The sequence below is a fragment of the Campylobacter sp. JMF_15 NE4 genome, assembly GCF_027737645.1.
Taxonomy (GTDB): Bacteria; Campylobacterota; Campylobacteria; order Campylobacterales; family Campylobacteraceae; genus Campylobacter_B.
In genome coordinates this window covers 1-57671 of record NZ_JAOVTY010000001.1, presented here as the reverse complement: position 1 = coordinate 57671, position 57671 = coordinate 1, and the positions used below count along the sequence as shown (strand labels likewise).

General features: G+C 37.4%; 62 protein-coding genes. 37 read left to right on the top strand and 25 right to left on the bottom strand.

Annotated elements, in window-relative coordinates:
* Positions 1-66: 66 nt before the first annotated feature.
* The 13 genes from OFN98_RS00310 to thiC form a co-directional block, all read right to left on the bottom strand.
* Positions 67-345, bottom strand: a complete 279-nt coding sequence (locus OFN98_RS00310) for a hypothetical protein (RefSeq protein WP_270874141.1) — start codon at positions 343-345, stop codon at positions 67-69.
* Between the two features lie 132 nt (positions 346-477).
* Positions 478-1110, bottom strand: coding sequence for a sulfur carrier protein ThiS adenylyltransferase ThiF (thiF, locus tag OFN98_RS00305; protein WP_270874142.1), 633 nt, complete (start codon positions 1108-1110; stop codon positions 478-480).
* A gap of 1 nt (position 1111) precedes the next feature.
* On the bottom strand, positions 1112-1315 hold the full coding sequence (gene thiS / locus OFN98_RS00300; protein ID WP_270874143.1) for a sulfur carrier protein ThiS: 204 nt from the start codon (positions 1313-1315) through the stop codon (positions 1112-1114).
* Positions 1315-2907 (bottom strand): ABC-F family ATP-binding cassette domain-containing protein, encoded by a 1593-nt coding sequence (locus tag OFN98_RS00295; protein ID WP_270870950.1) that lies wholly within the window; start codon positions 2905-2907, stop codon positions 1315-1317. The genes thiS and OFN98_RS00295 overlap by 1 nt, the downstream gene beginning before the upstream one ends.
* Before the next feature lie 62 nt (positions 2908-2969).
* Positions 2970-4097, bottom strand: coding sequence for a cation diffusion facilitator family transporter (locus tag OFN98_RS00290; RefSeq protein ID WP_270874144.1), 1128 nt, complete (start codon positions 4095-4097; stop codon positions 2970-2972).
* 220 nt (positions 4098-4317) lie between these two features.
* The gene (locus OFN98_RS00285; protein ID WP_270874145.1) at positions 4318-4941 is read right to left on the bottom strand and encodes a hypothetical protein; all 624 of its coding nucleotides are present in this window, start codon (positions 4939-4941) and stop codon (positions 4318-4320) included.
* A gap of 128 nt (positions 4942-5069) precedes the next feature.
* The gene (locus OFN98_RS00280) at positions 5070-6041 is read right to left on the bottom strand and encodes a hypothetical protein (RefSeq protein ID WP_270874146.1); all 972 of its coding nucleotides are present in this window, start codon (positions 6039-6041) and stop codon (positions 5070-5072) included.
* 27 nt (positions 6042-6068) lie between these two features.
* Entirely contained in the window at positions 6069-6281 is a 213-nt protein-coding gene (locus OFN98_RS00275) for a tautomerase family protein (protein ID WP_270874147.1), read from the bottom strand.
* Positions 6257-6841 carry a YbfB/YjiJ family MFS transporter gene (locus OFN98_RS00270; RefSeq protein ID WP_270865208.1) on the bottom strand — a complete coding sequence of 195 codons (585 nt, stop codon included), beginning with the start codon at positions 6839-6841 and terminating at the stop codon, positions 6257-6259. Before OFN98_RS00270 ends, OFN98_RS00275 begins: the two co-directional genes overlap by 25 nt.
* The gene (locus tag OFN98_RS00265) at positions 6826-7431 is read right to left on the bottom strand and encodes a YbfB/YjiJ family MFS transporter (protein WP_270874148.1); all 606 of its coding nucleotides are present in this window, start codon (positions 7429-7431) and stop codon (positions 6826-6828) included. The genes OFN98_RS00270 and OFN98_RS00265 overlap by 16 nt, the downstream gene beginning before the upstream one ends.
* 140 nt (positions 7432-7571) lie before the next feature.
* Positions 7572-8639: an Mrp/NBP35 family ATP-binding protein gene (locus OFN98_RS00260; protein WP_270866730.1), complete on the bottom strand. Its 1068-nt coding sequence runs from the start codon at positions 8637-8639 to the stop codon at positions 7572-7574.
* Between the two features lie 68 nt (positions 8640-8707).
* Positions 8708-9475, bottom strand: a complete 768-nt coding sequence (locus tag OFN98_RS00255; RefSeq protein WP_270874149.1) for an SDR family NAD(P)-dependent oxidoreductase — start codon at positions 9473-9475, stop codon at positions 8708-8710.
* Positions 9472-10815, bottom strand: a complete 1344-nt coding sequence (gene thiC / locus OFN98_RS00250) for a phosphomethylpyrimidine synthase ThiC (protein ID WP_270874150.1) — start codon at positions 10813-10815, stop codon at positions 9472-9474. The genes OFN98_RS00255 and thiC overlap by 4 nt, the downstream gene beginning before the upstream one ends.
* Before the next feature lie 192 nt (positions 10816-11007).
* Between thiC and OFN98_RS00245 the strand changes: the two genes are divergently transcribed.
* Genes OFN98_RS00245 through OFN98_RS00225 form a run of 5 tightly spaced genes read left to right on the top strand, consistent with a single transcriptional unit; the run spans position 11008 to position 14618 of the window.
* Positions 11008-12135: a bifunctional 2-C-methyl-D-erythritol 4-phosphate cytidylyltransferase/2-C-methyl-D-erythritol 2,4-cyclodiphosphate synthase gene (locus tag OFN98_RS00245; protein WP_270874151.1), complete on the top strand. Its 1128-nt coding sequence runs from the start codon at positions 11008-11010 to the stop codon at positions 12133-12135.
* A 2-nt stretch (positions 12136-12137) separates the two neighbouring features.
* The gene (locus OFN98_RS00240) at positions 12138-13004 is read left to right on the top strand and encodes a hypothetical protein (protein WP_270874152.1); all 867 of its coding nucleotides are present in this window, start codon (positions 12138-12140) and stop codon (positions 13002-13004) included.
* Entirely contained in the window at positions 12982-13779 is a 798-nt protein-coding gene (locus OFN98_RS00235) for a hypothetical protein (protein ID WP_270876551.1), read from the top strand. The genes OFN98_RS00240 and OFN98_RS00235 overlap by 23 nt, the downstream gene beginning before the upstream one ends.
* A complete protein-coding gene (locus OFN98_RS00230) occupies positions 13736-14056 on the top strand; it encodes a hypothetical protein (RefSeq protein ID WP_442868103.1) in 321 nt (106 codons plus the stop codon). The genes OFN98_RS00235 and OFN98_RS00230 overlap by 44 nt, the downstream gene beginning before the upstream one ends.
* A gap of 25 nt (positions 14057-14081) precedes the next feature.
* Positions 14082-14618, top strand: coding sequence for a phosphatidylglycerophosphatase A family protein (locus tag OFN98_RS00225; protein WP_270874153.1), 537 nt, complete (start codon positions 14082-14084; stop codon positions 14616-14618).
* Positions 14619-14626: 8 nt separating this feature from the next.
* Here the strand turns inward: OFN98_RS00225 and OFN98_RS00220 are convergent, their stop codons facing one another.
* The 3 genes from OFN98_RS00220 to OFN98_RS00210 are packed head-to-tail and all read right to left on the bottom strand — an operon-like array spanning position 14627 to position 15590.
* On the bottom strand, positions 14627-15094 hold the full coding sequence (locus OFN98_RS00220) for a hypothetical protein (protein WP_270869143.1): 468 nt from the start codon (positions 15092-15094) through the stop codon (positions 14627-14629).
* A complete protein-coding gene (locus OFN98_RS00215) occupies positions 15091-15294 on the bottom strand; it encodes a hypothetical protein (RefSeq protein ID WP_270874154.1) in 204 nt (67 codons plus the stop codon). Before OFN98_RS00215 ends, OFN98_RS00220 begins: the two co-directional genes overlap by 4 nt.
* A 38-nt stretch (positions 15295-15332) precedes the next feature.
* The gene (locus tag OFN98_RS00210) at positions 15333-15590 is read right to left on the bottom strand and encodes a hypothetical protein (protein ID WP_270858296.1); all 258 of its coding nucleotides are present in this window, start codon (positions 15588-15590) and stop codon (positions 15333-15335) included.
* 71 nt (positions 15591-15661) lie between these two features.
* Between OFN98_RS00210 and uvrB the strand changes: the two genes are divergently transcribed.
* The 4 genes from uvrB (at position 15662) to OFN98_RS00190 (ending at position 18743) form a co-directional block, all read left to right on the top strand.
* Positions 15662-17638, top strand: coding sequence for an excinuclease ABC subunit UvrB (gene uvrB, locus OFN98_RS00205; RefSeq protein ID WP_270874155.1), 1977 nt, complete (start codon positions 15662-15664; stop codon positions 17636-17638).
* A 93-nt stretch (positions 17639-17731) separates the two neighbouring features.
* Complete coding sequence (locus OFN98_RS00200; RefSeq protein WP_270873464.1) at positions 17732-17887, top strand: hypothetical protein; 156 nt, start codon at positions 17732-17734, stop codon at positions 17885-17887.
* A 118-nt stretch (positions 17888-18005) separates the two neighbouring features.
* Positions 18006-18455, top strand: coding sequence for a hypothetical protein (locus OFN98_RS00195; protein WP_270874156.1), 450 nt, complete (start codon positions 18006-18008; stop codon positions 18453-18455).
* 9 nt (positions 18456-18464) lie between these two features.
* Positions 18465-18743 carry a hypothetical protein gene (locus OFN98_RS00190; RefSeq protein ID WP_270874157.1) on the top strand — a complete coding sequence of 93 codons (279 nt, stop codon included), beginning with the start codon at positions 18465-18467 and terminating at the stop codon, positions 18741-18743.
* A gap of 313 nt (positions 18744-19056) precedes the next feature.
* Here OFN98_RS00190 and OFN98_RS00185 read toward each other — a convergent pair whose 3' ends face one another.
* The 3 genes from OFN98_RS00185 to OFN98_RS00175 all read right to left on the bottom strand — a co-directional run bounded on the left by OFN98_RS00185 (position 19057) and on the right by OFN98_RS00175 (position 22078).
* Positions 19057-20394, bottom strand: a complete 1338-nt coding sequence (locus OFN98_RS00185; RefSeq protein WP_270874158.1) for a PFL family protein — start codon at positions 20392-20394, stop codon at positions 19057-19059.
* 9 nt (positions 20395-20403) lie between these two features.
* On the bottom strand, positions 20404-20670 hold the full coding sequence (locus OFN98_RS00180; RefSeq protein ID WP_270858301.1) for an ACT domain-containing protein: 267 nt from the start codon (positions 20668-20670) through the stop codon (positions 20404-20406).
* A gap of 79 nt (positions 20671-20749) precedes the next feature.
* Positions 20750-22078: a sugar transferase gene (locus OFN98_RS00175; protein ID WP_270874159.1), complete on the bottom strand. Its 1329-nt coding sequence runs from the start codon at positions 22076-22078 to the stop codon at positions 20750-20752.
* A 164-nt stretch (positions 22079-22242) separates the two neighbouring features.
* On the opposite strand from OFN98_RS00175, the gene tagD reads away from it, so the two are divergent.
* The 21 genes from tagD (at position 22243) to OFN98_RS00070 (ending at position 43207) form a co-directional block, all read left to right on the top strand.
* Positions 22243-22656: a glycerol-3-phosphate cytidylyltransferase gene (gene tagD / locus OFN98_RS00170; RefSeq protein WP_270869147.1), complete on the top strand. Its 414-nt coding sequence runs from the start codon at positions 22243-22245 to the stop codon at positions 22654-22656.
* Positions 22653-23570, top strand: a complete 918-nt coding sequence (locus OFN98_RS00165; protein ID WP_270874160.1) for a Wzz/FepE/Etk N-terminal domain-containing protein — start codon at positions 22653-22655, stop codon at positions 23568-23570. Before tagD ends, OFN98_RS00165 begins: the two co-directional genes overlap by 4 nt.
* A gap of 4 nt (positions 23571-23574) precedes the next feature.
* Positions 23575-24828: an O-antigen polymerase gene (locus tag OFN98_RS00160; RefSeq protein ID WP_270874161.1), complete on the top strand. Its 1254-nt coding sequence runs from the start codon at positions 23575-23577 to the stop codon at positions 24826-24828.
* Complete coding sequence (locus tag OFN98_RS00155; RefSeq protein ID WP_270874162.1) at positions 24825-25898, top strand: hypothetical protein; 1074 nt, start codon at positions 24825-24827, stop codon at positions 25896-25898. Before OFN98_RS00160 ends, OFN98_RS00155 begins: the two co-directional genes overlap by 4 nt.
* 5 nt (positions 25899-25903) lie before the next feature.
* Positions 25904-27343: a flippase gene (locus OFN98_RS00150; protein WP_270874163.1), complete on the top strand. Its 1440-nt coding sequence runs from the start codon at positions 25904-25906 to the stop codon at positions 27341-27343.
* Between the two features lie 4 nt (positions 27344-27347).
* Positions 27348-28427 carry a glycosyltransferase family 4 protein gene (locus tag OFN98_RS00145; RefSeq protein WP_270874164.1) on the top strand — a complete coding sequence of 360 codons (1080 nt, stop codon included), beginning with the start codon at positions 27348-27350 and terminating at the stop codon, positions 28425-28427.
* Positions 28417-29391: a glycosyltransferase family 2 protein gene (locus OFN98_RS00140; protein WP_270874165.1), complete on the top strand. Its 975-nt coding sequence runs from the start codon at positions 28417-28419 to the stop codon at positions 29389-29391. Before OFN98_RS00145 ends, OFN98_RS00140 begins: the two co-directional genes overlap by 11 nt.
* 2 nt (positions 29392-29393) lie before the next feature.
* Positions 29394-30509, top strand: coding sequence for a UDP-galactopyranose mutase (gene glf / locus OFN98_RS00135; RefSeq protein ID WP_270874166.1), 1116 nt, complete (start codon positions 29394-29396; stop codon positions 30507-30509).
* 9 nt (positions 30510-30518) lie between these two features.
* A complete protein-coding gene (locus OFN98_RS00130; RefSeq protein WP_270874167.1) occupies positions 30519-31298 on the top strand; it encodes a glycosyltransferase family 2 protein in 780 nt (259 codons plus the stop codon).
* Complete coding sequence (locus tag OFN98_RS00125; RefSeq protein ID WP_270874168.1) at positions 31295-32332, top strand: acyltransferase; 1038 nt, start codon at positions 31295-31297, stop codon at positions 32330-32332. The genes OFN98_RS00130 and OFN98_RS00125 overlap by 4 nt, the downstream gene beginning before the upstream one ends.
* Positions 32333-32566: 234 nt before the next feature.
* Complete coding sequence (gene rfbA, locus OFN98_RS00120; protein ID WP_270874169.1) at positions 32567-33433, top strand: glucose-1-phosphate thymidylyltransferase RfbA; 867 nt, start codon at positions 32567-32569, stop codon at positions 33431-33433.
* Positions 33430-34440, top strand: a complete 1011-nt coding sequence (gene rfbB / locus OFN98_RS00115) for a dTDP-glucose 4,6-dehydratase (protein ID WP_270874170.1) — start codon at positions 33430-33432, stop codon at positions 34438-34440. Before rfbA ends, rfbB begins: the two co-directional genes overlap by 4 nt.
* The gene (locus OFN98_RS00110; RefSeq protein WP_270874171.1) at positions 34430-34828 is read left to right on the top strand and encodes a sugar 3,4-ketoisomerase; all 399 of its coding nucleotides are present in this window, start codon (positions 34430-34432) and stop codon (positions 34826-34828) included. The genes rfbB and OFN98_RS00110 overlap by 11 nt, the downstream gene beginning before the upstream one ends.
* Positions 34828-35340 (top strand): acyltransferase, encoded by a 513-nt coding sequence (locus tag OFN98_RS00105; RefSeq protein ID WP_270872402.1) that lies wholly within the window; start codon positions 34828-34830, stop codon positions 35338-35340. Before OFN98_RS00110 ends, OFN98_RS00105 begins: the two co-directional genes overlap by 1 nt.
* Positions 35337-36455 carry a DegT/DnrJ/EryC1/StrS family aminotransferase gene (locus OFN98_RS00100; RefSeq protein ID WP_270874172.1) on the top strand — a complete coding sequence of 373 codons (1119 nt, stop codon included), beginning with the start codon at positions 35337-35339 and terminating at the stop codon, positions 36453-36455. The genes OFN98_RS00105 and OFN98_RS00100 overlap by 4 nt, the downstream gene beginning before the upstream one ends.
* Positions 36455-37705, top strand: coding sequence for a hypothetical protein (locus tag OFN98_RS00095; RefSeq protein WP_270874173.1), 1251 nt, complete (start codon positions 36455-36457; stop codon positions 37703-37705). The genes OFN98_RS00100 and OFN98_RS00095 overlap by 1 nt, the downstream gene beginning before the upstream one ends.
* Before the next feature lie 3 nt (positions 37706-37708).
* Positions 37709-39154: a lipopolysaccharide biosynthesis protein gene (locus OFN98_RS00090; protein ID WP_270862087.1), complete on the top strand. Its 1446-nt coding sequence runs from the start codon at positions 37709-37711 to the stop codon at positions 39152-39154.
* Positions 39155-40009: a glycosyltransferase family 2 protein gene (locus tag OFN98_RS00085; RefSeq protein WP_270869165.1), complete on the top strand. Its 855-nt coding sequence runs from the start codon at positions 39155-39157 to the stop codon at positions 40007-40009.
* Complete coding sequence (locus OFN98_RS00080; protein ID WP_270874174.1) at positions 40006-41070, top strand: glycosyltransferase; 1065 nt, start codon at positions 40006-40008, stop codon at positions 41068-41070. The genes OFN98_RS00085 and OFN98_RS00080 overlap by 4 nt, the downstream gene beginning before the upstream one ends.
* Positions 41058-42221 carry a CDP-glycerol glycerophosphotransferase family protein gene (locus OFN98_RS00075; protein WP_270874175.1) on the top strand — a complete coding sequence of 388 codons (1164 nt, stop codon included), beginning with the start codon at positions 41058-41060 and terminating at the stop codon, positions 42219-42221. The genes OFN98_RS00080 and OFN98_RS00075 overlap by 13 nt, the downstream gene beginning before the upstream one ends.
* On the top strand, positions 42209-43207 hold the full coding sequence (locus tag OFN98_RS00070; protein WP_270874176.1) for a glycosyltransferase family 2 protein: 999 nt from the start codon (positions 42209-42211) through the stop codon (positions 43205-43207). The genes OFN98_RS00075 and OFN98_RS00070 overlap by 13 nt, the downstream gene beginning before the upstream one ends.
* A 2-nt stretch (positions 43208-43209) precedes the next feature.
* Here OFN98_RS00070 and OFN98_RS00065 read toward each other — a convergent pair whose 3' ends face one another.
* Genes OFN98_RS00065 through OFN98_RS00040 form a run of 6 tightly spaced genes read right to left on the bottom strand, consistent with a single transcriptional unit; the run spans position 43210 to position 47947 of the window.
* Entirely contained in the window at positions 43210-44022 is an 813-nt protein-coding gene (locus OFN98_RS00065; RefSeq protein ID WP_270874177.1) for a TPM domain-containing protein, read from the bottom strand.
* The gene (locus OFN98_RS00060; RefSeq protein ID WP_270874178.1) at positions 44019-44627 is read right to left on the bottom strand and encodes a hypothetical protein; all 609 of its coding nucleotides are present in this window, start codon (positions 44625-44627) and stop codon (positions 44019-44021) included. Before OFN98_RS00060 ends, OFN98_RS00065 begins: the two co-directional genes overlap by 4 nt.
* On the bottom strand, positions 44628-45347 hold the full coding sequence (locus OFN98_RS00055) for a LemA family protein (protein WP_270865169.1): 720 nt from the start codon (positions 45345-45347) through the stop codon (positions 44628-44630).
* The gene (locus OFN98_RS00050; RefSeq protein ID WP_270874179.1) at positions 45344-46354 is read right to left on the bottom strand and encodes an alanine racemase; all 1011 of its coding nucleotides are present in this window, start codon (positions 46352-46354) and stop codon (positions 45344-45346) included. The genes OFN98_RS00055 and OFN98_RS00050 overlap by 4 nt, the downstream gene beginning before the upstream one ends.
* Positions 46347-46583, bottom strand: coding sequence for a CmeU family protein (gene cmeU, locus OFN98_RS00045; protein WP_270874180.1), 237 nt, complete (start codon positions 46581-46583; stop codon positions 46347-46349). The genes OFN98_RS00050 and cmeU overlap by 8 nt, the downstream gene beginning before the upstream one ends.
* A complete protein-coding gene (locus OFN98_RS00040) occupies positions 46583-47947 on the bottom strand; it encodes a phosphomannomutase/phosphoglucomutase (RefSeq protein WP_270874181.1) in 1365 nt (454 codons plus the stop codon). Before OFN98_RS00040 ends, cmeU begins: the two co-directional genes overlap by 1 nt.
* A gap of 74 nt (positions 47948-48021) precedes the next feature.
* Between OFN98_RS00040 and OFN98_RS00035 the strand changes: the two genes are divergently transcribed.
* From OFN98_RS00035 to OFN98_RS00005, 7 genes are all read left to right on the top strand, one after another.
* The gene (locus OFN98_RS00035) at positions 48022-48504 is read left to right on the top strand and encodes a CreA family protein (RefSeq protein ID WP_270869173.1); all 483 of its coding nucleotides are present in this window, start codon (positions 48022-48024) and stop codon (positions 48502-48504) included.
* Between the two features lie 67 nt (positions 48505-48571).
* On the top strand, positions 48572-51685 hold the full coding sequence (gene ccsA / locus OFN98_RS00030) for a cytochrome c biogenesis protein (protein ID WP_270874182.1): 3114 nt from the start codon (positions 48572-48574) through the stop codon (positions 51683-51685).
* Positions 51686-51865: 180 nt separating this feature from the next.
* Positions 51866-52381 (top strand): ubiquinol-cytochrome c reductase iron-sulfur subunit, encoded by a 516-nt coding sequence (gene petA, locus OFN98_RS00025; protein ID WP_270859958.1) that lies wholly within the window; start codon positions 51866-51868, stop codon positions 52379-52381.
* A gap of 10 nt (positions 52382-52391) precedes the next feature.
* Entirely contained in the window at positions 52392-53651 is a 1260-nt protein-coding gene (locus tag OFN98_RS00020; protein ID WP_270865175.1) for a cytochrome b, read from the top strand.
* Position 53652: 1 nt separating this feature from the next.
* Positions 53653-54678 carry a c-type cytochrome gene (locus OFN98_RS00015; protein ID WP_270865176.1) on the top strand — a complete coding sequence of 342 codons (1026 nt, stop codon included), beginning with the start codon at positions 53653-53655 and terminating at the stop codon, positions 54676-54678.
* A gap of 243 nt (positions 54679-54921) precedes the next feature.
* A complete protein-coding gene (locus OFN98_RS00010; RefSeq protein ID WP_270876549.1) occupies positions 54922-56928 on the top strand; it encodes an FTR1 family iron permease in 2007 nt (668 codons plus the stop codon).
* Positions 56925-57446, top strand: a complete 522-nt coding sequence (locus OFN98_RS00005; RefSeq protein ID WP_270876548.1) for an iron transporter — start codon at positions 56925-56927, stop codon at positions 57444-57446. Before OFN98_RS00010 ends, OFN98_RS00005 begins: the two co-directional genes overlap by 4 nt.
* The last annotated feature ends 225 nt before the right edge of the window (positions 57447-57671 follow it).

Sequence of the window (57671 nt, the reverse complement as noted above, 5' to 3'; positions counted from 1 at the left end):
GTGATTTGTGAGATTATACAAAGAAAATCTGAATTAATTTTAAGATTTTATGTGAAAAGAAAAAATTTATGATTTTTTAAAATCTTTTTTAATTTTTCTTAATCCCCATATTAAAAAAGCTACGACAAGTAAAGTCAAAACAACCATAATAGCGTTACTTATAACATCGTCCATTGTTTTATAATCACAAATACAAGCACGATATATCACATAAAGCGATGACGAAAAAAGCATAAATAAAAATAAAAAATAAGAAATTTTACAAATGACTTTTAATATTTTTCCTGTTTTGTCATTTGTAATAAAATTTACCAATTCCATTATGAAATATACAAAGTTTTCCATTTTTTATCTTTTTTAAATAATTTAACCAAATTTTAGTCATATTATGAATTCATACCAAACTCGCATAAGATAAAATTTATTCGCCTATAATTGCGAATTTGGCGTGAAAGCTAGGCTGAATTCAACTTAAATCTAAATTTTATTCAAAATCACCATTATTACGGCGTTTGCTTGATGAGCGGCGCATAGCATTACTCGTGCAGAAATTAGCCCATTTTCAAGCCCTGCACCGCTTGTGCTATCGCCACAGATATATAAATTTGCCCCAAATTTGCGAGTTTGGATAAAATTTGCCTCCCCAAGTCCCGCCATACCCGAAGCGCAAACGAAAATTTTATCCCTATACTCAGCCGACAAATTCGCTATCATCGCCTTATTTTCGGCTCCGTCGAAGCACTCACAAATGATTTTTTCGTCCCGTAAAATCTCACGCACATTTTCACTAGTGATTTTTTCGCCACAAGTTTGCACTTTCGCATAAGGGTTAATACCCAAAATTTGCTCTTTTAAAGCTTCTATTTTTGGGCTTCCTAAATGCTTTAAGGCGTAGTGTTGGCGGTTCAAATTCGAGGCTTCAACAATGTCAAAATCGATGATAAAAAACTCGCCCACACCGGCGCGAGTAAGCATTATAGCGACATTTGAGCCAAGCCCACCTACTCCTAGTATGCAAACTCTCGCGCATGATAAAATTTCGCTCACGCCACGCGGATTTCGCGTGAAAATTTCAGCCCTAAATTCGCTCTCGTTTTTTAAATTCAGCATTTCACCCACCACCGACAAATTCGACGATTTCATAAATTTTAAAATCTGAAATTTGCGAACTTTTCCAAAGCGTTTTTGATAAAATCTCTCCGTCAGCTTCCACGGCGATATAGCGCAAATCAAACCCTTGCGAGTGCAGAAATTCTTCCACGCTCATATCGGCATCAAACTCGCACTCACGCCCATTTACGCGCACTTTTATCATCACTCTTCCCCCAGGCTCGCTCTGTATTCTTCGTAAGTCCCGCGAAAATCCACAATCTCGCCGTTTCCTTTAAGGTGCAAAATACGGTTCGCAAAAGCGTCTATGAGTTCGCGGTCGTGGCTCACGCAAATCACGCACCCAGCGAAGTTATAAAGTGCTTCGCCAAGAGCGATAATCGCCTCCAAATCAAGGTGGTTATTTGGCTCATCAAGCACCAAAAAATTTGGCTTAGTTAGCATTAGTTTGCTTAGCATTACGCGGTGTTTTTCGCCGCCGCTTAACGCGCCCACGCTTTTTTCTTGCTCGGCTCCGCTAAAAAGCATTCGCCCAAGGCACTTGCGAATTTCGTCTAAATCCTTGTTTTTCTCATCTCGCAGATAATCATACAGCTTCGCTTCGCCACTCACCGCCGAGCTTGTATCCTGCGCGAAGTATCCTTGCTCGATAGTCGCGCCCACATGCACCTTGCCCTTATCTGGCGCCATTTCGCCCACGATGATCTTGCACAGCGTCGATTTCCCCACGCCGTTTCGCCCGATAACGGCGATTTTATCGCCCTTTAAAAGCTTTAAATTGAAATTTTGCAAAATTTTAACCTCGCCGAAACTCTTATCAATCTCGCTAAGTTCTAAAATCTCATTTCCAATCTCGCGCCCTAGTTTAAAAAGTATGCTTGGCTCCCTGCGAGAAGATGTCGCAATCTCGCTAATGTCGATTTTATCGAGCAGTTTTTGCCTTGAAGTGGCTTGTTTGGCCTTGCTAGCGTTTGCGCTAAAACGGGCGATAAATTTTTCAAGTTCTGCCTTTTCTTTGACCTTTTTATCACGCTCGAATTCAGCCTGTTTTTTTATCAAATTTGCCGCGATAAACCAATCATCGTAATTTCCGCTAAACTCGCGCACCTTTTTGAAATCCACATCCAAAATGTCCGTGCAGACGCGGTTTAGGAAGTGTCTATCGTGGCTGATGACGACCATAGTGCCTTCGTGGCGGTTTAGCTCGAACTCCAACCACGCAATCGCGTCGATGTCAAGGTTGTTTGTCGGCTCGTCTAAAAACAAAATATCAGGCTTAGGAAACAGCACCTGAGCTAGGAGGATTTTGACCTTGTCGCTAGCCTCGATTTCGCTCATTTTTTTGCCAAATTCATCTTCGCTAAATCCCAGCGAACTTAAAATTTTCTCGATTCTCGTCTCATACTCGTAGTTTGGGTCTTCTTCGGCGCAGATGATTTCAAGCTCAGCCAAGCGGTCGTTGATTTCATCGGTAAATTCGGGGCTTTCGTAGAGTTTTTCTTTTTCTTTGACGGCGTCGTAAAGGCGTTTGTTGCCATACAAAACAGCGTCTTTTACCAAAAATTCCTCAAACGCAAATTGATTTTGCCCCAAAACGCCAATTTTACGGCCGTTTTCGACGAGTATTTCGCCACTGCTATGCTCGACCTCGCCACTTAAAATTTTAAGTAGCGTCGATTTACCTGCGCCGTTTGCGCCGATTAGTCCGTATCTATGGCCCTTTAAAAGTGTCAAATTTACATTTTCAAACAGCAGCTGTTTGCCAAAACGCATTACTAAATCTTTGATTTCTATCATTTTTTATCCTTGGAATTTAAAATTTTGCGATTATACAAAAAAAGGCTAAATTTAGCCAAAATTTAGGCGCTATAATCGCTATCAAGGGCGATTAAAATTTCATAATCGCTAAATTTCGCGCTGACTTCTTTGATGATATTTTGGTGGATTTGCTCGCGGTTAATCGCGTCAAAATCAATAATCACATCAAAACTGATGATTTTTTCAATCAAATTTGCGTGAAATCCGTGCATTTGCAAAATTTTTTCATCGCTAAAAACTATTTTTTGAATTTCACTATAAATTTTAGCGGTTTGCTCATCTTTTAAATTTAGCGCATAAATACCCACGGTATCGATAACCACGCTAAATTTGGCAAAAATTTCACTCTGAATTTTTCGCGTGAGTGTATCTATGCTAGCCGCGCTCATATCCTCGCTAACTTCGATATGCACGCTTCCTAGCATTTTATCAGGGCCGTAGTCGTGAAACATCAAATCATACGCACCAAGCACGCCGTCGATTTTCTTGATTTCGGTATAAATTTGCTTTGCAATCTCGATATTTAGGGGACTTCCTAAAATTTTATTGATAGTGTCTTTTAAAATTTCGGCAGCTGTTTTGATAAGCAGTAGCGAAATAATCACACCCAAATACGCCTCCAAAGCCACGCCGAAAAATATAAAAATAAACGCCGCCACTAGCGTTGAAAACGACACTAATGCGTCAAATTTCGCGTCAATCCCACTTGCGATTAGCGAGTCAGAATTCGCCCTGACGCCCATTTTTTGGGTGTATGAGCCAAGCACGATTTTTACTACGACCGCAACTGCGATCAAAAATAGCGAAACGCCGTCGTAATCTGGCGTGAGTGGAGCAAAAATCTTGCGCACACAGCTAATAAGCGCCGCAAACCCCGCATATAGGATAATCACGCCGATACTTAGAGCCGTGAGATACTCGATCCTGCCATGCCCATAGGGGTGCTCTTTGTCTGGTTTTTTGCCAGCAAGTTTTAGCCCTACAATCGTAATGACCGAGCTTAACACATCGCTTAGATTGTTTATGGCGTCAATTACGATAGCTATGGAGTTTGTGAAAAACCCGATCGCCCCCTTAAACAGCGCCAAAATCACATTTGTAAGAATTCCAACTAGCCCTGTGCGAACGATAATTTTATCGCGCGGAACGACCTTTTCTGGGATTTGCATAGATTTCCTTTTTGTAATTTAAAAGGCGCGATTTTATCAAAATAAAGCTTAATTTGATAATAAAGGAGAGAATTTATCGCGCCAAATTTAAAGCAAAATTTAGCAAGGCAGTGTTTGAGGGAAATATTATTTCTGATACTCTTCTTCTGTTAGCCTATAAACTTCTTGCAGTTTTTTTATTTCTTCTTGTGATAATTTTTCTTGTGCCATTTAACAAACCTTATATTTTTATGCTATTTTTTGTTCCTAAAATTTCTGCGACTTTTTTATTGTTTTCAATCATTCTACTATTGCTTACATTAAACACCACGCCCCTTCTATTTAGTTCATCAATCGCTTCTTGCAATTTAGCATATAACGGGTGTTTGCTTGTATCTAATTTTGTGTTATTGTTTATTTCTATATAGTGTTCTTCTTTTGCTAAATAAAAACGAGCATCAAAAATCGTATCATAAGGGGAGCGAATTTCATTAATTAAATTTTCTGCAACTTTTTCATCTAACTCATCAAGTGGTGTATTCATAATTTTAATACCCAAAGCTTGTGATAAAGCTTGGTCGTGAGCTAATGCTGCTGATCTATTATCGTAATCTTTATTGCTCTCTGCGATACTATAATAAAGCCCAAAAACATCTTTTGCTCTTTCAGCAAGCCCTTCTCTTGCTCCAAAACTGCAAGGTTTGGCTACTTTTTCGCCAGTTCCAAGAAGGCTATTGCGGTCAGAAAAATCAATATCTTTCAATGTAATTTTTTTAGGTTTTTGTGGCAAATTAACGATTTCTTCGCTACCAACTTCTTCTTTTAAATCTTCTTGTGCGAAAGTTCCAAGTTTGATTTCTTCCATGTTTTATGCTCCTATTTTTGGGATAAATTTATAATTTCATATCGCGTAGATACTGCTCGATATTTGGGACATTATCCTTCCTGCAAATCATTGTAGTTGGGATATTTGCTTGTTTAAAATTTTCTAATTTATCTTTTTTCATCATCATCAAGATAATCTCTAAGGTCTGGTTTGCGCCATGGTTTTTCATATTTGTATCTAATAGCTTTTATTTTCTCAATAGTAGCGTCAAAGTCTATATTTTGTGGTTCGGTATCCATAATATCATTCCAAAGCCGACCCATAGCTTTGCTATCAGCTTTCATTTCATCTGTTTCGTCTTCTAATTTACATTTGAATAAATGACCAACACTTGCAAATTCAAGCAAAACATCTTTTCTGGCTACATAATCTATATCGACATAATTTGGGTCTGACATATTTTTTAAATCTTCTTCGAGTGCATTTGCTATTTTATTAGCATTTTCTGTTCCAAATGCTTTTAAATCTCTTATTTTTGCTTCTAGTTGATTTTTTTTATGTTCTTTTATAATATTTATCCAATCTTGATTATCTGTTTTTAAAGTTACACCCCTTTTATTCAGTTCATCAATAGCACTTTGCAATTTGACATATAATGGTCGTTTAAAGAGATTATCAATAGAGGTGTTTAATCTGGTTTTATTATCTATTTTGACAAAAAAATCATGTTCGGCTAGTGTATGAAAAATATCATTTATAGTCTCATACGGCCACCTAATCTCATCTATTAGCTCCCGTGCTACTTTTTCATCTAATTCATCTAATGGAGTATTTATGATTTTATAACTTAGAGCGTATAAAATGGACTGGTCGTTTTTTAATGCTTCGCTTTTTATATCGCCTACTGCGTGTAAAAGATAAAATCCATCATTTGCTATTTCGCTTAATCCTTCCCTTGCGGCAAAATGGCAAGGCTTGGCTACTTTTGTGCCGTCTGAAATGCCTGTAAAACGGTTAGTTAAATCAATATCTTTTAATGTGATTTTTTTAGATTTTTGTGGCAAATTAACGATTTCTTCGCTACCAACTTCTTCTTTTAAATCTTCTTGCGTGAAAGTTCCGAGTTTGATTTCTTCCATGTTTTATACTCCTATTTTGGGATAAATTTATGATTTTTGCTTTGCTCTAATAGCCGTTATCGTCTCGCCGCCGATTGCGTAGTTATCGGTGCTAAGCTCATCGATGATGACGACGCAGGTTTTCTCGCCACGCCCTACAACTCGCACAAAAGCATTCGTTAGCTCGCGGACTAAATCCCCCTTTTGCTCCACGCTCAAACCGCCGTCCTCGATAGTCATTTTGACATTGATAAGTGGCATTTTTGCTCCTTTTTTAAAAATTTTATCACCCCTAGACTAAGTGCGCTAAGTCCCACAAAAATCGCGGTTAAAACTAGCGCCCTATCGTAGCTTTGATAGATATTAAAGATTTTAGCACAATACAGCGGCGCGATTATCGTTCCTATGGCATACGCAGCCGTTAGCGCACTCATAATCGGTGCCGATGATTTGGGCGCTAGGCTCGCCCCATAGCTCATAAATAGCGCAGTTAGCCCCATCATCGTGTTTCCATATATAGCACCGCTTAATAAATTTAAGATTAAATTTTGGCTAAACACTGGGATTAAAATCCCTAAAATTTGTAGCACAAGCGAGGCTATCATCATCTCTACCCCACCAAATCTCCGCCCCAAATTCACCCAGACAAACGGCCCAAACATCGCGAAAACGCCCACCAAATACCACGCATAAGTGCCCATATTTTCTAGCCCTTTTACGCGGTTTATGATATCAGGCAAAAAGCTAGCCTGCACCACAAATCCCATGCCTTCCAAAAAATATGCGAAGATTAAAATTTTCAAAATTAGCAAATTTGGCAATTTTTCGCTTTTTGCGACCAAAAATTTGGCGTTTTTACCACGCCTTGGCGTGAGTGTATTTGCGCGAAAATGCTTAAAGGAAGCGAAAAAACTATCAAAAAAACCCACGCGATTTTCCAGCTAAAAAACACAAGAGCTAAATTTCCCACAAGCGAGGTTAGCACGATAGAAATACCAGCCGCACCAAAATAAAACGCCATGGCCTGTTTGTTGTGAGATAGCAGGTCAAAGACAAATGACGAACCCACGCCCATAACCAGCGCCGAACCCACTCCTGCGGCCACTCTCGCGCCAAACCAAAGGTAGTAATTTTCGCTAAATGCTAAAATAATTGTCGTAAAAATGCTTAGAAAAAGCGCTAGTTTAAAAAGCAAAATTTTAAACTCTCCCCCGCGCACAAAGACCGTGGCAAAGGAGCCAACGAAGTATCCAGTGTAGTTTGCAAAGGCTAGAATTCCAGCCCGTTCTACGCTTAAAAAATCATCAAGCATTGGTGGCAAAAGTGCCGTAAAAGCAAAGCGCGCCGTGCCGATAGCCACGATAAAAGCGCAAATTCCAGCTAGTAAAATTTTAATATCGTTAAATTTCATATATTTTCTTAAATTTGGATTTTTGCAAGATTGTATCAATAAAAACGATTTAAAGTCAAATATAAAATAACGATTTGTGATATATGAAATTTATATACCAAACGGCAAAAATTCGCCGTTTGGTAGGTGAAATTTGAAATTTAAGCCTGTGGTTGAATCGCTGAATTATCAGCTAAATTTTCCCTATCGACCTCTTCGATTTTTTCCCACAGCGCGCGCGCAGCTTGCTCGTAGCGTTTCGCGCTCACAGAATCTGGCGCATAAAAGCTAATTGGCTTGCCATTATCGCCGCCCTCGCGGATTGCGATTTCGATTGGAATTTCACCGATGACTTTGGTATTGTAAGCACTAGCTAGCTTTTGCGCACCGCCACGGCCGAAAATATCGTATTCTTTGCCGTTATCAGGGCAGATAAATCCGCTCATATTCTCAATGATTCCAGCCACTGGGATATGAAGCTTCTCAAACATATCAAGCCCCCTAGCGCCGTCATCTAAGGCTACGGTTTGAGGCGTGGTTACGCACACGCCGGCTGTTACTGGCACGCTTTGGGCAAGTGTGATTTGCGCATCGCCAGTTCCAGGTGGCATATCTATGAAAAGCACATCTAAATCACTCCACGCGACATCTTTTAGAAGCTGTTCGATCGCCTTCATTATCATTGCCCCACGCCACATTAGCCCCTGACCTGCCTCGATTAGCACGCCCATACTCATCATTTCAATTCCGTGGCTTTCAATCGGCTTTAATCTCTGTCCGATTACGCTAGCTTGGGTGTTTTCTTCGCCTAGCATGCGTGGCATGTTTGGACCATAAATATCAGCGTCTAGCACGCCTACTTTTTTGCCAAGTTTGGCTAGCGAAATCGCCAAATTTAGGGTTGTTGTGGATTTGCCAACGCCACCTTTACCTGAGCTAATCATCACAAAATGTTTGATTTGTGGGGCGATATTTTTACCAGAGCGCGAATTGCTCTGCTCGGGGGCTAGTTTTGGTGTTTTGATCGAAATTTGCGCAGTTGGGATTAAATTTAAAATTTCAGCCTTAATCTGCATTGAAATTTCGCTTTTTTGGCTTGGGATTTCGATATCTATCACAGGATTTTCGCCCTCACTCACGCTTTTTACAAAGCCAAAATCAACGATAGATTTCGAAAACCCCGGATAAATCACGCCTCGAAGCGCGTTTAAAATTTCGTCTTTACTCATTTTTCCTCTTTCTTTGAAATTTGATAAAAGGCGCATTATATTTAAAAAGTTTGAAATTTTTTTTAAATTTAGCCGTTTAAAAAGCCTGTAACTTTGGCGCAAAATTTAAGCGGGAAAATGCGGGTCAAAAGGTTCGCTAGAAGCATAAACCTGCCGTCATACACTAGCGTTTTGCCACTCATCATCGCCTCAAAGCCGCGCCTTGCTACGGCATTTGCATCATCTGAACGCGCGAAAATTTTAGCGTTTTTTACGCCGGCTCGCTCGCCAAAATTTGTAGCCACAGGTCCTGGGCAAAACGCCGTAACGCTGATATTTTGCGCGCGAAGCTCTTCGCCTAGGGCTACGCTGAAATTTCGCACAAATGCCTTGCTTGCGTAATACACGCTCATTTTTGGACCCGCTGTGAGCGAGGCAGCAGAGGCGATATTTAGGATTTTTCCGCCATTTTGCTCAATCATTAAATTTGCGAAATAGTGCGTTAAATTTAGCAAACTAGCGATATTTACTTGCACCATTTCAAGCTGTTTTTTCAGATCGCTTTTAGCAAATTCGCCGTGATCTCCAAAACCTGCGTTATTTATCAAAATGTCGATTTTCAGGGAATTTTCGCGGGCAAATTCGCAAATTTTATCCGCGCTAGTATTTTGCGATAAATCCGCCCCAAAAACAAAAACTCTCACGCCAAATTTAGCTTCAAGCTCGGTTTTTAGGGCGTTTAGCGCGTCAGTATTTCGCGCTGTGATAACCAAATCATATCCGTTTTCGGCACAAATCCACGCAAACTCGCGCCCCAAACCGCTACTAGCTCCCGTGATTAAGGCAGTTTTATTCATCGCTCATCTTTTGGGAAGTGTTCGCAATTTTGCTCTGCGATTTGGCGCGAAATTTTATACGCGCAAAATTTCGGCCCACACATCGAACAAAACTCCGCATTTTTAAAGCCCTCATCAGGCAAGCTCTCGTCGTGATATTCGCGCGCTCGCTCAGGATCAAGGGAGAGTTCAAACTGCTTGTTCCAGTCAAATTTATACCTAGCGTCGCTCATAGCGTGATCTCGCTCGATCGCCCCGGCTTTGCCAAGTGCGACATCTGCTGCATGAGCTGCGATTTTATGGGCGATTATGCCGTCTCTGACATCTTTTGCGTTTGGCAAACCCAAATGCTCTTTTGGCGTAACATAGCAAAGCATGCTAGCCCCGTGAAATGCTGCCATCGTCCCGCCAATCGCACTTGTGATATGATCGTACCCTGCGCCGATATCGGTCGGAAGAGGGCCTAGTATATAAAACGGAGCGTCGCCACACAGGCGCTGTTCTTCCTTCATGTTAAATTCAATCTGATTAAACGGCACATGACCAGGGCCTTCTATCATAACTTGAACATTTTTTGCATTTGCTCTAAGTGCTAGTTTGCCAAGCTCGGCAAGTTCGCTCATTTGGGCTTCATCTGTGGCATCATACAAGCAGCCTGGTCGCAAACTATCGCCAAGGGAGAGCGAAACATCATATTTGGCGCAAATGTCGCAAATAGCGTCAAAATTTTCGTAAAACGGATTTTCTTTGTGGTGTTTCATCATCCAACTAGCCATTAATGAACCGCCTCTACTTACTATTCCCATTTTGCGTTTAGCGACAAGTGGCATAAATTTGAGCAAAAATCCAGCGTGAATAGTGAAATAATCAACGCCTTGCTTGGCTTGTTTTTCGATACAATCAAGCATAATTTGTGGCGTTAGATTATCTAAATCCTTAATGTCGTGGATAATTTGATAAATCGGCACCGTGCCGATAGGAACGGTAGAATTTGCGATAATCGCCCTGCGAATTTCGTCCAAATCTCCGCCTGTGCTTAGATCCATAACGGTGTCAGCGCCGTATTTTATCGAAAGGCGCAATTTTTCGATCTCTTCATCTATGCCACTGCTGAGGCTAGAAGAGCCGATATTTGCGTTGATTTTGCATTTTAGCACCCTGCCAATGCCCATGGGAGCGAGATTTTTGTGATTTATATTTGCAGGGATTATGAGTTTTCCTTGTGCGATTTGCGCTCTGATAAATTCGGCTTCCAAACACTCTGTTTTTGCGACAGCCTCCATTTGTGGGGTGATAACGCCATTTTTAGCGTAAAAAAGTTGAGTTGGGGTTGCACAATCTTTTAAATTTGGGGTTTGCATTTTTGACCTTTCGTGCGAAAATTTGTGAAATTTGATAGAATTTTACTACAAAAAAGCAAAATTTAAATCTTTTTTGCGTGTTTAAATTCGTAACATTGCTTGGTAAAATTTGCAAAATTTAGCCAAAATTTCACTATTTTTTAAATTTAATATGTATAATTTCGTAACATTTTTAAAATTTTAGGAAATCAAATGTCTGAAATATCGCTCATTTTACTCGCCGCTGGGGATTCTACGCGCTTTGCTAGCCCCGTAAAAAAGCAGTGGCTTCGCATAGGTGATGATCCGCTGTGGCTACATGTCGCCAAAGATCTCGCAAAAAAGGCAAATTTCGCAAAAATCGTAATCGTAGCTAATCCGCAAGATTTAAAATACATGCGCTCATTTTGCGATGAATTCGAATTTGTCTCCGGTGGCGATATGCGCCAAAAATCGCTTAAAAATGCCCTTGAAATGGTGCAAAGCGAGTTTGTTTTAGTAAGCGATGTGGCGCGGGCTAGTATTTCGCAAAATCTCATAAACTCGCTACTTGAAAATTTAGGCAAATTTGACTGCGTAAGCCCATATTTAGGCGTAAATGACACGGCGTATTTGGGCGAGTGCGAGATAGCGCGCGACGAAATCAAACTAATCCAAACCCCACAACTCTCGCGCACAAATTTATTAAAAAAAGCCTTGCAAAGCGAGCAAATTTTCACAGACGATAGCTTAGCCATAAAGAGCGTGGGCGGGAGCCTTGGCTTTGTAAAGGGCGAAATTTCAGCTAGAAAAATCACACGAATTTGCGATTTAGAAAATTTTGATTTTCCTAGCGTTTGTTCGGAGATATTTTGCGGAAATGGCTTTGATGTGCATGCGCTAGAAGCTGGCTCGTTTATCACGCTTTGTGGCGTAAATATCCCGTGTGAGTATTCGCTCATCGCTCACAGCGACGGAGATGTGGCGATTCATGCGCTAATTGATGCTATGTGCGGGGCAGCTGGGATTGGCGATATTGGCGAGCTTTTCCCTGATACAGACGAGGCTTACAAAGGGATTGATTCGAAAATTTTGTTACGAAAAGTAACAGATAAAATTCACCGCTATGGCTTTGAAATCGTAAATGCAGACATTACCATAATGGCGCAAAAGCCCAAACTAAGCCCATACAAAGAGCAAATGCAAAAAGCTTTGTGCGAAATTTTAGCCACGCGCAAGGTAAATGTCAAAGCCACCACCACCGAAAAACTAGGCTTTGTGGGCCGAAGCGAGGGCGTTGCGGTGATTGCGAGTGTGAATTTAAAGTATTTTGACTGGAAAAAACTGCTTATCAAGGATTAGTTTTGAAAATCTTAATCGCCGAAAAGGAAAGCTACCTGGCAAACTCACTTAGCCTAAAACTAAGCGCGCTAAACCACCAATGCACCGTGGTTTCCACTCTGCCACTAGCCCTAAACGCCGGGGAGTTCGACGCTGTTTTGCTCTCATCATCGTGGGGGAGTGGCGATTTGCTAAGCGTGATTGCGCGCCACAAAAACGCAATCGTGATAATGCTAGTCTCATACATTAGCAACGACACGGTTACAGCTCCCATAAATGCGGGCGCGACGGATTATATTTTAAAGCCGTTTATGATAGAAGATCTCATCAAAAAGCTCGATCACTACGCGTATTTTAAGCAAATTTTGCGTGAAAAAGAGCGAAACGACGAACTCTTGCGCGCGCTAAAAGAAATTTACGACACACCAAAAATAAGCGCGCAAAAGCTCAAATTTCCGCTTTTTTTAAAGGGCTATGATGAAATTTCACGCCTTTTATGCGCTCATCAAATCGCCCAAAATTTTGGCGTAAAACTCATAATCGCTAATGGCGAGGATTGCGAAAACTTAAAAATAAAAAACGAAATTTTATTCGTGCAAAAATTTGATAAAACATCACCTGCCAAAAGAGCGCAAATTTTATCAAATTTCGCCGAAAAACGGCTAGTTTTGGAGGTTTGCTCTATGGAATTTAGCGAAAACTCAAATGAAATTTTACTCTCTCCATACTGCGCAAAAAACAAAATTTTAAGCCTGGAAGAGTATTTGAAATTTGCGATTTTAGCGCATCAGGGCGAGTATTTCGACTCTGAACTCGCCTCGATTTTGGGGATTTCACGAAAATCGCTTTGGGAAAAGAGAAAAAAATATGGTATCACGCGAAAAAAATAGCATTGAGATTTCAAAAAGCGAGCTTTGCGCCCTGCACCTTTTGAAATTTGGGGCTTTTGGAGGCGAAGAGAGGCTAAAAAACGGCAAAAATTTCGCCTTTGTAGCGGGGAAATTTAGACCTGGCGCAGAGGTAAATTTAATCTGCAATGGCGAAATTTGCGGAAAATTAAAAATTATTTCATCGCAAAAAATCACGGACGAAGAAAAACAAAACTCCGTTTTTGAAAACAAACGCCCAGGAAATGAGGCGATTAAGGGCGAGCTTAGCCTAAATTCGCGCATAATTGGTGATGAGTTTGCGGAATTTTTCGCGCGAAAATCAAGCTTCAAAAACCCCAGAATTTCAGCCTTTTTCACCATGGCAGATCCCTTGCACAGGGTGCATGAAAGGTTACTTCGCCTGATGATAGACAAGGCTGATTTTGTGGTGATTTTTTTGGTAGGTTCGAGCAGAAGCGACGCATTTAGCGCAAATTTGCGCAAAAAAACCTTGGAGTTTTTGTGCGAAAATTTCCTTGTAAAAGGGCGGGTTTTGCTCATAGATTTAAACGATTTTAGCGCGCTAAACAACCACTCTGACCCCACGCTTGAATGCGCCATAGCGCACAATCTAGGCATAAATAAGGTCGTCTTTGGGCAAAAACACAAGCATGTGGGCAGGCTACTTCGACCACGGCGATATGCACTCTGTGCTGGATTTTTGCGATTACGAAAATTTCGAAATTTGGCTCATGCCAGAGTATGTGTATTGCAACAAATGCAAGGTCCTTTCTAGCGTGAAAAACTGCCCGCACGGCTCGCACCACCATGTGCATTATCACACGCGCAATCTCAAAGCCATGCTCTATGCTGGGATTTTGCCGCCCGCGCTTTTCATGCGAAAGGAGATTTCGGCGATGATTTTGGCCGAGCTTTTTCCTAATCGCTTCGCCGATTTGCAAGCCCTTTACGATGATTTGTTCCCTAACGACGGGCTTATCGAGCCTAGAAGCGAGAGCGAATTTTACGAAGAGCTAATGAGGCTATATCAAACCAGCGCGCTAAAAACTTGAAATTTGAAATTTAAAAGGAGAAAATTTGAATAAGCTATTTGTTACATTTTTTGGAAGTGGGCTTTTGCGACCTGCGCCTGGGACTTGGGGAAGCGTGGCAGGCTGGATTGTGGGACTTGTGATTTTGGCACTTGCGGGAGGAACGACGCTGTTTTTGTGCGCTGCTCTGGTTTTTGTAATCTCGCTAAAAATAATTGACGAATACGAAAAACAGGTCGGCTCGCACGATAATAGCGAAATCGTAATCGACGAGGTCGTGGGCGTGTGGATCGCTATGAGCATCGGTGCTAGCGTAGGCGAGGTGTATGGGATAGATTTTGCGCAAATTATTTCTGGTTTTGAAGCTAGCGGGCTTTCGTGGCTTGCGATGATTTTATCCCTTGTGCTATTTAGGGTTTTTGATATATGGAAGCCATCTATCATAGGGCGCGCCGATCGCGATATCAAGGGCGGTCTGGGCGTGATGAGCGATGATATGCTAGCTGGATTTTTCGCTGGGCTTGGGGTTTTGATTATTTTTTCGTTGATGATTAAATTTGGACTTGGAGGGCTGATTTTTTAATCAGCCTCTTATTTTCCAATAGGATAGTTCATATTTTGTAATTTTTTAAATGTTTGCAATGCATGGAATTTTTTACAACGCTCATTTTTCCTATTTGTAGGAGTTAGGGTCAAATAATACCCTCTAACACCACCGTCATGAACCGTAATATCAGCGCAAAATACCATACTCTTTTTTGATTTTACACCAACTCCAAATGGTATTGGTTTGTTTAATTCAACTGTCGAATTCAACATATCGTCACTAAATTGACGCACGCTAGTCATATTGCTAAGCAATCTCAATCTACCTTGTGCTTGATAATCAGATCGCATATCCTTAAATGTGCGATCTAAATCACTAACCGCTGCCGCAGCTATCGGTCCATCTGTTAGTCCAGTGATTTTTGGCCACACAACCTTAACGCCGAAAAAAATCACAACTATGATTAAAATCAGACTACCTAGTCCGCTACCGCCTGCTCCGCCTTTGCTCATCTTTTCACTCCTTCATCGATGTTTTTTGAAATAGCCTCTATTTTGCTAGAAAACATATAATTTTCATAACTCTTTTGAATATATGCCTTCAAAAGCTCGCCCACATCTACATGCAAACCATCTTTTGCGATCTCGCGCCAGTCCCGCTCAAAGCTGAGCGCAAACTCATCTTCTAAGCTAATAGAATACTCTTTACTCAAAGATTTGCTTGTAAATTTAACTGAAATTTCTCTCATTTTTAGTTGTCAAATTCATCTTTTGCAAAAATTTCATCTAGTTTTTTGCTAAGCTCCTCGTCGCTTAGTTTGCGATACTCGGCGTCCTCTTCTAGCGTGCCAAGCTGCATACTAATCGCCTCATTTTGTGCCTTGATACTAACTAGCTCTGCGCGCAATCTCGCGTTTTCTTCCCTAGCCTCGCTGTATCTTCTGATAAGCTCCTCGACCTTTTGACCCAAACTCTCGACTTTTTTTTCTTCGTCAAAGATTGATTCCATATTTGTCCTTTTTTAGATATAATTTAAAGTTTTTATTCTAACCAAATTTAGCTTTAAAATAAAGGAAAAATTTGCAAAATTTTAAAATATCATCAAAATTTACCCCAAGCGACGATCAAAAAAACGCGATAGAAAAAATCGTGCAAGGCATTAAAAACGGCGAAAAATATCAAACACTGCTCGGTGTTACTGGAAGCGGAAAAACCTTTACTATGGCAAATATCATCGCAAATTTGCAAATTCCAACTCTCATAATGACACACAACAAATCCCTTGCAGCGCAACTTTATAGCGAATTTAAGGGCTTTTTCCCGCAAAATCATGTCGAGTATTTTATCAGCTATTATGATTATTATCAGCCAGAAGCCTACATTCCACGCCAAGACCTTTTTATCGAAAAAGATAGCTCCATAAATGACGAGTTAGAAAGGCTAAGGCTTTCAGCGACGGCCAGTTTGCTTAGTTTTGACGATGTCATTACGATAGCTTCGGTTTCGGCAAACTACGGCTTGGGCGACCCTGCCGAATACAAAGGCATGGTGCTTCATTTAGAACTAGGGCAAAGTTTTTCTAGCAAATTTTTACTTCGCAAACTCGTCGATATGGGTTACAAACGCAACGACAATTTTTTTGATCGTGGCGATTTCCGCGCTAACGGCGATACGATCGACATTTATCCTGCTTATTTTAACGACGAAGCCATAAGGCTAGAATTTTTTGGCGACGAACTTGAAGCGATGTATCATTTCGATGTTTTGGAAAATAAAAAAACAAAAAGTGTGGCTAAATTTATCCTTTATCCCACAAGTCAGTTTATCGTCGGCGAAAACCGCCTAAAAACGGCGATTAAAGGCATTGAAGAAGAGCTTGGTGAGAGATTAAAATTTTTTGAAAATGAAAATAAACTCGTCGAAGCCCAGCGCCTAAAACAGCGTGTCGAATTTGACCTTGAAATGATGAGTGCAACGGGCATTTGCAAAGGAATCGAAAATTATGCGAGATATTTAACCGGACAAAACGCCGGAGAGACGCCGTATTCGCTGTTTGATTACTACGAAAGCAAGGGGCAAGACTACCTAGTCATCGTCGATGAAAGCCATGTTTCTTTGCCGCAGTTTCGCGGTATGTTCGCAGGCGATCGAAGTCGCAAAGAAACGCTCGTAGAATACGGCTTTCGCTTGCCTAGTGCGCTTGATAACCGACCTTTGATGTTTGATGAATTTATCGCTAAAAAGGGCAAATTTTTATTTGTTTCAGCCACTCCAAACGAATATGAGATAAATTTAAGCGGCGGCAAGGTTGTGGAGCAAATTTTGCGTCCGACGGGGCTTTTAGACCCAGAAATTCTCATAAAAGATAGCGACAATCAAGTCGAAATCCTGCACGACATGGCAAAAAAGGTTATCGCTAGGAACGAGCGAATTTTGGTAACCGTGCTAACAAAAAAAATGGCAGAAGAGCTTAGTAAATACTACCTTGAACTCGGTATCAAGGTCAAATATATGCACTCAGACATCGACGCAATAGAGCGAAATGAGCTAATCAGGGGGCTCAGATCAGGCGAATTTGATATGCTAATCGGCATAAATTTGCTCCGTGAGGGGCTAGATTTGCCCGAAGTTAGTTTGATTGCGATTTTTGACGCCGACAAAGAGGGCTTTTTGCGCTCGGAAACTAGCCTTATTCAGACTATGGGACGAGCTGCTAGGAATATAAACGGGCAGGTTGTGATGTTTTGCAAAAAAATCACCCGCTCAATGCAAAGCGCTATCGATATAACCACAGCTAGACGCAAATTCCAAGATGAGTATAACAAAACTCACGGCATAACGCCACACTCGGCAACCAGAAACATAGAAGAAAGCCTAAAAATTGATGATGGGGCTGAAATTTTAACCAAAGCGAAAAAACTAGAAAAAATGCCGGCCGCTGAACGAGCCAAAATCATAAAAGAGCTAAGAAAGCAAATGCTAGAAGCCGCTGCTGCGCTGGAATTCGAAAAAGCCGCTGCGTTAAGAGATGAAATAGCAAAAATGAAAAAACTCTAAATTTGGATAAAATTTGAGACCATAAAATAAACTCTGACAAATCCAAATTTAAAGCCCATAATTCTCAAACAAAAGTGATTTGTCAGAGTTAGATTGATAGTCTCCATTTTTGGTGGGCAAGGATGCCCGCCCTACGATACTAGCGGTAAAAACGGCTTTGAAGCATTAAGTGAATTTGATACAAACAATGACGGAATAATAGATAGCAATGATGAAAAATTTGCAAATTTAAATTTACTAGTTGCTTGAATGTATAAATTTAAATTCAAATAATCAAATTTGAGTTTAAATTTGTGAATTCGAATAAATTCAGTATTTTTAAATACTGACCGAATTTGAATTTGCAAAAAAAACACAAAGGAATTATATGGATATTTTAATTGTTAATTTAATTGTGGCATTTGCTTGTGCGTTGTGTATAAAATACATCGCGAATTCACAGATAAACAAATTTGCGAAATTCTTTGCTTTGCTAATTTTCTTTGTTTTTGTTTTTTTTGGATTTTTTGTGTTTGTGTTTTTTCTGACTTTCTTATTTTTAGCATTAATCAAGAAAAAATACAGAGTTAAAATTCACAAAATAATAGACGAAAAAATAACTTATGAAAAAGTAGAAATTTCAAAAAATGATAAATTCTTATTTGCAAGTAAAGCCCGTTTTTTTGCTACTTTAATGGTTTTATTTTTCACTTGCGAATTTGTATTTGACGGGTTTAAGATACTTAAATTTGAATACGAGTGCAACATTAAAAAGGATTTTAAGATTGAAATCGTAAGTGATGATTATGAGATAAAAGAGAGTGATTATCATAGATGAGGAAACGCATTGCCTTTTAATTATGATAGCAATATAAGCATTGAAAGAATATATGGTAAATTAGATAGTTCAGGCGGATTATATCATAGACAAAATGTATTTTACAATAATAATTTAATTGCAAAAATATATGAATATTTTATGCCATATAATTATTTTATAGCAAAAATGTTATCTGTCGAGACAGAACAAACTGGCGAATTATGTGGTTATAGCAACGATGAAATTTTAAAAATTTTAGAAAAAAATTTAATAAACAAAAATTTTAATGAAAAAGACAAAAGATGAGTATTGTAGAGTGGGCATCATTGCTCACCAAAAAAACACTCAATTTAAATAAAACTTCTTTGCTTTGCAAAGCTTTACTCATAATGACACAAAACCAATCGTAAATTTAATCTCGTAAATCGCCACGACAGCATTGCTACCTCGCACTGACAATAGCAAGCATCGAGGCAGTGTTTTTAGCTTGCGAAATGCAATAATAAATACAAGAGTAAGGATTTTCCTTGAATTGCTTCGGCGTTGCACGCCTCGCAATGGCAAATTTTGCGCCACTGCGAGAATTTGCAAATTTAAACCAAAACTAAAATTTAAAATTTTAATTTCTAAAACTATGAATCGGCGCAGGTATTTGCCCACCTCTGGCGATAAATTCAGCCGACGAGGCCGAATTTACACTCATCACTGGCGCAGAGCCTAGCAATCCGCCAAACTCAATCATATCGCCCTTTTGGCCTAGCGGGATAATGCGCACGGCGGTCGTTTTTTGGTTTATCACGCCGATTGCGGCTTCATCGGCTATCATCGCTGAAATCGTAGCTGCGGGCGTGTCGGACGGAATCGCAATCATATCGAGCCCCACGGAGCAGATCGCAGTCATCGCCTCTAATTTTTCCAGATTTAGCGCGCCAGCCTTGACTGCCTCTATCATGCCCTCGTCCTCAGAAACCGGTATAAACGCCCCTGATAGGCCTCCGACTTGGTTGCACGCCATGACGCCACCTTTTTTGACCGCGTCGTTTAAAAGCGCAAGCGCAGCCGTCGTGCCGTGCGCACCCACACGCTCCAAGCCCATTTCTTCGAGCACTCTCGCCACAGAATCCCCCACAGCAGGCGTCGGCGCGAGCGATAAATCCACAATGCCAAATTTCACGCCCAGCCTCTCGCTAGCCATTGAGCCCACAAGCTGGCCTATGCGGGTGATTTTAAAGGCGGTTTTTTTGACGGTTTCAGCGAGTATATCAAAGCTCTGCCCGCGCACCTTTTCTAAGGCGCGTTTGACCACGCCGGGACCCGATACACCGACATTTATGACGACATCAGCCTCGCCTACTCCGTGAAATGCACCCGCCATAAAGGGATTGTCTTCGACGGCGTTTGCGAAAACCACGAGCTTAGCGCAGCCAAATTTGCTTAAATTTGCAGTTTGTTTGATGATTTCGCCCATATCGCGCACAGCAGACATGTTTATGCCGGTTTTGGTCGAGCCTACATTTACACTAGCGCAGACGCGCTCGCTCTCAGCTAGGGCGCGCGGGATTGAGCGGATTAGGATTTCATCGCCCTTTTGGTAGCCTTTTTGCACAAGAGCGCTAAATCCGCCGATGAAATTCACCCCCACAGCGTGCGCTGCCTCGTCTAGCGTGCGCGCAAAAATCGTGTAATCATCTAAATCCGTGGCCGCACCGATAAGCGAAATCGGCGTTACGCAGATGCGTTTATTGACGATTGGGATACCAAGTTCGGCTGAAATTTCATCGCCAACAGCGACTAAATTTTTGGCTTTTTTTGTGATTTTGGCGTAAATTTTCTCGCAGGCTTTTTCGGGGTTTGCGTCGATACAATCAAGAAGCGAAATACCCATTGTAATGGTGCGGATATCGAAATTTTGCTCCTCGATCATCGAGATTGTTTCGGTTACTTGCTTGATATTCATTTTCGCGCCTTAGATATTGTGCATGGCGTCAAAAATCGCCGAACTTTGGATATTGATTTTGACATTTAGGCTAGCTCCGAACTCTTCAAGCTCGCTGCGAAGGGCCGTGAAGTCCTTTTTATCATCGCTGCTGACCACAGCCATCATTGTGAAAAACTCGTCCAAAACGGTTTGCGTGATATCGTCGATATTAAGCCCAAGTGCGGCTAGCTTGGTGGCTACGCCAGCTACGATGCCGACCTTGTCCTTGCCGACTACTGTTACGATTGCTTTCATGTGCGTCCTTGTAAAATGTGAAATTTAAAGGGGATTATATCAAATTTGGGGGAAATTTGGAATTTTGAAATTCCAAATTTTAGCTTGCGCCCTCACGGAATAAAACTGCTTTTATAGTTTTTAAAATAATTACAAAATCGGTATAAAGTGTCCAGTTTTTAACATACCAAATGTCCATTTTTGCTCTAATTTTAAAATCAGTATCGCCTCTACCCATAACCTGTGCTAGTCCCGTAACACCAGGTTTTACATGGAGTAAAATTTTCATATCAGCTTGGCTTATTCCGCCGTTTTCTCGCTCTCCGACCACAAACGGGCGAGGACCTACGATACTCATATCGCCTTTTAGGACATTTATGAGTTGCGGAAGCTCATCAAGCGAAGTTTTACGCATAAAATTTCCGATTTTTGTAATGCGTGGATCGTTTTTGTATTTATGATATTTGTCGAAAAATTCGACTTCGTCTGGGTTTTTTTGCAAATAATCTCGCAAAATTTCATCGCCGTTTTCTCTCATAGAGCGAAATTTAAAGCAATTAAAAGGTCTGTTATTTCTGCCTGCTCGTGGTTGCGAAAATAAAATTTTTCCCTTTGGTTCTTCGATTTTCATTAAAACAAAAATCACAAAAAAAGCCACAACCAAAAATGGTAAAGCCAAAAGCACGACAATATAATCAACCAAACCCTTCATAAAATAATTTATCGGTTTTAAGAGCGAATTTTCTAGCAAAAATAAATTCGTGCGAGAGTTAAAAAGGCTGAAAATTTCCCCGCCAGCAAAATCATATCCTTGCAAAGCGGGAGTGAAAATCACCTCGCGATTTTTGATGACATTTTCTTCGACCAACCTGTTTAGCTCGTCAATACTCTTTAAATTTTTATTTGCAATAAAAACGGTCTCGTAGTCATCGCCACGGGTAAATTTATAGCCCAAATAGTGGTTTTTAAAGATTTCGCGGCGAAATTCTTTATCGCCGTTGATAACCCTAGCGTTTTTTTGCCAAATTCCAACGCGGTAAAGGTATTTTTTAAGAAAAAATTTGCACATCGGTATCAAAACCGCACACAAACCAAACGCCAAAAATATCACAAATCGCGAGTGCGAGACATTTTTGTTAATCGCAAGCAAGAAAAAAATCATCACCAGCGCAAACAGAGACGACGAAAAAATTATATAACTTTCATGCCAAAAATCATAGCGTTTGGTGTAAATTTTGCGATACGCTAATGTGCCGATAATCAAAACATATATAAAAAATGATCCAATATAGGTGCTGTAATGCTGCGGTGTATTGCCCGCAAAATCGAATTCTATGAGATTTCTCACGCTCACAGCGATGAAAAATGATATCAAAATGCACAAAACATCAGCCATTAAAAGTATAGCCATAGCATAAAATTTTTTCATAATTAAATTTTCCAAAAATAGATTTGCGACATTATAGCCAAATTTTAGTTTAATTTTGATAAAATCAAAATTTTTAAGATTTTGAAATGATTAAATTTTCGAAAAGAAAAAACGAAATTCAAAGCCCATTTTAGGGCAAAATTTTGAGTTTGAGGATAAAAATTTTGAAGACTGTAAAACGCGTTATAACTTATGGCACATTTGATATGCTTCATTACGGGCATATAAATTTGCTTCGTCGTGCAAAAGCACTTGGCGATTACCTTATCGTGGCACTTTCTACCGATGAGTTTAACTGGAATTCAAAGCAAAAAAAATGCTATTTTTCATACGAAAAACGCAAACATTTGCTTGAAGCGATTCGCTATGTGGATCTTGTGATCCCAGAAAATTCATGGGAGCAAAAAAAGGAAGATGTGCATTTATACCATGTCGATACTTTCGTCATCGGCGATGACTGGGAAGGCAAATTTGACTTTTTAAAAGACGAAGGCTGCGAAGTGGTCTATCTAAAACGAACGCCGGAGATTTCGACAACACAGATAAAAAAAGACTTAAAAGACAAGGAAACAAAATGAGCGAAAATTTAATGAATTCTGCGAATTCGCAAAACGATGAAATCGATATTTTCGAGTTACTAGGCAAAATTTGGAAAGGTAAATTTAGCATTGCTATGTTTGTATTAGCGTTTTTTGCTTTGGGCGTTTTATACACCATAATCGCCACGCCGTGGTATAGCGCAAAGGCTAGGATTTCGGTACCTTACTATAAAGATGCTTATGAAAAGGATGATCCAGAAATAAAATATTATTTAAATCATACAAATATTATTATGCAGGAATTTAAAGATAGTAGCACAGACGGTAATACTTATGTAAAAAATGTTTCGTATGCCAAAATTAATGGCAATATATTATGGGAATATTTTGATGTGGAAGTTTATGCTACAAGTGCCGAAGCTGCTACTGATTTTATAAAACAAGCAGTCGGCAAGATAGGTGAAAAATATAACAAACAAATGGATAAGATTATAAAAACAAAGAAAGATAGGTTAAATGATATAGATAATGCTATCGAAATGTTAAATAAAAATATACTTTTAATCGAAGATGATATTAAAAATATAGAAAATATTTCACTTGCTAAGATTAATGCTATGCTAGATGATAATAATACAAAGGCTGATTATGTGTCTTTGATGACCGCCAAAGATACAATTATAAATGTTACTTTACCAAATTTAAAAGACAAAGTTCAAAATATTGTTATTAATGAAATCCCAAATTTAAAAAACGATAAAGAGAGACTAAAATTAGAACTAGAACCTAGTAATTATAGTTATATCGAGATATCAAATTTGAGTATTTCAAAAAATCCAGTAAAGCCTAAAAAACTTTTAATCGTAGCAATCGCTACATTTTTAGGTGGTGTTTTGGGCGTGCTTTTAATTTTGCTAAAAATAACAATACAAAATATAAAGAATAGAATATAAAATAATGTTTGATTGGATTTATATTTTATTTTTTATTACCTTATCGCAATCTATATTATTTTTTATTTTATTTGGAAAAAATATACTTTCACCTAGTGTTATCGTAGCATTAATGTTTTCATTATCTGAGTTCATTGCTATACTTAACGACAACTGGGGACATCCAATAAGCGAACTAACTACATTTGTAATTATCAGCACGATTTTTACAATAGCTGTTGGCGAAGCCTTAGCATTAAGTTTAACGCCTAAGCGAAATATAAATGTTAATTACACACTATTATCCGATTTAAATATAAACAATAAGAAATTGTTTTTAGTAATATTACTTCAGTTTTTTATTTTAATCTATTATTACAATGCCCTAAAAGATATTGCTCCTTTTGGAGATAATATAATAGCCGAAGCGAGAAATGCGAGATTAAATGGGGAACTTCTTGATAAAAAGGCAACTTGGCTTAAAAATTTTAGTTATATTTTCGCATATATTTTTTCATTTGTATTTTTATATAAATATGTCTTTTTCAATAAAAAGCACCTATTGTTTATCATTCCTTCTATAATATATTTAGCAACTACGACACTTGAAGGCAACAGATTGGAATTAATTTTTATGATAACATTTTGGATAATTATAGGCAGTTGCTTTTATTTACAAAAAAACAATTGGAATTCGAAATGCAACATTAAGATTATTAAAAATGCTTTTTTTGTTTTTATAATATTTTTAGGTCTTTTTGTATTTTTAGGAAGTTTTAAATATGCCAACATTATGGATAATGCATTACATCATATTGGTTTTTATATAGGTATGTCAATACCATCGCTTGATGAGTATCTTATTGATGGTCGAATACCTAATGAATACTTTGGAGAGCACACTTTAATTAGCTTTTATATGTTTATTTCAAGGTTTTCTGGTGTTGTATACGATATGTCGCCACATTTGGATTTTGTATGTTTTAATGATACATGTGGCAATGTATATACTTTTATTGGGCGTTACCACCGAGATTTTGGCTATTTTGGAGTTTATTTTATAGTTTTTATAATTGGTTTCTTTTATAGAATATTTTTTGAATTTGTTAAAAATAAAAATGATTTTTCTATATTGTTATTTGCGCTGTTATATTCGCCTATGTTTAATGTTGCCATAGATGATGTATTCTTTTTTAAATTTGCTTCGATTGGATACTTAGTATTAATTTTTTTAATGTACATCTCATACAGAATTTTAATAACAAGGAAAACTCTATGAAATATATACTTATAGAAGGCGATGTCTCTGATAAATCAAAATATCACGCAGGAAGCAAAGCGCGAAATGATGCGTTCAAAATATTAAAAAATATAAATTTTGATAATTTGCCAGTAAATACCAAAATGCCAAAAATAAGAAAAAGCGTTTTTAAATCATTACAGTATTTTCAATATAAAAAAAATAGCCAGATTTTTGATAGCAAGCTAAAAGAAATAACTAATAATGATACTGTTTTTATACAATACCCATTAAATATCGCATGTATTGACTTGCATAAAATTTTTAAAAAATATAATCAAAAATTAAATATAGTTATTCTTGTTCATGATTTAGATTCGATAAGGTGTAGATTTGACAAGGATAGTAATTTTTTAAGAAAATTTAGGGTTTCTGTAACAGATAAAAATTTGTTACGATCAGCTACTTATATAATTTCGCATAATGCAAAAATGACAAAAGAGCTTATAAATTTAGGAGTAGATGAGAAGAAAATAATAAATTTGGAAATTTTTGACTATCTATACGATGGGGCGTTAGCAAAAGTAGGAAAAAATTCGGGTATTATCATAGCAGGAAATTTAGAGCCTAAAAAGGCAGGATATTTATCGGAGTTAAAAAATCTAAAAAATGTAAATTTTAATCTTTATGGTTCAAATTTTGATGATAAATGTTTGGGTGAAAATATATCATACAAGGGGAAATTCTTGCCTGATGAACTAATACCAAATTTAGAAGGATCTTTTGGTTTGGTTTGGGACGGAAATGCCCTTGATAAATGCAATGGTGCATGGGGCGAATATTTAAAATTTAACAATCCACACAAAACTTCACTTTATTTGGCGGCTGGTTTGCCAGTAATCATTTGGAAAGAAGCGGCACTTAGTGAATTTATAGTTCAAAATAATCTAGGTATAGCTGTTGATAGTCTGTATGAGTTAGAAGATAGACTTAAAAATATAAGCAATGAAGAATACGCTAAAATGCTAAATAGCGTAAAAGTTTTTTCACACAAGATAAGAAATGGCGAATTCTTAAAAAATGCATTAGCAAAGATAGTTAAGGACTAGAATTTATGCAAAAATCTTTGGTAAAAAATTATATTTATAATCTTTCTTATGAGATTTTAGTAATTTTATTACCGCTTATAACTATTCCGTATTTAGCTAGGGTTTTAGGAGCTGAGAATTTAGGAATTTATAGTTTTACACTATCGATTTCGACATATTTTATACTTTTTGGTTCGCTTGGTATCGCGCTATATGGCAAAAGAGAAATAGCCTTTGTTCAAAACGACAAGGAAGCATATACAAAACTTTTTTGGGAGCTTTTGATTTTAAGATTTTTATCTATGATTGTTTCCATTGTTATTTTTTACATTTTATTTGTATATAAAATCAACGAATATTCTATTTACTATAAAATATTGTTGTTGGAAATGTTTGCGGCGATTATCGATATTAGCTGGTTTTTTCAAGGCTTGGAAGAATTTAAAAAAGTTGTCATACGAAATACAATAGTAAAGCTAATAAGTGTTACGTGTATATTTATATTTGTAAAATCTAGCGATGATTTAAGTATTTATTTTTTTATATATGTTTTTGGCATAATTTTCGGAAATTTGACATTGTGGTTATATCTGCCTAAATTTTTAAACAAATGTAAATTTGTAAATTTGGATATAAAAAAACATATCAAACCAACCATAGCGCTATTTATACCACAGATCGCTATTCAGGTTTATACTGTGCTTGATAAAACTATGATTGGTGTCATTATAGACGATAAATCAGAAGTCGGTTTTTATGATCAGGCTCAAAGAATTGTAAAAATTTTACTCACTATTATCACGGCACTTGGAGCTGTTATGCTTCCAAGAATTGCTTCTTTTTTCGCAGGCGGCGAAACAGATAAGATAAAAGAATATTTAGAAAAATCTTTTTCCCTTGTATTTTTGTTATCTATTCCTATGATATTTGGTATTTTTATTATCGCTGATGATTTTGTGCCGATATTTTTCGGTAATGGTTTTGAGAGAGTAGCTATACTAATGTCTCTTATGTCTCCTATACTTTTGCTTATAGGTCTAAGTAATGTCATAGGTATGCAGTATCTTTTGCCGACAAAAAGACAAAAAGAATTTACTATTTCTATTTTAGTAGGTGCGACGATAAATTTTTTAATAAATTTACTTTTGATACCAACTTATGGCGCACTTGGTGCGGCTGTTGGAACGCTAGTAGCAGAATTTTGCGTAACTTTTACTCAATTTTATTTTGTTAGAAAAGATTTTGAAATTATGAAAATTTTTAAGAATACAAGAAATTATATTTTTGCGGGGTTAGTTATGTTTATTTTTTGTATTTTTATAGATTTCACAAACGATAAAATTATATCAATTCTTTTAAAAACATTTAGTGGCTGTATGATATATATTGCAATTTTACTAATTTTTAAAGATAAATTTTGCACAGCAATCATTAATAAATTTCATATAATATTTCGAGAGGTATAAAACAATGCAATATCAAATAGCAATAATAATAACCGACATTACTAAAACTGCAGGAACAGAGAGAGCTGTCGTAAATCTTTCCAATATTCTTTCGTTAAATTTAGAACACAAAGTCCTTATAATTAGTGTCGATACTAAACAAGGAGAAGTTGCATATACAATCAATAAAAATGTTGAAATATTACACTTGGGTCTAAATATATCTGGCTCAAAATATTTTAACAAAATTTGTCAATATACATTACTTCTAAAAGAACTAAAAAAAATAAAATATGAAAAAAAAATCGATATTTTTATAGGCACTTATTCATTATATAATGCTCTTATTTCTCTTATTCCAAATGTAAAAACAATTGGTTGCGAACATTTCAATTATGGAAGTGCTTCTATTTTCCATAAAATCATCCGACGATTATACTATCCTAAGCTAAGCGCAACAGTCGTTCTTACCAAACACGATAGCATTCATTATAAATTTTTAAAGCGTTGTTTTATAATACCAAATAGTCTTCCATTTTCACCTATTGTTAAAGAATCGTATAAAGAAAAAATAGTTCTTTCTGTAGGAAGATACACAAAACAAAAAGGATTTGATTTACTACTACAAGCTATTTCTCAAATTATAGACAAATTTCCTGATTGGCAATTCCAAATAGTAGGTGATGGAGAAGATAAACAAAAATTAGAAAGTATTATTTGTGAAAATAATTTACAAAACCATGTAAAACTTATTCCGCCACAAAAGGATATTATATCTTTTTATAAAAATGCAAGTATTTATTGTATGAGTTCTCGCTGGGAAGGAATACCTTTGGTTCTTATGGAATCACAGGCATGTTCATTACCTGCTGTTAGCTTTGATTGTCCCGAAGGACCGTCGGAAGTAATAACTAATGGTATAAATGGGTTTCTCTGTAAAGCAGAAAATCCATGTGACTTAGCACAAAAATTAGCATTACTAATGAACGATATTTCTCTTAGGGAAAAAATGGGGAAGAAAGCATATAATTTCTCGTTCAGATTTATGCAAAATAATATTTCAAAAAAGTGGAATGAAGTTATAAAGGAAATATATGCAAACTAATATTTTACTATCAATAATTATTCCAGCATATAATGTTGAGAAGTATATCTCGCTAACCTTAAAAATGTTGATTGAACAAGGTTTAGAAGATTGTGAGGTAATAGTTATTGATGATGGTTCGCAAGATAATACATTAGATATAGCAACAAAAATAGCCAACAAGAATACTTATATAAAAATAATTCACCAAAATAATATGGGAGTGTCTGTTGCTAGAAATATTGGCATACATAACTCAAAAGGTAGATATATATATTTTATGGATTCAGATGACACTTTAATGCTTGGAACGCTTTCTTTTTATAAGGAAATTTTAAAAAAGCAACCAGGTCATAATATGTATGGATTTGGCTACAAATGCATATATCCAAATAAAAAAGAAACCTATTATTTATATCCAGACTTTGACAACAAAACCATAACAAATATATTGTTAGCACAAAATTTTTTATCAAAGAAATTTTGTGCTAATATATGCAGTTGCATATATGAGCGTGATTTTTTAATAAATAATAAAATAGAATTTACAAAAGGACTCGCTATCGGCGAGGACATTGAATTTCTTCTTAAAACATTTGTCTCTGCAAAAGATATGGTTTATTATTCTAGAATAGGTTTTGTATATATGATAAGAGAGGATTCTGCAATGGAAGGCTATAAAGTATTCTCAGAAAAACACTGGCGCTCTTACCAAATAAGACGAGATTTATGCTTATCTGATAAATATCAAACAGCAGAACTTAAAAAATTTTCTAATTTTTTTATTAAAAATGAATATTTATCGCATTTAATTAGATATTTAAAATCATCTTGCCTTTCGAAAGATATATCACAAAAATTTATAGAAGATAAAAAATATTTGTATAAGTCATCAGCACAAGGTGCAAGCAAAAATTCAATAGCAATCTTAATTGCAAAATTATTACCAATAAAACTAATTTTAAAAATAAAAAAAGGAGTTTAACAATGCAATATTACGATATTTTATTTGTAGGTGCAGGGCTTTTTAACGCAACCATAGTTAGTAAAGCAGTTAAAAAAGGCAAAAAATGCCTTGTCATAGATAAGCGAAATCATATCGCAGGAAATATCTATACAGAGGAAACTCACGGCATAAATGTCCATAAATATGGAGCTCACATTTTTCACACGGACGAAAAAGAAATTTGGAATTTCGTGCAGGAATTTGCAGAATTTAACAACTACATAAATTCGCCGATTGCGAATTTTAACGGCAAACTTTATAACCTGCCATTTAATATGAATACTTTTCATCAAATTTGGAGCGATGTTATTACGCCAAGTGAAGCTAAAAATCGCATAGAAAGCCAAGCAAAAGCAATGAAGATGGCTTTAAATGAAAATGAGCCAAAAAATTTAGAAGAACAAGCCATTTCGCTCATCGGCAAGGACATTTACGAAATTTTGATAAAAGGCTACACACAAAAGCAATGGGGGCGAAAATGCACCGAGCTACCGGCTTCTATCATCAAACGCCTTCCTGTGCGATTTACTTTTGATAACAACTACTTTAATGACCGCTATCAGGGCATTCCGATAGGTGGTTATACGAAAATGGTCGAAAAAATGTTTGAAGGGGCTGAAATTAGATTAAATACCGACTTTTTTGACGAAAAAGATAGCCTATTAAATTTGGCTGATAAAGTTGTATTTACAGGCATGATAGACGAATTTTTTGATTATAAATTCGGTGAATTGGAGTATAGAAGCCTGAAATTTGAAAGCGAAGTTTTGGAGTGCGAAAACTATCAAGGCAATGCAGTTGTGAATTACACTGATGATAAAACGCCATTTACACGCATAATCGAGCATAAGCATTTTGAATTCGGCACTGGGCCAAAAACAATCATCACGCGCGAATATCCAAAAACATGGAGCAGGGGCGATGAGCCATATTATGCTGTAAATGACACTAAAAATAGCGCATTGTATCAAAAATACAAAGCCCTAGCCGATACTCAAAACAAAGTGATTTTCGGTGGCAGACTTGGTATGTATAGATACTTCGATATGGACGATACGATAATGGCTGCACTAAAAGTAGCTGATGAGATTTTGTAAAGGATAAAAATGCAAGAAAATTTAGTTTCTATAATTACCCCGTGCTATAACGGAAGCAAATATATAGGCGAAACGATAAAATCGGTCTTGGCTCAAACATACAAAGAGTGGGAGATGATAATAGTCGATGATGGTTCAAAGGATAATTCGGTCGAGATTATCGAAGAATTTGCACAAAAAGATAATAGGATTAAGCTAATCAAACAGCCAAATGGCGGTTCAGCAAACGCTAGAAATAATGGCATACGAAATGCCGAAGGTAGATATATAGCACTTTTGGATGCCGATGATTTATGGGATAATAATTTTTTAGAAGAACAACTTAAATTTATGAAGGAAAAAAATGTAGTTTTGGTCTATGGCTCATACAGACGCATAGATGAAAATTCAAATGAAATCCTAAGACCATTAATCGCAAGAGAAAAATCAACTCTAAAAGATATGCAAAGAATGTGCTATATAGGCTGTTTAACTGGGCTTTACGATAGTAAAAAATTCGGGAAAGTCTATCTAAAAGAAGAGCTAAAAAGCATAAGAGATGATTATGCGTATTGGCTCGATATTATGCAATTTGAAAAAGTTGCTTATGGAAATCAAAAAGTCTTGGCAAGTTATAGGGTTTTGGTAAATTCCGTAACTGGCAAAAAAGCAAAACTAATAAAAGCACAATATAATTTTTATCGCAATTATTTAAAATTAGGATTTTTTAGAAGTGTTTATAATACTATTTATTGGGGTTGTAGCGGAATTTTTAAATTTTTTGGTGTATTGGGTAAGGTTTTGAAATGAAAAAAAGAATTTTGTATCTTGATATTTTAAATATAATCGCTATTATAGCCGTAATAGCGCTTCATTGCAATGGAATTGTTCATATATATCACACGCAAAGTTCTTGGGCTCAAAGTTTAGTCGTCGAAACCGTATTTTATTTTGCAGTTCCACTATTTTTAATGATTAGCGGTGCGAATTTATTAGGTTATATACAAAAATATGACACAAAGACCTTTTTCAAAAAGCGTTTTACGAAAGTTCTATATCCTGCTATATTTTGGATATGTATAGCGTTTGTTTATAGAATTTTTATACTCAAAACGATATCATTAGAAAATGTTGGTATTGTCGAATTTATCAACATGATTTTTGTAAATAAAGAAATGCCGATATACTATTTCATTTGGTGGATACTAGGTGTTTATTTGACTATACCTGTTTTAACACACTTGACTACTGATACCAAATATCGATCTGTTTTATGGTATGCAGTTGGAATATTTTTTATTTTTAACGCTTTGATTCCAAATTTATTCCAATTAATTGGCATCAATTGGAATAATTTAATTCAATTTCAAATAGGAGGGATAGTTATATATCCGATACTCGGCTATCTTCTTGCTATATCAAATATAAGAAAAAAACTAAGATACATTATTTATGCTTTGGGTATATTTGCAATTATTTATAGATATTCTTTTACATATTTTCAATCAAAGGAAGCGGGAGAATTAATAAAAATAACTTGGGGATATTTTCAGTTTCATGTATTTTTCTTGACTTCTGCAATTTTTCTCTTTGTTAAAAATATAAATTTTGAAAAATTGCAAAATAATTCAAGAATAACTAAAATACTAGCAAATATTGCAAATTGCAGTTTTGGCGTATATTTATGCCACATGATAATCGTAGATTGTGAAGTATATATTTGTGACATTGATCAATATTCATTACAGTGGCGAACAATAGGGATAATAACAACTTATGTTATTTCATTAGCGATAGTGTATTTGCTAAAACAAATACCTTTCATAAGAAGAGTAGTGGCTTAAATTTTGGTATTTTAGGTAAAATGATTAAATAGATACTTAAACAAATTATCGAGTGTATTAATAAAATTTCTATAAATTTTAATGAAATCGAAAATGTTTATAAAAACTTTGCAAAATTTAGGGATTGGTTTGTGAATTTAAAATTTCAAATAACCAAAATCCAAACTATGCAGTATTAATATCTTACTTTTAACTGCTATAATAAACAGCTTGAATAAAAATTTTAGGAGCCACATGAAAGGTATAATTTTAGCCGGTGGGAGCGGGACAAGGCTATATCCGATAACTAGAAGCATTAGCAAACAGCTTTTACCGATTTATGATAAGCCGATGATTTATTATCCGCTTTCTGTTTTGATGCTTGCTCATATTCGCGATATTTTGGTGATTTCAACTCCGCAAGACATTGGCAAATTTAAAGAACTTTTAGGCGACGGAAGCGACTGGGGGCTAAATTTGAGCTACGCAGTCCAGCCAAGCCCAGACGGTCTTGCACAAGCTTTTATAATCGGCGAAGAATTTATCGGCAAAGATAGAGTTTGCTTGGTTTTGGGGGATAATATTTTTTACGGACAAGGTTTTAGTGATTTGCTAAAAAATGCCACAAATAGAGAAGGTGCTACGATTTTTGGTTATCATGTAAAAGATCCAGAGCGCTTTGGGGTAATTGAATTTGACGAAAACAAGCAAGTTTTAAGCGTAGAAGAAAAACCACAAAATCCAAAGTCAAATTTCGCTGCAACCGGGCTTTATTTTTATGATAATGATGTCGTAAAAATCGCTAAAAATGTCAAGCCTAGCGATCGTGGCGAGTTAGAAATCACTAGCATTAATCAAGAATATTTAAAACGCGGAAAACTCAGCGTCGAATTGCTTGGTCGTGGTTTTGCATGGCTAGATACAGGCACTCATGAGACACTTTTACAAGCAAGTGCGTTTGTGCAAACCATACAAAATAACCAAGCCACGCAAGTAGCTTGTCTCGAAGAAATCGCCTATGCAAACGGCTGGATAGATAAAGAAAAAATTTTAAATATCGCAAAATCGCTTTCTAAAAATGAGTATGGCAGATATTTAAAAAATTTGGTGGGCGAAAAATGAAAAATATCTTAGTAACGGGTTGTGCCGGATTTATCGGCTCAAATTTTGTGCCGTATTTTTTGGAAAAATATGATAATTATAAAATCGTAAATTTGGATTTGCTAACTTATGCCGGAAATTTAGAAAATCTGCGTGAATGCGAGAACAATCCAAGATATAAATTTATAAAAGGCGATATTTGCGATAGAAATCTTATTGATGAGCTTTTTAGCGAGTTTAAATTTAGTGGCGTTATCCATTTTGCCGCCGAAAGCCATGTGGATAATTCTATAAAAAATCCAAGCGTTTTTGTCAAAACAAATGTGCTTGGCACACATACGCTAATTGACGCGGCTAAAAAGTGTTGGCTAGACGAGCCGTTTAAATATAAAGACGAATTTAGGGGTGCTAGATTTCACCATATTTCAACCGATGAAGTTTATGGGAGTTTGGGCGAGAGCGGGTATTTTAGCGAGACTACGCCATACGCTCCAAATTCGCCGTATTCTGCTTCAAAAGCGGGTTCTGATATGATAGTTAGAAGTTATCATCACACTTTTGGGCTCGATACGATTATTACAAATTGTTCGAATAATTATGGTTTTAAGCAACACGACGAAAAGCTAATCCCGACTATAATCCGCAATGCTCTTAGCGGTAATAAAATTCCGATTTATGGCGATGGCAAAAATATAAGAGATTGGCTTTTTGTGCTTGATCACTGCAAAGGAATTGATTTAGCTTTTCATAAAGGCAAAGGCGGGGAAACTTATAATATCGGTGGCAGAAACGAGCGAACAAATTTGCAAATCGCACATAAAATTTGCGAAATTTTAGATGAAATTTGCCCAAAAAGCGTTAGCTACAAAGAGCAAATCGCTTTTGTAAAAGATAGAGCAGGGCACGATAGACGCTATGCGATTGACGCTAGTAAAATCGAAGGGGAGCTTGGCTGGAAGGCTGATGAAACCTTTGATAGCGGTATAATCAAAACCGCAGAATGGTATGTAAAAAAATATGCTAAGTAGTTGTAAAATTTTAGAATTTAAAGAATTTGGCGATGAGCGGGGCTTTTTGGTAGCACTTGAAGCAAATAAAAATGTGCCGTTTGATATAAAAAGAGTTTATTATATTTATGGTAATAAAAACGGCGTAGATCGCGGATTTCACGCTCATAAAAATTTAAAACAAATCGCCGTTTGTGTAAGTGGCGCTTGCACATTTATTTTAGATGACGGCAAAGAAAAAAAAAAATTTAGGCTAGATAAGCCAAATTTAGGACTTTTTATTGATAATTTTATTTGGAGAGAGATGAAAGATTTTAGCGAAAATTGCGTAATTATGGTGCTAGCGAGCGAACACTATGATGAGAGCGATTATATAAGAGATTATGATGAGTTTTTAAAGGTCGTGTGATGATACACCAAAGTAGTGAAGTCCAAAGCGAAAATATCGGCGAAAATACAAATATTTGGCAATTTTGCGTAGTTTTAAAAGGCGCAAAAATCGGCAAAAATTGCAACATAAATTTCAATGTCTTTGTGGAAAACGATGTGCAAATCGGCGATAATGTGACGATTAAAAGCGGTGTTCAAATTTGGGATGGCGTGAGAATTGAAAATGACGCTTTTATAGGTCCAAATGTTACTTTTACAAATGATTTTTTGCCACGAAGCAAACAATATAAAGAATTTGCAAAAACAACCATACAAAAAGGCGCAAGTATCGGTGCAAATTCGACTATAATTTGTGGTGTAAATATCGGAGAATACGCTATGGTAGGTGCCGGAAGCGTGGTAACTAAAAATATCGGCAAACAAGAGCTTTGGTATGGAAATCCGGCTTGTTTTAAAGGATATGTCTGCAAATGTGGGCAAAAATGCGATGAAAGTTTAGTTTGTAAAGATTGTAAAAAGGAAGAAAAATGATACCATTTTTGGATTTAAAGGCGATAAATTCGCAGTATAAAAATGAGCTTTTAAAGGCTTGCGAGCGAGTTATCGATAGTGGTTGGTATATTCACGGAAGTGAGTGCGAAGCGTTTGAAGATGAATTTGCCAAATTTTGCGGAAGCAAATTTTGCGTTGGCGTAGCAAACGGACTAGATGCGCTAAATTTGATTTTTAGAGCCTATAAAGAGCTGGGCGTGATGAGCGAAAATGATGAGGTCATAGTCCCTGCAAATACCTATATAGCGTCAATTTTAGCGATTTCTATGAATAATTTAAAGCCTGTTTTAGTCGAGCCAAATTTAAACTCATATTTGCTCGACGCAGATAAAATCGAAGAAAAAATCACGCCAAAAACAAAGGCGATTTTGCCTGTGCATTTATATGGACAAACTTGCGAAATGGATAAAATTTTAGGCATTGCAAAAAAATATAATCTAAAAGTCGTCGAAGACTCAGCTCAGTCGCACGGAGCATATTTTGGCGAGAAACGAAGCGGAAATTTAGGCGATGCAAGTGGTTTTAGCTTTTATCCGGGTAAAAATTTAGGCGCACTTGGAGATGGCGGAGCAGTTACGACAAGCGATGAAGAGTTGGCTTCGTGTATAAGAGCTCTTGCAAATTACGGAAGCCACAAAAAGTATGAGAATTTATACCAAGGCATAAATTCTCGCCTTGATGAAATCCAAGCTGCTATGCTTAGAGTGAAGCTTAGATATTTGGACGCTGAAATTTCGGCTCGTAGGGAAGTGGCGGATTTTTATTTAAACAATATAAAAAATGAAAATTTAATCTTGCCGTTTGAGTTTGGCACAAATGCAAAAGAGATAAAAAGCCATGTTTGGCATATTTTCGCCGTTCGCTCTAAAAATCGCGATGAGCTACAAAAATATTTGGCAAAACACGAAATTCAGACTTTGATTCATTATCCAATCCCGCCACATAAGCAAATGGCTTACAAAGAGTGGAATAAGCAAAGCTATCCGATAAGTGAGCAAATTCACGCTGAAATTTTAAGTTTGCCGATGAGCGGTGTGCTTGAAAAAGAGCAAATTCAAAAGGTCGTGGAAGTTTTGAATTCGGTGGATTTATAATGAAATTTAATAAAATCATAAAAAAAGTTTTATTAATTGATTTTTTTCGAAAACAAAAACAACTCAAAATTGCAAATAAAACACAAAAACACCATGAAAATATTATTTTAAAATTACAAAATTCGAAAAAAATCAGATTTGCTTCGTATGTCGTTTTTGACAGCACTTTTGGTGCAAAAAAACTTTATGAGCTGATGAAAAACGATGATAAATTTGACGCTAAAATTGTCATCGTGCCAGATACTGCAAGGGGCGAAGAAAATCTAAAAAAATGCTACAACGCCACAAAAGAGTTTTTTATAAAAAACTATGGCAAAGAAATGGTTTTAGATGGCTGGGACGAAAAAACGGGCAAATTTTTAGATCATAGCGATAAATTCGACATAATTTATTTTGCAAATCCTTATGACGCTATGGTACATGAATTTCATAAAATTCGCTACATCTGCACAAAAAATATTTTACCAATTTATATAAATTACGCATTTTCGCATTTTAAATATGGTGAGCAATATATTTTTTCTCTGCCAGAAATGAGCCTTTGTTGGCGCATATTTTTGGATAACGAATTTGAATTCAAAGATTTTAAAAAAGTTGCACTCTTAAAAGGCAAAAACGCGAAAGTGACAGGATATGCTAAAATGGATAGTTTTATCCCTAAAAAAATAGAAAATCATAAAAAAACTATTCTCATTGCGCCACACCACACGATTAAAAATAATGCTCTAAAACTTTCGAATTTTTTGGAATATTATGATTTTATTTTAACCTTGCCACAAAAATTTCCAAATGTTCGTTTTATCTTTCGTCCGCACCCGCTTTTATTTACAAATTTACTAAATCAAGGCTTTTGGAGCAAAAAACAAATTGATGAGTATTTAGAAAAAATAAAAAGCGTTATGGAATTTTCTAGTGGCGGAGATTATTTGGATATTTTTAACGAAGCTGATGGCATAATACACGATTGTGGTTCGTTTATTTCAGAGTGGCTTTATAGTGGCAAAAAAGGCTGCTTTGTCTCATTTGATAATCTCGTTTTTAACCAACTTAACGAATACGGTAAAATCGCACTTGATTATTATTTTATTGCTAAAAATACAAACGATATTATTTTGTATATAAATGATATTCTTAGCAACAATAATGAAATTTTAAATTTTCAAAATTTAAAAAGTGAAGTTATGATAAATTACCCATTTGCTTCGCAAAAGATTATTGATGAAATTAAAACAACTCTAAATTTGGAATAAAATTTGCAAGAAAACATAATTCAAAAAACAAAAATCGGATTTTTTTGGAACGCCTTAGAAAAATTTGGGGTTCAAATTGTAAATTTTGTTTTAACTATTATTTTAGTTAGGCTTTTAAGTCCAAGCGATTTTGGCACAATGGCCTTTTTGTCTGTTTTTATCAGTATTTCAAATATTTTTACAGAAGGTGGTTTTCTTAGAGCTCTAATCCAAAAAAAAGATTGCAACGAACATGATTTTTCAACAGTTTTTATATTTAACATTATTGTTGGAGCTGGATTTTATATAATTTTATTTTTTCTTGCTCCCTTTATTAGCCAATTTTATGAAATAGATAGTCTCACACAAATACAAAGAGTTATATTTTTAATCATTATTTTTCAAGCTCTTTGCGTCGTACAGATTGCGAAATTTCAGTTAAATATAAACTTCAAAACCCTAGCTTTTTTAAATTTAACCTCCATAATTTTTTCTGGTCTTTTAGGTGTTTTTTTAGCGTATAAAGGTTTTGGAATTTGGGCTTTGGTATGGCGAGAAATCATAAGAAGCATTTTAATGGTAGTTTTGTATTGGTATTTTAGCGGTTGGATTCCAAAAACCGGTTTTAGCAAAGCTAGTTTTAAACGCCTTTTTTCCTATGGTTCTAAACTAATTGGTGTTGGACTTATAGCGATTGTTGTAAATGGAATCTATAATATGTATATCGGCAAAATGTATAGCACAAAAGAGCTTGGATATTTTTCACAAGGTGAGCACTATCCAGGACTTGTATCTTTAATCTTTGTAAATATTCTAACAACCGTAACCTTTCCGTTGATGTCGTATTTACAAGACGATAAAAGCAAATTAATGGAAATTTTTAAGCGTTTAATTAAAATAAACGCCATTATAATATTGCCTGTTATGTTTTATTTCGCTTTTTTATCCGAAGAATTCGTGCTTACTTTTTTGGGTGAAAAGTGGATTATGGTAGCTGATCTACTTTTTTGGTTTGCTCTTTCGTATATTTTTACACCTTTTTCAGCACTAAATTTAAATATCTTAAATGCAATTGGCAGAAGCGATTTATTTTTAAAAATCGAATTTATTAAATTACCAATTATTTTTACAACAATGTTAATAACTTTTCCAATTAGTCTAAAAGCCATTGTGATAGGTAGGTTTATTTCGACATTTTTATCTTTTTTCATAAATACCTACATTTGCCATAAAAACTATGATTTTGGCGCATTAAGTCAAATTTGGCATATCAAAAATATTATTTTTGCAGTTTTGGTTATGGTTATATCGATAAGTATTTGCAAATTTTTCATAACAAATGCTATTTTATGCCTTATTTTATCAGCAATCATAGGCTCTATTACTTATTTTTTTATGTTAAAAATAGTAAAAGAAGAAGAGCTAGAATTTGTTATGATAAAACTCAAAAATAAATTTAAAAGGAAATAAATGCAAGATATGCCACTTGTCAGCGTTGTAATACCAAGCTATAATCACGAAAAATATATCAGCGAAACCATAACGGCGATACTTAATCAAACTTATAAAAATATAGAATTGATTATCATCGATGATGGTTCAAAAGATAATTCACCAAATATCATAGAAAATTTTAGAAAAAAACATAATTTCACATTTATACATCGCCAAAATCGAGGCCTTTGCGCTACTTTAAATCAAGCTATCGACTTAGCGCATGGAAAATATTTTGCAATTTGTGCAAGCGATGATGTTTTATTGCCAGACAGCATTGAAAAAAGAGTTAATTTTATGGAAAAAAACTCAGAATTTGGTATGTGTTATGGCAAAGTATGCGATTTTAGTGATGAAAAAAATATTATAAATGTAGGCGAACCAGCGAGTGGTTGGATTTTTGAGGAATTATTAAGCAGATATTTTATACCAGCAGCTAGTATTATGATAAAAAAAGATGTTTATAGTGAAGTTGGTAAATATGATGAGAATTTGATCATAGAAGACTATGATATGTCGTTAAGGATTGCCGAAAAATTCCAAATCGGCTTCATTGATGAGATTTTAGCCCGTTATAGACTCCATGGCGAAAATACAACCAAACAACTTTATCGTATGTATGAGGGACAAAAACAGATAATTTATAAATGGCAAAATAAAGAAAATTTTAAAATTTTAACAACAAATTGGCGTTTAAAATGGTTCGATATGTTCTCACGCAACAATAAAAAAGAAGCATTGAAATACCTTAATACCGCACTTTGCAATCCTTTTAATAAATACAGCTTAAAAGGCTTAATAAAATTTATATTTTTTTGGACAAAAAAATGAAAATTTTATTTGTAATCTCCACTTTGAGAAATGGCGGAGCCGAAAAGGTCATGGCGGTACTATCGTCGTATTTTGCGAATTTTCACGATGTAAGTTTAACTAAATTCGAAAGCTCGGAGCCATTTTACGAGATAAGCGAAAAGGTAAAAATCATAAATTTAGACTACGGCGTCGATAATAAAGGTTTTTTTGCAAATTTAAAAAAACGATTTGGCAAAATTTTTGCCCTACGAAATTTGATAAAAAATGGCAAATTTGACTGCGTGATTTCCTTTATGGATAGCACAAATTTGCTTAGTATCATCGCTAAATTCGGGCTTAAAACGCCATTAATAATTTCTGAGCACTCAAACCACACTCTGCTTAGTAAAAAATGGCAAATTTTAAAAAGGCTTTTTTATCCCTTTGCAGATGGCTTAACTGTGCTAACAAATGATGATTTAAAGCATTATTCGTATGTCAAAAATAGAACTAAAATTTATAATCCCGTGTTTGCAGATGCGCAAAATTTTAGCCAAACACAAAAGGAAAATTTAATTATTTTCGTTGGTAGACTTATCAAAATCAAAGGTTGTGATATATTTTTAAATGCTTTAAATTTGATTGATTTAAACGGCTGGAAAGCTGAAATTTTAGGCGACGGCGAAGAAATGCAAAATTTGCAAAATTTAGCCAAAAATTTAAATTTAAACGCCGAATTTAAAGGGAGCGTGAAAAATATCGACGAATATTATTCGCGTGCAAAAATCATCGTATCAAGCTCGCTAAATGAGTGTTTGCCAAATGTTTTGGTTGAAAGTATCAGATTCGACTGCGTTCGTGTCGCAACGCCTACGGTTGGGGCAAAAGAGCTTATAAAAGACGGCTTTGATGGATTTATTAGCGATGATTTTAGAGCCGAAAATTTAGCAAAAAAAATAAAATTCGCCATGCAAAGCAACAATGAAATTACGCAAAATGCAAATTTACGAAAAGATGAGTTTAAAATAGAAAAAATTTATGGAAAATGGCTAGAATTTATAAATTCAACTTTGGAGAAAAATAATATATGTTTTATGTAAAATTATTTATAAATTTGATTTTATATTTATTTGCAAAAATTACGCCAAAAAGTGAAAAAATTTGGCTTTACGGTGCTGTAAATGGGGCAAATTTTAGCGATAATAGTAGATATTTTTTTGAATACATACGCCAAAACCACCCACAAATCAGAAGCATTTGGATTACAAAAAACGACGCAGTATTGCAAAAACTACAAAATCTGGGCATTGAGTGCTACAAAGCATACTCACCAAAGGCGATATATTTTGGGCTAAGAGCTGGATTTTTTATTACTTCACATGTTGTAGATATGGCATTTATGGGAAATACAGCCACAAAAATCATAAATCTCTGCCACGGCGTTCCGCTTAAAAAAATAGGCGGCGATGATATCTACGATCCAAGCACACATAAAAGCATAAAAAACTGGCTAATTACAACTTTTTTCCCATTTACCGTAGTAAAAAACTCCCTAATTTGCGCCAGTGGCGAAGAGGATAAAAAACATTTTTTTTCGGCTTTTAATTTTAATTATTTTAATGTCAAACTAGATGATATTGCAATCACAGGATATGCTAGAAACGATATTTTGCAAAGCGTAAAACCTAAAAATTCGCAAATCAATGTTTTATATATGCCAACTTTCCGCAAAGCAGGAAGTGATGAAATAGATCTTTTTAGCGATTTTAAAGCAGTAGAATTTGATAAAATTTTTAAAGAAAAAAATATCAAATTTATCATAAAAATTCACCCTTTTAATCGTCCAAATAAACAAATTTTAAACACTCTTAAAAATTGCGAAAATATCGAATTTGCCCCCATGATCGATGCTGCCCAGCTTTTATGTAAAGCCGATATTTTAATCACTGATTATTCGAGTTGTTATATTGATTTTTTACTCACAAATAGAGCCTTAATTTTTGCTCCATTTGATTATGAGAAATACATAGCCACTTCCAGAGAGCTTCATTACGATTATGAGACTGTTACACCTGGGGCTAAATGCAAAAACTGGCAAGAAGTCGTTGCTGAGATACTAAATTTAGCTAGCGGAGTCGATAAATTTAAAAACGAGCGCGAAAAAGTGCGTGATTTTTTTCACAGATACAATGATACAAAGGCTTGTGAGCGTGTATATCAAACTATAAAGGATAAATTTTGCAACCATTAATCTCAGTAATTGTTCCTGTTTATAATGTAGAAAAATATCTTGAAGAGTGTATAAATTCTATCATAAACCAAACTTATAAAAATTTAGAAATTATCTTAATCAATGACGGAAGCACAGATAAAAGTGGCAAAATTTGCGATGAATTTGCTACACAAGATAATCGAATAGTAGTAATCCACAAAGAAAATGGTGGCCTAAGTAGCGCTAGAAATGCTGGACTTGATATTATGCAAGGAGAATATCTAAGCTTCATAGATAGCGATGATATGGTTGATGAAAATTTAATACAAACACTATTTTTATTAATTGAAAAATATAAGACAAAAATTGCAATTTGTGGATATGATAAATTTTCACAAAATAGCGATATTGACAAAATTAAAGAAAAAAATTTAACTATTAATGATGATTTTTCTTATACGCCAGAAGAAGTTTTCAACGAAAGTTTAAAAGTTAAAACTTTTTTTACTAAATGCGCTTGGAGAAATTTGATGCATAAAAGTATATATCAAAATTTGCGCTTCCCTGTGGGCGAAAATTACGAAGATGTAGCTGTTTTTTTTGATGTCTTTAATCAAAGCAACACGGCTTTTACATACAAAAATTTATATTTTTATAGATTCAACCTCAGCTCTATCTCTAATACTTTTAAAGATTCGAGCCTTGTAATGATAAAAAATGTCCGTAAATTTGCAACCAGCATAGAAAATGCTTATCCGAATTTAAAAAACAAAGCAATTGCTTACAAATGCAACTCGGCCCTTAATATGGCATTTTTAATTGTAGCACACAAGAGCAAAAAACATTTTGATACACTCTATGATTTACATAAATTTGTTAGGCAAAATTTAAATTCAGATTTTTTCAAAATGCAGGGAAATGCGATTTATAGAGATATTCTTATGATTTTATTCTACATTAACCCAAAATTACTATATACTTTTGTAAATACCATCAAAAGCGTAAAAAATATCTTTAAAAGGTAAATTTACCACCCGCCACTAGCACCGCCACCGCCAAATCCGCCTCCGCCACCGCGAAAGCCACCTCCTCGCGAACTGCGCCCAAATCCACCAGAGCCACCGCCGAAACCACCGCCAAATCCGCCATTTCTACCAAATCCGCCAGAGCTAGTGCCAAAACCTCCACGCAAAATTTCATCAAGCCCGTCGCCTAAGATGATAGTATTGCCATAATCCCCATGTGAGCGTGATTTGTTTCTCATCATCATAAAAAATACAAAGAAAAAGAAAAGCATAAAAATTACAAAGTCTATGTCGATTTCCTCGCCCTGCACGCGCTCGATTTTGGCAAATTTTATGTCGCCACTCTCGATAAAATCGAGGATCGTAAGCACACCAGAAACTATTCCGCCCTCATAATCCCCAGCCCTAAAATGGGGCAAAATTTTATACTCGATTATGCGCTTTGAAACGCCGTCAGTCAGCACGCCCTCCAAGCCATATCCGACCTCGATACGCACCCTGCGCTCGTTTGGCGCGACGAGCAAAAGCACGCCGTTATCATAGCCCTTCTGCCCTATGCCAAGTGCCCTAGCCTGCTCGTTCGCGACCTCTTCGATAGAGTAATCCCCGAGCGTTTTTAGGGTTACGACCATGATTTGATTGGTGGAATTTTCGTCAAATTTAAGCAAAATTTCATTTAGCGCACCAGCCGTAGAGGCGCGCAAAATACCCGCCTCGTCGATAATAGCCGTGTCGTTTGGCGAGGCTAGATAGTCTGAAATTTTAGCCTGCGAAAAAGATAAAGCCAAAAATAAAAAAAGTAAAATTCTTCTCATTTTATTTCCATAATCTTTTCTTTGATTTCATCTTTATCGCCCATTTCATGGGGGATTTTCGCCATTATTAGCGCGCAAAGCCTGTCTATACCCACGCTCACAGCCTCGCCGAAATTCGCAGTTTTTGCCTGAACACAAAATTCCTGCACAATCTGCAAAAATTCAGAATTATCAATCTTTGCGCTGATATTTTCACCGCAAACTATGTGCGCGATTTTTTCATTTTTGCAAACGCAAAAAATCACAGCGTTTGGGATTTTATCATATCCAAACAGCTCAAATTTACTCACGGCAAAGTCGTAAGTAAGCCTAAATTTAAAGAATTTAGGGATAAAAAATTCTAAAAATTTAGGAAATTTAGAAAATAGAAATTTAAAGAGCAAAAATACAATCGCAATCAACTCAAACGCGCCTACTTTGCCTACTTGCTGAAAAAACATCAGCGCAGTGCCCACTACAAAGGCAATCGTGCAAGCCACGCCCCAGCTAAGGGGCTCTAAGTCCAAAGCCTCGCCACTTAGCACGCAGATAATCTCAGCGTCGCTCGCATCTTCGGCCTTCGAAATTTTATCCGTTATGGCGTCTTTGTAAATTTGCTCAATCATCTAAAACGAAACTTTTGGCGCGTTTTGATTGGCTTCACCTGCGTTAAATACAGGCTTAGCTCCGCCCTTGCCTACGAGTTTGGCGATGATATTTGTAGGGAAAACCCTAATCATCTTATTATACTCTTGCACCACAGCGATATAGTCCTTGCGAGCCACAGCTATGCGGTTTTCGGTGCCCTCTAACTGATTTTGCAAATCCGTGAAATTTGAGTTCGCTTTTAGCTCAGGGTATCGTTCTACAACTAGCATTAAGCGCGATAGAGCCGAGCTTAGCTCGCCTTGTGCGTTGTTAAACTGAGTAAAGGCTTCTGGGTTATTTGCGATATCGTTTGCATCGATTTTCACGCTCGTTGCCTTCGCGCGAGCCTCGATTACGCCCTCTAAGGTGCCTCTTTCATGGCTTGCGTATCCTTTGACGGTTTCGACGAAATTCGGGATCAAATCGGCTCTGCGTTGATATTGGTTTTGCACCTGCGCCCAGGCCGCATTGACATCTTCGTCTTTTAGGGTCAGTTTGTTATACACAGGCACGGCGAAAATCGCAAACACAGCCAAAATTATGCCAGCGATAATCAGCCATTTTAGCCAGCCTTTTGATGATTTTTTCTCGACATTAGCAGAGCCATTGTAAGTTTGGCTTTGCTCTGCACCTTTTGCGCCTTTTTCGCCGTCATAGCCGATTTGTTCGGCGCCATTTTGGTTTTCTAACTCGTTCATACCACTCTCCTTGATATTTTTTCATGAAGTTTAACTAACACATCATACTCAATCGTGCCAAAAAATCTCGCCCACTCTCTGGCGTCTTTGATCACACAGACCCGCTCGCCACCAAACTCAGCACAAAAGCTATCCATGGACATTTTGCCAAGCAGCCTTTCACCACTAGCTAATCGCAAATCCCCAAGCCCAGCGTATCGCAAAAGCCCGTCTGCATAGCCTAAATCATAGGTGCCAATTTTCATATCGCACGGCGCGCAAAACACCCCACCATAGCCTACCCTTTCGCCTTTTTTAAGCACTCTTTGGCTGATTAAATCAGCCCACAAGCTAAGCACAGGGCGCAAATTTAGGCTATCATCAAACTGAGCATATCCATACTGCGCCATACCCACACGCACAAACTCATCATCAAACCCCGCTCTACGCTCAATCGCAGCTGAATTTGAGGAGTGAAAAACAATATCACTAAATCCAGCCTCATTTGCCTTAAATTTGGCGATTTTTTTAAATTCGGCGAAATTTTGCCTTTGCGCGTAAAAATCAGAGCTTAGCTCATCGCTAGCGCGGTAATGTGTCAAAAATCCGCGCAAATTTAGCGAATATTTTTTACAAAGCGCGAGTGCTTCGTCCAAATCATAGGCGCAAATTCCATTTCTATGCATATTTGTATCTGCGACAATATGAATATTCGTGCCTGTTTTTAGGCGCGAAAAATAGCTCATATCATTTATAGCATAGGTGAAATTTAGCTCTTCGCTGCCGTTTGGGATATGCGATAAAATCAAAATTTCCTCGAAAAATTCCGAAATCTCGCGCGCTTCATCTAGCGTCCTAGTAACGGCTCTTTTGATACCAAACTCGCGCGCCAAACCCGCGATTTCGCGCATGCCATGCCCATAAGCGTTGTCTTTAAGCACGAGCATAATGCGCTCTTTGGCTACTTTTTGCGAAATTTGCGAAAGATTGTGAAAATACGCTGATTTATCAATCAAAATTTCAGACATTAAAACTCACTCCATACGCCTTGTATAAATACGGCAAAAGCTTGCGAATAGCGTAATCATAGCCGTAAAATTTGGCGTAAATTTCCTTTAAATTTGCCTCTTTTGCGTTTGCGAAATCAAACACATCTGTGCCAGCTATTTTTGGCACTTTTTCATCTAGTAGCGCGAAAAATTCAGCCCTAGCGCCAAGAAGCTCTTTTATATTTTGCTCGACTAGCTCTTTTTCCATTATTTTGCAATCTCCTCTAATGCGCCCATTATCACCCTTTGCATTTCATCGCGAAATTCAGGGCTTTTAGCCTCAAATCTCGTTACGATTATCGGCGTGGTATTGCTAGCTCTCACCAAGGCCCAGCCATCATCAAACCTCAATCTAACCCCGTCGATTTCTATCATATCGCGCACGGCTGGAAGCCCAGAAATGCCGTTTTTGGCTAAATTTTTAAATTTTTCAATTATCTCAAATTTAGCGGTGTCTGTGGTTTTAAATTTGATCTCATCGGTGCTGTGCATTACAGGAAGCGCGTCAAGCTCGGCATCTAAATCAATGCCCTTTGCGACGAGTTCTAGCACTCTCATCATCGCATACACGCCGTCATCGAAGCCAAAATATCGCTCCTTAAAATAAATATGCCCGCTCACCTCAGCAGCCAAATCAATGCCAAGCTCCTTCATCGCCTTTTTGATATTGCTATGACCTGTTTTGCCCATAAAGCTCTTGCCACGGCGGTTTATCTCATCATACATTACCTGCGAGCATTTCACCTCGCCCAAAATTTTCGGCTCTTTCATATTTAATGATAAAAGGCAGGCTAGCTCGTCGCCTTTGATATTTCTGCGAGAGGTTAGCACGGCGATTCTATCAGCGTCTCCGTCGAAACCAAAGCCCAAATTTAACCCATTTTCGCTAATTGCATTTTTTAAATCGACTAAATTTTTCTCTTCGCTTGGATCTGGGTGGTGATTTGGGAAATTTCCGTCAGGTTCTGGAAATAAAATTTTAGCATTTAAGCCTAGTTTTTCCACGATTTTGCACGCCGTAACGCCCGCTGCGCCGTTTGCGCAATCAATCACAAATGGTGTTTTGAAATTTTTCAAATTTGCAAATTCTTTTTCGAAATAATCCAAATACTCGCCTAAAATATTATATTTTTCGCAAAATGTATTTGTCGGAATCTCCACACCACTAGCCATAAATTCAGCCACTTGGCGGCCGAGTGTTTTAAGCTGTGCGCCAAAAAAACTATCCGTGCCGATTGTGATTTTAAAGCCGTTATAATTTTTCGGATTGTGCGAGCCTGTAATCATAATGTTTGCGTCAAATTTGTGCGTAAATACGCCAAAATACCCCACAGGCGTAGGCAAAAGACCAATATCAAAAATCCTAAGCCCAGCGTAATTTAGCCCACTTACTAGGTATTCAAACATATCTGGCGCGCTTAGCCTCGCATCATAACCCACGCTGATACGCTCACGGCCTAAATGGCGCAAATGCATACCAAAGGCAAAACCAATCGCCTTAACGCTCTCTTCGTTTAGATCCTCGCCCACGATTCCGCGGATATCGTATTCTCTAAAAATATCTTCAATCATTAAAATTCCTTGACAAAAAAATTACAATATTTTAAATTATAAATGTTAAAATTTGTCAAATTTAAGGAGTCAAAATGAAAAAATTTTTTCTTATTTGTGCGATTTTGGGCGCAGTTTTTGCTAAGGATTATGAGGTGATTGATAGTGTAAATACTTCGTTTAGAATTTTTGGCAAAAACGATAGAATCGAGGTTATCAGCGTCAGCGACCCTAAAATCGACGGGGTTACATGCTTTATCTCATACGCCAAAAAAGGTGGCGCCAAAGAGATTGTTGGCGTCGAAGAAGACCGCTCAGAAGCCTCTGTTTCATGCTCTCAAACAGCCCCAAAAATCATAATCAAAGAAGAGCTTAAAAAAGAGGATATATTTGCGAAAAAATCCTCGCTAATCTTTAAAAAAACCCATGTCGTGCGTATGTTTGACGAAGCAAGTCAGAGCATAATTTATCTAGTCTATTCTGATAAAATCATCGACGGCTCGCCAGATAATTCTATCTCGGCAATTCCGTGCAATCAAGCCGTAGGCAAGGTGTGTGAATTTAATTACAAAAAATGAGAATATTTAAGAATTTTTTGATAAAATCCCAGCTCTTAATAAAATTTATCATTTAGCAAGGAAAAATATGAAATCTATTTTTAGCATGGAATCTGCCAGCATTATGCTTGCCCTGCTGGCTATCGCGTGCGCGGTGGCGACATTTGTGGAGACTGCATTTGGCACGCCAGTAGCGTGGGCGAGTGTATATAATGCGTGGTGGTTCGGGCTGATAATGCTACTTTTGGGGCTAAATTTGGCCTACAATATCTACCGCTACCGCCTCGGCGATATCAAAAAGCTTCCGACCTTTATATTTCATTTAAGCTTTCTTTTTATTTTGCTTGGTGCTGGGCTTACGAGATATTTTGGATTTGAGGGGAATTTGCACATTAGAGAGGGAGAGGAAAGCTCGCTAATTAGCACCAAGGACGAATTTGTGCAGTTAATCAGCATAGGCGAGGATAAAAATTTCATCTCAGCCGATGAAAAAAACTACCTAAGTGGCGTAGGAAAGATGAAATTTGATCTAAATTTAGATGTAAATGGCAAAAACGCAAATTTGAAATTTAAAGAATTTATCCCGCACGGCGAGCTAAAATGGGTCAAAGACGAGAGCCAAAGCGCACCTGCTAGAATCGAGTTTTTGTTCTCAAACGATACCCAAAAACAGCCCCTTTCGCTACTTTCTGGGCAGAGTATCGAGCTAGGCGAGGTTAGCATTAGCTTTAATACCATGCCAAAAACCAAATATTTCATCTATGTCAAAAACGATGCCGATAAATTCTATATAAACTCGAATTTCGACATAAATGCTACTAAAATGGGCACTAGCGAAAAAATCGCACTAAATAAAAACGAGGATAATCTAATCGATGATTTATCGCTTTATAGCTTTGAGGGGACGAATTTCGCCCCAGTTAGCCTGCTAAGCTCAGCTGTGGAAAAATTTGTTAGGGTAGAGGAAAATTTAGCCGGTATGGGTGGCATTATCGCAGATCTTAGCTATAACAACGAAAGCAAAGAGGTGCTAGTAATCCAAGGTGAAAAGGGGCTTCAATACGAAGTCGGTGGCGCAAATTTTATCACGCTTTTGGGGCCAAAAATGGTAAATTTGCCGTTTAAATTAGCTTTGCGCGATTTCGTCATGGATCGCTACCCGGGCACAAACTCGCCCTCAGGATACAAGAGCGAAGTCACAGTCAAAGACGGCGCAAACAGCTATGATTACGATATTTATATGAACCATGTCCTAGATCACGGCGGATACAGATTTTTCCAAAGCTCGTATGACAGGGACGAGGGAGGCACCGTGCTATCTGTAAATCGCGACCCGGGCAAATTCCCGACATATCTAGGATATTTTCTACTCTGCCTTGGCATGTTTTTAAACTTTTTAAACCCAAATTCGCGCTTTTTCAAGCTTTCTAAACTCATCAGCGAAAACACTCACCTTGCAAAAAGCGTGGCGATTTTGGCTGTAATTTTAGCCTGTGTTGCGCCAAATTTAGCCCACGCAGAGGGAAATGAGAGTATAAATTTAAATGAAATCAAGCTAAATTTGCCAAATTTTGATAAGGAATTTAGCAAAGAACTTGGCAAATTAGTCGTGCAAGGTTTCAATGGCCGTATGGAGCCATTTGATACAGTTTCGCGCGAAATTTTGCACAAAATTTACCGCGGCGAAACCTACAAAGGCGAGGACGGGATTACGCTCAATCACAACGAGGCTTTGCTTTCGTTTATGCTAAATCAAGATTATTGGCGCACCGCTAAAATTATCCGTGTGGGCGATAAGGAACTGCGCAAAATTTTGGGTTTAGATGAAAATCAAAAATACGCTTCGATGATGGATTTTTTCGAAATGAAGGATAATGAGAGCTTTTATAAGCTTGATAAATTAAGTGAGGAAATCAACCGCAAACCCCTTGGCAACCGCTCTACGCTAGATAAAGAAATCATCAAAGTAAATGAGAGAGTAAATGTGTTTTACGGCGCGATTATGGGCGAATACTTCCGCATAATCCCTACCGGAAAGTCAAACGATAGCACCTGGATTTCGCCGTTTGCAACCCTTGAAATGCTAAGCGAGAGTGAGCGAGATAAGGTGCGCGATATGAGCGCGATGTTTGCCACAGCTGTGATTTATGCCCAAAACAAAAACGACTGGCAAAGCGCAAACAAAATGCTAAACATTATCAAAGATTATCAAATCAAAAATGGCGGCGAGTTAGCACCTAGCGAGAGTGCGATAAAATATGAAATTTTATACAACAACGCACATATTTTCAAGCGACTTTTTTCGATTTATACAATCGCTGGATTTTTGCTTTTAATCTTTATTTTTATCCGTATGATGAAGCCAAATTTGGGCTTAAAATGGGCGTTTAATCTAGTTTGGTTTGTAAATGTAGTGGCGTTTTTGATCCACACTTTCGGACTTGCGCTTAGAGCGTATGTATCGGGACACGCGCCGTGGTCGAATTCGTATGAGTCGATGATTTATATCGCGTGGGCGCTAGCACTTAGTGGAATTTTCTTTTCGCGCAAATCTGCGATTTCTTTGGCGCTAACGGCGATTATGGCGGGAATTACGCTAATGGTGGCGCATTTAAGCGATATGGATCCACAAATCACAAACCTACAACCAGTCCTTAAATCGCACTGGCTAACAATCCATGTCTCTGTAATCACCGCTAGCTACGGATTTTTGGGGCTTTGTATGTTACTTGGAATTTTCACGCTTTTGATGTTTTGCTTCGGCAAAAACAACCCAGAAATCGCGCGCAATATCACAGAAGCCACTAGAATCAACGAAATGTCGATGATTCTTGGGCTTTGTTTGCTAACAGCTGGAAACTTTCTAGGTGGCGTGTGGGCAAACGAGAGCTGGGGCAGGTATTGGGGCTGGGATCCAAAGGAAACTTGGGCTTTGATTACGATTTTTGTCTATGCGATCGTGGTGCATTTTAGATTTATGCCAAAGCTAAATTCACAATTTGCCTTCGCCGTAGCGTCGATGTTTGCGTATTTTAGCGTCATAATGACATATTTTGGAGTAAATTTTTATCTCACAGGTATGCACTCTTACGCAGCGGGCGAAAAAATCCCTGTGCCAAGCTGGGCATATATAATGACAGCTTCTATGTTTGTTTTGGCAATTGTTGCATATTTTCGCTCGGGAAAATCGGCTAGATTGTAAAATTTATTATATGAAATTTAGAGTTTGTAAAAATAAAATTTCAAACTCTAAATTTTAAAATTTCATTAAATAATTCCCTTAAATAGGCATTTTAAGCCAAAATTCTTAACTCAAATCAATTAAATTTAATATTTATTTAGCTAGAATTACCCTTTTATTTCACAAAAAGAAAGGGTAAAGATGTCTGTTAAATCTGATTTTAGTGAAAATAGACGAGGCTTTATCGGACTTGCGTTTGGTGCGGTCGCTGCTGTGGGTGGCGTATTTGCATTAGGCGGTATGAAAAAAAGCTGGGATCCGCTTCCTAGCGTCAAAGCAGCCGGTGTAACGACTGTTGATTTAAGCCCGATTAAAGACGGAGAGCTATACAGGACAGAGTGGCGCAAAAAGCCAATATTTATTCTCAAAAAGACAGCCGATATGGGCAAAAACGATGAACGAGATGTCGTCGTAGGTGGCGCTAGATACACGCTTTGTATCGGTTTATGCACGCATTTGGGCTGTATCCCTAGCTACAAACCAGCTTCTAAACAATTCGTTTGCGCATGCCATGGAGGCGTTTTCAACACTGACGGCGTAGCTGTGTTTGGTCCGCCACCACGCGGTATGGATATACCTCCATTTAAAATAGATGGAACTAAACTTGTCCTTGGCGAAGAGGGCCCTGAATATCAAGCTCTAATGGGCAAAGCGTAGGAGGATTGATATGCATGTAAGAAAATCAACAGGCATCTTGGATTGGTTAGATCAAAGACTTGCTGTTAATAAATTTATGAAAGTTATGATGACGGAGTATTGGATTCCGAAAAACATCAGCTTTTTATGGGCTATGGGCGTTATTTTGATGACGCTATTTATCGTGCTTTTCGTAAGCGGTTTAATGCTTGTAATGTATTACAAACCAGACGCTGCTTTGGCGTTTGATAGCGTAAATAAAACTATCATGCAAGAGGTAGAATATGGCTGGCTATGGCGACATATCCACGCAGTGGCTGCTTCGGTCGTGTTTTTGGTGATTTATATCCACACTTTTGTGGGACTTTACTATCGCTCATATAAGCAAGGCAGAGAGATGATTTGGGTCAGCGGTATGCTACTTTTCATACTTTTTTCAGCCGAAGCTTTTAGCGGATATATGCTTCCTTGGGGACAAATGAGCTACTGGGCGGCTATGGTTATTACAAATTTATTCGGTGGAATTCCAGTCATAGGACCAGCTGTGGTCGAGTGGATCAGAGGCGATTATGCTGTAAGCGATCCGACTTTGACAAGATTTTTTATGCTTCATGTCTGCTTGCTTCCGATAGTCGTAATCTCTGTCATCGCGCTTCACTTCTACGCGCTTCGCGTCCCTCATGTCAATAACCTAGACGGCGAAGAAATCGATTTTGAAGTAGAGAGTGAAAAATTCCTAAGCGGCGATACAAAAAATGCGAAAGTTATCCCATTTTGGCCGGGATTTTTATCAAAAGACTTCTTATATCTTTCAATCTTTATGATATTTTTCTTCTATTTGGTTGGCTTTCAATTCAATTTCGCAATGGATCCGATAAATTTCGACCCTGCAAACAGCCTCAAAACACCAAACCATATCTACCCAGAGTGGTATTTCTTGTGGCAATATGAAATTTTACGCGGATTTTTCTTCGATGTTGGACCATTAAAGGCAGCAGATATCGGACTTATGGCGTTTGCATTCGCTGGCGTTTCACTAATGATAGTTCCATGGATGGATAGAAGCTCTGTCGTAGCCCCAGCTCACAGAAACAAAGCATATTTTATCTGGTTTTGGGTATTACTAATCGATATGATACTTTTAAGCCTATTTGGCAAACTCCCAGCAGACGGCGCAGAGCTTGGCATGCCAAATACATATTGGGGCTTTATTTTATCGATACTTTATATCGCATTGATAGTAGTTGTCTTGCCTTTGATAACAATCGCAGAAAGAAAGAAAAGAGGTTAAGATGAAAGAGATAAAAACATTAGCAATACTCGTTGTTTTAGTAGCGGTTTTATACTGGATGATTGAGCCTTTTGCTCATACTAGACTTAGCCCGCATGTCGATCCTGCTAATTATGACTTTGCAGCCGAGGATATCACCCTTGCTACTACAAATGTAGAAAAGGCGCAAAAAGCCCTAGAAACAGCCCAAAATTCAGGCGATGAGGGTATGATCGCAAGTGCGACAAGAACGCTTCAAGACGCGAAAAACCAACAAGACAAAGTTACGCTATTTTGGGACGAAATCAACAAAATCGACATTATCAAAGGTGACGCCACAAGAGGCGCTGATACCTTTATGAACGCAGGTTGTGTGGCATGCCACGGCGTAAGCAAGCTTGGCATGGACGCTCCAATGGACGCGACAAGCGCTAGCGAAGCTTATGGCGTAAATCCGCCAGATCTTAGCAGCGCAGGATATCTATACTCACCAAAATTCCTAGCCGCTCTTATCAAAGATCCTGTAATGGCGATGAAGCTAGATCATAAATTTGGCGATGAAAATCCGCACCCAATGCCAGCATTTTACGGACTTGGCGATGATATAAACCAAGAAATCGCAGATATCGTAGCATATCTACGCTCAATCGCGCCAAGCGCAATGGAAAACGCGCAGGTTTTCGAGGACTCATGCCAAAGATGCCACGATGTCAAATATGCTGGTCGCAAAATCACAAGCGATATGGAGAAAGTCGCAGCCTACATGGGCTCTACTCCGCCAGATTTATCAATGATGATTCGATCGAAATTGCCTGATTATTTGCACGAGTTTATCAACGATACACAAAAGAAACTCCCAGGCACATCTATGCCTCGCGTTGGTTTGACACAAGAAGCTGAAAATCAAGTCGTCGCCTACCTCGAAGAAGTCGGCGATAGCAAAAAAGATGAGCGCGAAAAAACAGCACTTTACATAATGCTATATTTCGCGATTTTATCAGTTTTCGCTGGACTTTGGAAAAGCAAAGTTTGGTCGAAACTCCATTAAAATTAAGTAGTCGGTTCGCCGACTACTTTTAAATTTATCCCCTAAATTTCAATAAATTTTCTCAAATTTAATCTTTAAATTTCACTAAATTTCGATTTCAAATTCGCATAAATTTTGCCCTAAATTTGGCTAAATTTCGACTATCATTTAGCCTTGTTTTTGATAAACATTTTTATTATAGTTTAAGTATTTTGCTGTATAATCCCAAACTGATTTTGAAACCAATTAGCAAAAAGGCAGGTTATGAAATTTATCCTAAAATCATCTTTTTTACTGATTTTTCTGTTTTTATCATCGCTTTTTGGCGCAGATTACCAAGTCCATGCCCAGGCGATAAAGGCTAAATTCGAACAGGCTTTGAACGCGTATGATAGCGGCGATAGTGCTAGTGCGCGCAAACTAACCCAAGAGGCGTATTTTAGCCATTTTGAAAATTTAGAAGCTGGGATTCGCATAAATTTAGGGCAAAAAAAATCCTATGCTATGGAAAAGCAGTTTGGAAATATCCGCAAAGCCTTTAAAGCAGGCACTCCAAGGGGTGAAATCGAGGCTATGATAGCAAAGCTAAATAGCGAAATCACTGAAATTTTGCCAGTCATCGAAAGCGGTCATAAACTAGTCGCCCAGTATCAAAACGAAGGCGAAGAACAGCCTCAAACTAGCGCAAATCAAAGCGAAAATTCTACCCCAAACACCACGCAAAATTCTAGCGCAAATTCGGGTGCAAATTCGGCAAATCAAGCCCCAAATTCCGACCCAAATTCTCCATGGCTTAGCGTTTATAATGATTTCATCACCGAGCTAAATAATGCAAAAACTGCCTTTGATAACAAAGACGAAACCGCGCTAAAATCGGCTCTAAACAAGGCTAAATTTGACATTTATCGCAACACTCGCCTCGAAGAGGTCGTGCGAAAATATGTTTCTAGCAAAAACGACCAAATGATTCAACGAATTATCTCAAATTTATTGCGCGATAACCTAAATATGGACGAAGCCAAATTTAACCAATCTCTAAAAGACTTAGATGATTTGCTTCTTAGTGCCACGCAAAATTTGCCTAGCCAAACTTACGCCCTAGCCCCACAAAGCGCGCAAGAGGCTAGCGAAAGCGAAGTGGCGCAAAATGCAGATTTTAGCCAAACCGTAGCAAACATAAAATCCAAAATGGCGCAGGTTTTGGCTCTGTATGAGGCTGGCAAAACCGATGAGGCAATCGATGAGAGCGGAAATATCTACTTCGACGAATACGAAGAAAGTGGCATGGAAGCACTCGTGGGAGCCAAAAACTCCCAACTCAAACTTGACACCGAGGCTAGCTTCAATAAAATTTCAGCCCTAATTAGCTCTGGCGCGCCAAAAGAGCAGATTATCGCAGCGCAAAACGAGCTTTTCGCGCAACTTGAAGAGAGCCTAAATTTGACGCAAAATTCTAGCGCATGGGATCTGTTTTTATACTCGCTCATAATCATTTTGCGTGAGGGTATGGAGGCCCTAATCATCGTGGCTGCCGTCATCGCCCTACTTATCAAATCAGGCAACGAGGACAAACTAAAAATCGTTTATAGTGCGCTTGCGGTAGCAATTGCGCTTAGTTTTGCCACAGCGTGGGGCATAAGCGCGATTTTTGGTGCCGCAAAAGCAGGTCAAAGTCGCGAAATCCTAGAAGGCGCGGTCATGCTAGTAGCCGTGGGATTGCTATTTTATGTCGGGTTTTGGCTTCTATCAAATGCAAATTCGAAAAAATGGAGCGCGTATATCAGTGGAGCGATTTCGCAAAGCCTGAGCGAAAAAGACGGCAAAATGCTATGGTGGATGGTCTTTTTAGCGGTATATCGCGAGGGAGCCGAGACGGTGCTATTTTATCTAGCGCTCATAATCGACGCTAAAACCCCAAGCGCGCTAGGTATGGTGGGTGCGGGATTTGTCGTAGGTGTAATCGCACTGCTCGTGGTTTATATCCTAATCAAAAAATTCTCGCTTCGTATCGCAATCAAGCCGTTTTTTATGATAACTTCGGCGATTATTTTTTATATGTCGATTGTCTTTGTCGGCAAGGGAATAATGGAGCTAGTCGAGGGCAAGGTATTTACGCCAAGCATAATCGAGGGCTTGCCAACGATTACATGGCTAGGATTTTATCCTTACAAAGAGAGCCTTATCCCGCAAGCTGCGCTAATCGTGGCTTTAATAGTTGGAATTTTGATAATCAAGCAAAAAAACAAATCTATTTTAAAGGAGAATTTATGAAAAAATTATTTTCATCAGTTTTGGCTTTAAGCCTTGCTTCAAGTATCGCCTTCGCTGGCGAGCAACCTATCGGTGAGCCTGTGGAGATGAACGGCATGGAGATTGCCGCTGTGTATCTACAACCAATCGACATGGAGCCAAAGGGCATTGATCTAGCCCCTAGCCTAGCTGATATCCACTTAGAGGCTGATATCCACGCGATCGAAGGCAATGCAAACGGCTTTGGCGATGGCGAGTGGATCCCATACCTAAAAATCGGCTACGAGCTAAAAAACCTAGATAACGGCAAAATCCAAAAGGGAAATTTCATGCCAATGGTCGCAAGCGACGGCCCACACTATGGCGCAAATGTCAAAATGGAAAATGGCGTGGGAAATTATGAGTTGATTTTCCATATCGAAAACCCAGGCGCAAACGGCTTTGGTCGCCACGCTGACAAGGCCACAGGCGTGGGTAAATGGTGGGGCGCATTTGATGTGAAATACACATTTGCATATACTGGAACTCCAAAAGAATAACGAAATTTCACCCTTTTTGGGTGAAATTTTAGAAGTGTTTGAAAAAAGGAAATTTGCAAATTTAGCGTTGTGAGAAATGCGAAGCATTTCAATAAAAATAAAACCAGCTAAATTTAGAAAAACGAAGTTTTTCTAAATTTAGCCACCTTGTAAAGCGTCGTCGGGGGTTGGGGGATTGTAAGGGGGAAGGGGCGCGACCTCGCAATTCAAGCCCCCTTCCCCCTT

Coding starts and splice junctions, on each gene's coding strand:
- OFN98_RS00310 (WP_270874141.1), bottom strand. CDS start 345: ATGGAAAACTTTGTATATTTCATAATGGAATTGGTAAATTTTATTACA.
- thiF (WP_270874142.1), bottom strand. CDS start 1,110: ATGCTGAATTTAAAAAACGAGAGCGAATTTAGGGCTGAAATTTTCACG.
- thiS (WP_270874143.1), bottom strand. CDS start 1,315: ATGATAAAAGTGCGCGTAAATGGGCGTGAGTGCGAGTTTGATGCCGAT.
- OFN98_RS00295 (WP_270870950.1), bottom strand. CDS start 2,907: ATGATAGAAATCAAAGATTTAGTAATGCGTTTTGGCAAACAGCTGCTG.
- OFN98_RS00290 (WP_270874144.1), bottom strand. CDS start 4,097: ATGCAAATCCCAGAAAAGGTCGTTCCGCGCGATAAAATTATCGTTCGC.
- OFN98_RS00285 (WP_270874145.1), bottom strand. CDS start 4,941: ATGGAAGAAATCAAACTTGGAACTTTCGCACAAGAAGATTTAAAAGAA.
- OFN98_RS00280 (WP_270874146.1), bottom strand. CDS start 6,041: ATGGAAGAAATCAAACTCGGAACTTTCACGCAAGAAGATTTAAAAGAA.
- OFN98_RS00275 (WP_270874147.1), bottom strand. CDS start 6,281: ATGCCACTTATCAATGTCAAAATGACTATCGAGGACGGCGGTTTGAGC.
- OFN98_RS00265 (WP_270874148.1), bottom strand. CDS start 7,431: ATGAAATTTAACGATATTAAAATTTTACTAGCTGGAATTTGCGCTTTT.
- OFN98_RS00260 (WP_270866730.1), bottom strand. CDS start 8,639: ATGAGTAAAGACGAAATTTTAAACGCGCTTCGAGGCGTGATTTATCCG.
- OFN98_RS00255 (WP_270874149.1), bottom strand. CDS start 9,475: ATGAATAAAACTGCCTTAATCACGGGAGCTAGTAGCGGTTTGGGGCGC.
- thiC (WP_270874150.1), bottom strand. CDS start 10,815: ATGCAAACCCCAAATTTAAAAGATTGTGCAACCCCAACTCAACTTTTT.
- OFN98_RS00245 (WP_270874151.1), top strand. CDS start 11,008: ATGTCTGAAATATCGCTCATTTTACTCGCCGCTGGGGATTCTACGCGC.
- OFN98_RS00235 (WP_270876551.1), top strand. CDS start 12,982: ATGGTATCACGCGAAAAAAATAGCATTGAGATTTCAAAAAGCGAGCTT.
- OFN98_RS00230 (WP_442868103.1), top strand. CDS start 13,736: ATGCCAGAGTATGTGTATTGCAACAAATGCAAGGTCCTTTCTAGCGTG.
- OFN98_RS00220 (WP_270869143.1), bottom strand. CDS start 15,094: ATGAGCAAAGGCGGAGCAGGCGGTAGCGGACTAGGTAGTCTGATTTTA.
- OFN98_RS00210 (WP_270858296.1), bottom strand. CDS start 15,590: ATGGAATCAATCTTTGACGAAGAAAAAAAAGTCGAGAGTTTGGGTCAA.
- OFN98_RS00195 (WP_270874156.1), top strand. CDS start 18,006: ATGGATATTTTAATTGTTAATTTAATTGTGGCATTTGCTTGTGCGTTG.
- OFN98_RS00185 (WP_270874158.1), bottom strand. CDS start 20,394: ATGAATATCAAGCAAGTAACCGAAACAATCTCGATGATCGAGGAGCAA.
- OFN98_RS00180 (WP_270858301.1), bottom strand. CDS start 20,670: ATGAAAGCAATCGTAACAGTAGTCGGCAAGGACAAGGTCGGCATCGTA.
- OFN98_RS00175 (WP_270874159.1), bottom strand. CDS start 22,078: ATGAAAAAATTTTATGCTATGGCTATACTTTTAATGGCTGATGTTTTG.
- OFN98_RS00165 (WP_270874160.1), top strand. CDS start 22,653: ATGAGCGAAAATTTAATGAATTCTGCGAATTCGCAAAACGATGAAATC.
- OFN98_RS00160 (WP_270874161.1), top strand. CDS start 23,575: ATGTTTGATTGGATTTATATTTTATTTTTTATTACCTTATCGCAATCT.
- OFN98_RS00155 (WP_270874162.1), top strand. CDS start 24,825: ATGAAATATATACTTATAGAAGGCGATGTCTCTGATAAATCAAAATAT.
- OFN98_RS00150 (WP_270874163.1), top strand. CDS start 25,904: ATGCAAAAATCTTTGGTAAAAAATTATATTTATAATCTTTCTTATGAG.
- OFN98_RS00145 (WP_270874164.1), top strand. CDS start 27,348: ATGCAATATCAAATAGCAATAATAATAACCGACATTACTAAAACTGCA.
- OFN98_RS00140 (WP_270874165.1), top strand. CDS start 28,417: ATGCAAACTAATATTTTACTATCAATAATTATTCCAGCATATAATGTT.
- glf (WP_270874166.1), top strand. CDS start 29,394: ATGCAATATTACGATATTTTATTTGTAGGTGCAGGGCTTTTTAACGCA.
- OFN98_RS00130 (WP_270874167.1), top strand. CDS start 30,519: ATGCAAGAAAATTTAGTTTCTATAATTACCCCGTGCTATAACGGAAGC.
- OFN98_RS00125 (WP_270874168.1), top strand. CDS start 31,295: ATGAAAAAAAGAATTTTGTATCTTGATATTTTAAATATAATCGCTATT.
- rfbA (WP_270874169.1), top strand. CDS start 32,567: ATGAAAGGTATAATTTTAGCCGGTGGGAGCGGGACAAGGCTATATCCG.
- rfbB (WP_270874170.1), top strand. CDS start 33,430: ATGAAAAATATCTTAGTAACGGGTTGTGCCGGATTTATCGGCTCAAAT.
- OFN98_RS00110 (WP_270874171.1), top strand. CDS start 34,430: ATGCTAAGTAGTTGTAAAATTTTAGAATTTAAAGAATTTGGCGATGAG.
- OFN98_RS00105 (WP_270872402.1), top strand. CDS start 34,828: ATGATACACCAAAGTAGTGAAGTCCAAAGCGAAAATATCGGCGAAAAT.
- OFN98_RS00100 (WP_270874172.1), top strand. CDS start 35,337: ATGATACCATTTTTGGATTTAAAGGCGATAAATTCGCAGTATAAAAAT.
- OFN98_RS00095 (WP_270874173.1), top strand. CDS start 36,455: ATGAAATTTAATAAAATCATAAAAAAAGTTTTATTAATTGATTTTTTT.
- OFN98_RS00085 (WP_270869165.1), top strand. CDS start 39,155: ATGCAAGATATGCCACTTGTCAGCGTTGTAATACCAAGCTATAATCAC.
- OFN98_RS00080 (WP_270874174.1), top strand. CDS start 40,006: ATGAAAATTTTATTTGTAATCTCCACTTTGAGAAATGGCGGAGCCGAA.
- OFN98_RS00075 (WP_270874175.1), top strand. CDS start 41,058: ATGTTTTATGTAAAATTATTTATAAATTTGATTTTATATTTATTTGCA.
- OFN98_RS00065 (WP_270874177.1), bottom strand. CDS start 44,022: ATGAGAAGAATTTTACTTTTTTTATTTTTGGCTTTATCTTTTTCGCAG.
- OFN98_RS00060 (WP_270874178.1), bottom strand. CDS start 44,627: ATGATTGAGCAAATTTACAAAGACGCCATAACGGATAAAATTTCGAAG.
- OFN98_RS00055 (WP_270865169.1), bottom strand. CDS start 45,347: ATGAACGAGTTAGAAAACCAAAATGGCGCCGAACAAATCGGCTATGAC.
- OFN98_RS00050 (WP_270874179.1), bottom strand. CDS start 46,354: ATGTCTGAAATTTTGATTGATAAATCAGCGTATTTTCACAATCTTTCG.
- cmeU (WP_270874180.1), bottom strand. CDS start 46,583: ATGGAAAAAGAGCTAGTCGAGCAAAATATAAAAGAGCTTCTTGGCGCT.
- OFN98_RS00040 (WP_270874181.1), bottom strand. CDS start 47,947: ATGATTGAAGATATTTTTAGAGAATACGATATCCGCGGAATCGTGGGC.
- OFN98_RS00035 (WP_270869173.1), top strand. CDS start 48,022: ATGAAAAAATTTTTTCTTATTTGTGCGATTTTGGGCGCAGTTTTTGCT.
- ccsA (WP_270874182.1), top strand. CDS start 48,572: ATGAAATCTATTTTTAGCATGGAATCTGCCAGCATTATGCTTGCCCTG.
- petA (WP_270859958.1), top strand. CDS start 51,866: ATGTCTGTTAAATCTGATTTTAGTGAAAATAGACGAGGCTTTATCGGA.
- OFN98_RS00020 (WP_270865175.1), top strand. CDS start 52,392: ATGCATGTAAGAAAATCAACAGGCATCTTGGATTGGTTAGATCAAAGA.
- OFN98_RS00015 (WP_270865176.1), top strand. CDS start 53,653: ATGAAAGAGATAAAAACATTAGCAATACTCGTTGTTTTAGTAGCGGTT.
- OFN98_RS00010 (WP_270876549.1), top strand. CDS start 54,922: ATGAAATTTATCCTAAAATCATCTTTTTTACTGATTTTTCTGTTTTTA.
- OFN98_RS00005 (WP_270876548.1), top strand. CDS start 56,925: ATGAAAAAATTATTTTCATCAGTTTTGGCTTTAAGCCTTGCTTCAAGT.